At 31.9% G+C, this 56,178-nt stretch carries 74 protein-coding genes and 1 tRNA gene (2 of these 75 only partly in view); 9 read left to right on the top strand and 66 right to left on the bottom strand.

The window, feature by feature from the left end; all coding sequences use genetic code 11:
- From AACW45_RS12185 to AACW45_RS12165, 5 genes are all read left to right on the top strand, one after another.
- On the top strand, positions 1-5,954 hold the 3' portion of the coding sequence (locus AACW45_RS12185) for a phospholipase D family protein (protein WP_190628067.1). It extends 2,803 nt beyond the left edge of the window; the window shows 5,954 of its 8,757 coding nt (coding positions 2,804-8,757); the start codon falls outside the window, past its left edge; its stop codon occupies positions 5,952-5,954.
- A gap of 59 nt (positions 5,955-6,013) precedes the next feature.
- A complete protein-coding gene (locus AACW45_RS12180; protein ID WP_190628064.1) occupies positions 6,014-6,304 on the top strand; it encodes a hypothetical protein in 291 nt (96 codons plus the stop codon).
- A gap of 380 nt (positions 6,305-6,684) precedes the next feature.
- On the top strand, positions 6,685-7,386 hold the full coding sequence (locus tag AACW45_RS12175; RefSeq protein ID WP_190628062.1) for a hypothetical protein: 702 nt from the start codon (positions 6,685-6,687) through the stop codon (positions 7,384-7,386).
- 70 nt (positions 7,387-7,456) lie between these two features.
- The gene (locus AACW45_RS12170) at positions 7,457-8,032 is read left to right on the top strand and encodes a hypothetical protein (RefSeq protein ID WP_190628060.1); all 576 of its coding nucleotides are present in this window, start codon (positions 7,457-7,459) and stop codon (positions 8,030-8,032) included.
- The gene (locus AACW45_RS12165; RefSeq protein ID WP_190628058.1) at positions 8,022-9,170 is read left to right on the top strand and encodes a PD-(D/E)XK nuclease family protein; all 1,149 of its coding nucleotides are present in this window, start codon (positions 8,022-8,024) and stop codon (positions 9,168-9,170) included. The genes AACW45_RS12170 and AACW45_RS12165 overlap by 11 nt, the downstream gene beginning before the upstream one ends.
- A gap of 18 nt (positions 9,171-9,188) precedes the next feature.
- Here AACW45_RS12165 and AACW45_RS12160 read toward each other — a convergent pair whose 3' ends face one another.
- From AACW45_RS12160 to AACW45_RS12010, 31 genes are all read right to left on the bottom strand, one after another.
- Positions 9,189-9,545 (bottom strand): hypothetical protein, encoded by a 357-nt coding sequence (locus tag AACW45_RS12160; RefSeq protein ID WP_190628056.1) that lies wholly within the window; start codon positions 9,543-9,545, stop codon positions 9,189-9,191.
- A 12-nt stretch (positions 9,546-9,557) separates the two neighbouring features.
- Positions 9,558-9,803, bottom strand: a complete 246-nt coding sequence (locus AACW45_RS12155; protein WP_190628053.1) for a hypothetical protein — start codon at positions 9,801-9,803, stop codon at positions 9,558-9,560.
- A 55-nt stretch (positions 9,804-9,858) separates the two neighbouring features.
- Positions 9,859-10,647 (bottom strand): hypothetical protein, encoded by a 789-nt coding sequence (locus tag AACW45_RS12150; protein ID WP_190628051.1) that lies wholly within the window; start codon positions 10,645-10,647, stop codon positions 9,859-9,861.
- A complete protein-coding gene (locus AACW45_RS12145; RefSeq protein ID WP_190628049.1) occupies positions 10,632-11,852 on the bottom strand; it encodes a toprim domain-containing protein in 1,221 nt (406 codons plus the stop codon). Before AACW45_RS12145 ends, AACW45_RS12150 begins: the two co-directional genes overlap by 16 nt.
- Before the next feature lie 101 nt (positions 11,853-11,953).
- A complete protein-coding gene (locus AACW45_RS12140; RefSeq protein ID WP_190628047.1) occupies positions 11,954-13,210 on the bottom strand; it encodes an AAA family ATPase in 1,257 nt (418 codons plus the stop codon).
- Positions 13,203-13,775 carry a deoxynucleotide monophosphate kinase family protein gene (locus tag AACW45_RS12135; protein WP_190628045.1) on the bottom strand — a complete coding sequence of 191 codons (573 nt, stop codon included), beginning with the start codon at positions 13,773-13,775 and terminating at the stop codon, positions 13,203-13,205. The genes AACW45_RS12140 and AACW45_RS12135 overlap by 8 nt, the downstream gene beginning before the upstream one ends.
- Positions 13,772-15,145: a DEAD/DEAH box helicase gene (locus AACW45_RS12130; RefSeq protein WP_190628044.1), complete on the bottom strand. Its 1,374-nt coding sequence runs from the start codon at positions 15,143-15,145 to the stop codon at positions 13,772-13,774. The genes AACW45_RS12135 and AACW45_RS12130 overlap by 4 nt, the downstream gene beginning before the upstream one ends.
- A gap of 197 nt (positions 15,146-15,342) precedes the next feature.
- Positions 15,343-16,515 (bottom strand): hypothetical protein, encoded by a 1,173-nt coding sequence (locus AACW45_RS12125; RefSeq protein ID WP_190628042.1) that lies wholly within the window; start codon positions 16,513-16,515, stop codon positions 15,343-15,345.
- Between the two features lie 2 nt (positions 16,516-16,517).
- A complete protein-coding gene (locus AACW45_RS12120) occupies positions 16,518-17,348 on the bottom strand; it encodes a hypothetical protein (protein WP_190628039.1) in 831 nt (276 codons plus the stop codon).
- The gene (locus AACW45_RS12115) at positions 17,320-18,522 is read right to left on the bottom strand and encodes a hypothetical protein (protein ID WP_190628037.1); all 1,203 of its coding nucleotides are present in this window, start codon (positions 18,520-18,522) and stop codon (positions 17,320-17,322) included. Before AACW45_RS12115 ends, AACW45_RS12120 begins: the two co-directional genes overlap by 29 nt.
- Positions 18,515-19,282, bottom strand: coding sequence for a uracil-DNA glycosylase family protein (locus AACW45_RS12110; RefSeq protein ID WP_190628035.1), 768 nt, complete (start codon positions 19,280-19,282; stop codon positions 18,515-18,517). The genes AACW45_RS12115 and AACW45_RS12110 overlap by 8 nt, the downstream gene beginning before the upstream one ends.
- 64 nt (positions 19,283-19,346) lie before the next feature.
- Positions 19,347-20,144 carry a hypothetical protein gene (locus AACW45_RS12105; protein ID WP_190628034.1) on the bottom strand — a complete coding sequence of 266 codons (798 nt, stop codon included), beginning with the start codon at positions 20,142-20,144 and terminating at the stop codon, positions 19,347-19,349.
- A 288-nt stretch (positions 20,145-20,432) separates the two neighbouring features.
- Positions 20,433-21,569 carry a hypothetical protein gene (locus tag AACW45_RS12100; protein ID WP_190628032.1) on the bottom strand — a complete coding sequence of 379 codons (1,137 nt, stop codon included), beginning with the start codon at positions 21,567-21,569 and terminating at the stop codon, positions 20,433-20,435.
- Entirely contained in the window at positions 21,550-22,032 is a 483-nt protein-coding gene (locus tag AACW45_RS12095) for a hypothetical protein (RefSeq protein ID WP_190628030.1), read from the bottom strand. Before AACW45_RS12095 ends, AACW45_RS12100 begins: the two co-directional genes overlap by 20 nt.
- On the bottom strand, positions 21,989-22,480 hold the full coding sequence (locus AACW45_RS12090) for a hypothetical protein (protein ID WP_190628028.1): 492 nt from the start codon (positions 22,478-22,480) through the stop codon (positions 21,989-21,991). Before AACW45_RS12090 ends, AACW45_RS12095 begins: the two co-directional genes overlap by 44 nt.
- Position 22,481: 1 nt before the next feature.
- The gene (locus AACW45_RS12085; protein ID WP_190628026.1) at positions 22,482-22,835 is read right to left on the bottom strand and encodes a hypothetical protein; all 354 of its coding nucleotides are present in this window, start codon (positions 22,833-22,835) and stop codon (positions 22,482-22,484) included.
- Between the two features lie 87 nt (positions 22,836-22,922).
- Complete coding sequence (locus AACW45_RS12080; RefSeq protein ID WP_190628023.1) at positions 22,923-23,363, bottom strand: hypothetical protein; 441 nt, start codon at positions 23,361-23,363, stop codon at positions 22,923-22,925.
- A gap of 447 nt (positions 23,364-23,810) precedes the next feature.
- A complete protein-coding gene (locus tag AACW45_RS12075) occupies positions 23,811-24,341 on the bottom strand; it encodes a hypothetical protein (protein ID WP_190628021.1) in 531 nt (176 codons plus the stop codon).
- Positions 24,342-24,344: 3 nt separating this feature from the next.
- On the bottom strand, positions 24,345-24,818 hold the full coding sequence (locus AACW45_RS12070; protein ID WP_190628019.1) for a hypothetical protein: 474 nt from the start codon (positions 24,816-24,818) through the stop codon (positions 24,345-24,347).
- A gap of 79 nt (positions 24,819-24,897) precedes the next feature.
- Positions 24,898-27,240 carry a DNA polymerase gene (locus AACW45_RS12065; protein ID WP_190628017.1) on the bottom strand — a complete coding sequence of 781 codons (2,343 nt, stop codon included), beginning with the start codon at positions 27,238-27,240 and terminating at the stop codon, positions 24,898-24,900.
- A gap of 2 nt (positions 27,241-27,242) precedes the next feature.
- A complete protein-coding gene (locus tag AACW45_RS12060; protein WP_190628015.1) occupies positions 27,243-28,586 on the bottom strand; it encodes a hypothetical protein in 1,344 nt (447 codons plus the stop codon).
- Complete coding sequence (locus AACW45_RS12055) at positions 28,559-29,125, bottom strand: hypothetical protein (RefSeq protein ID WP_190628013.1); 567 nt, start codon at positions 29,123-29,125, stop codon at positions 28,559-28,561. The genes AACW45_RS12060 and AACW45_RS12055 overlap by 28 nt, the downstream gene beginning before the upstream one ends.
- Entirely contained in the window at positions 29,094-29,513 is a 420-nt protein-coding gene (locus AACW45_RS12050) for a hypothetical protein (protein WP_190628011.1), read from the bottom strand. Before AACW45_RS12050 ends, AACW45_RS12055 begins: the two co-directional genes overlap by 32 nt.
- Positions 29,507-30,736, bottom strand: coding sequence for a vWA domain-containing protein (locus tag AACW45_RS12045; RefSeq protein ID WP_190628009.1), 1,230 nt, complete (start codon positions 30,734-30,736; stop codon positions 29,507-29,509). Before AACW45_RS12045 ends, AACW45_RS12050 begins: the two co-directional genes overlap by 7 nt.
- The gene (locus tag AACW45_RS12040; RefSeq protein WP_190628007.1) at positions 30,711-31,808 is read right to left on the bottom strand and encodes an AAA family ATPase; all 1,098 of its coding nucleotides are present in this window, start codon (positions 31,806-31,808) and stop codon (positions 30,711-30,713) included. Before AACW45_RS12040 ends, AACW45_RS12045 begins: the two co-directional genes overlap by 26 nt.
- A gap of 47 nt (positions 31,809-31,855) precedes the next feature.
- Complete coding sequence (locus AACW45_RS12035; protein WP_190628005.1) at positions 31,856-32,467, bottom strand: hypothetical protein; 612 nt, start codon at positions 32,465-32,467, stop codon at positions 31,856-31,858.
- Between the two features lies 1 nt (position 32,468).
- A complete protein-coding gene (locus AACW45_RS12030) occupies positions 32,469-32,834 on the bottom strand; it encodes a hypothetical protein (RefSeq protein ID WP_190628002.1) in 366 nt (121 codons plus the stop codon).
- Between the two features lie 84 nt (positions 32,835-32,918).
- Complete coding sequence (locus tag AACW45_RS12025; RefSeq protein ID WP_190628000.1) at positions 32,919-33,137, bottom strand: hypothetical protein; 219 nt, start codon at positions 33,135-33,137, stop codon at positions 32,919-32,921.
- On the bottom strand, positions 33,137-33,538 hold the full coding sequence (locus AACW45_RS12020) for a hypothetical protein (RefSeq protein ID WP_190627998.1): 402 nt from the start codon (positions 33,536-33,538) through the stop codon (positions 33,137-33,139). Before AACW45_RS12020 ends, AACW45_RS12025 begins: the two co-directional genes overlap by 1 nt.
- A gap of 19 nt (positions 33,539-33,557) precedes the next feature.
- Positions 33,558-34,637, bottom strand: coding sequence for a recombinase RecA (locus AACW45_RS12015; protein WP_190627997.1), 1,080 nt, complete (start codon positions 34,635-34,637; stop codon positions 33,558-33,560).
- The gene (locus tag AACW45_RS12010) at positions 34,627-35,193 is read right to left on the bottom strand and encodes a hypothetical protein (protein WP_190627995.1); all 567 of its coding nucleotides are present in this window, start codon (positions 35,191-35,193) and stop codon (positions 34,627-34,629) included. Before AACW45_RS12010 ends, AACW45_RS12015 begins: the two co-directional genes overlap by 11 nt.
- Before the next feature lie 54 nt (positions 35,194-35,247).
- Between AACW45_RS12010 and AACW45_RS12005 the strand changes: the two genes are divergently transcribed.
- The gene (locus tag AACW45_RS12005; RefSeq protein ID WP_190627993.1) at positions 35,248-35,670 is read left to right on the top strand and encodes a hypothetical protein; all 423 of its coding nucleotides are present in this window, start codon (positions 35,248-35,250) and stop codon (positions 35,668-35,670) included.
- A gap of 200 nt (positions 35,671-35,870) precedes the next feature.
- Here AACW45_RS12005 and AACW45_RS12000 read toward each other — a convergent pair whose 3' ends face one another.
- From AACW45_RS12000 to AACW45_RS11980, 5 genes are all read right to left on the bottom strand, one after another.
- Positions 35,871-36,278: a hypothetical protein gene (locus AACW45_RS12000; RefSeq protein WP_190627991.1), complete on the bottom strand. Its 408-nt coding sequence runs from the start codon at positions 36,276-36,278 to the stop codon at positions 35,871-35,873.
- A 244-nt stretch (positions 36,279-36,522) separates the two neighbouring features.
- Complete coding sequence (locus tag AACW45_RS11995; RefSeq protein WP_190627989.1) at positions 36,523-38,175, bottom strand: FAD-dependent thymidylate synthase; 1,653 nt, start codon at positions 38,173-38,175, stop codon at positions 36,523-36,525.
- A gap of 58 nt (positions 38,176-38,233) precedes the next feature.
- Complete coding sequence (locus AACW45_RS11990) at positions 38,234-38,743, bottom strand: hypothetical protein (protein WP_190627987.1); 510 nt, start codon at positions 38,741-38,743, stop codon at positions 38,234-38,236.
- Positions 38,728-39,282: a hypothetical protein gene (locus AACW45_RS11985; protein ID WP_190627985.1), complete on the bottom strand. Its 555-nt coding sequence runs from the start codon at positions 39,280-39,282 to the stop codon at positions 38,728-38,730. The genes AACW45_RS11990 and AACW45_RS11985 overlap by 16 nt, the downstream gene beginning before the upstream one ends.
- A 4-nt stretch (positions 39,283-39,286) precedes the next feature.
- Positions 39,287-39,682, bottom strand: a complete 396-nt coding sequence (locus AACW45_RS11980; RefSeq protein WP_190627983.1) for a hypothetical protein — start codon at positions 39,680-39,682, stop codon at positions 39,287-39,289.
- A gap of 686 nt (positions 39,683-40,368) precedes the next feature.
- Here AACW45_RS11980 and AACW45_RS11975 point away from each other — a divergent pair.
- A complete protein-coding gene (locus tag AACW45_RS11975) occupies positions 40,369-40,611 on the top strand; it encodes a hypothetical protein (protein ID WP_190627981.1) in 243 nt (80 codons plus the stop codon).
- Here AACW45_RS11975 and AACW45_RS11970 read toward each other — a convergent pair.
- On the bottom strand, positions 40,592-41,224 hold the full coding sequence (locus tag AACW45_RS11970; protein ID WP_190627979.1) for a PhoH family protein: 633 nt from the start codon (positions 41,222-41,224) through the stop codon (positions 40,592-40,594). The two genes, AACW45_RS11975 and AACW45_RS11970, sit on opposite strands and share 20 nt — an antisense overlap.
- A gap of 199 nt (positions 41,225-41,423) precedes the next feature.
- Here AACW45_RS11970 and AACW45_RS11965 point away from each other — a divergent pair, with 199 nt between their 5' ends.
- A complete protein-coding gene (locus AACW45_RS11965) occupies positions 41,424-42,503 on the top strand; it encodes a tail fiber protein (protein WP_190627977.1) in 1,080 nt (359 codons plus the stop codon).
- A 39-nt stretch (positions 42,504-42,542) separates the two neighbouring features.
- Here the strand turns inward: AACW45_RS11965 and AACW45_RS11960 are convergent, their stop codons facing one another.
- The 26 genes from AACW45_RS11960 to AACW45_RS11835 form a co-directional block, all read right to left on the bottom strand.
- On the bottom strand, positions 42,543-43,217 hold the full coding sequence (locus AACW45_RS11960) for a hypothetical protein (protein ID WP_190627976.1): 675 nt from the start codon (positions 43,215-43,217) through the stop codon (positions 42,543-42,545).
- 71 nt (positions 43,218-43,288) lie between these two features.
- Positions 43,289-43,657 (bottom strand): hypothetical protein, encoded by a 369-nt coding sequence (locus AACW45_RS11955; protein WP_190627974.1) that lies wholly within the window; start codon positions 43,655-43,657, stop codon positions 43,289-43,291.
- A gap of 75 nt (positions 43,658-43,732) precedes the next feature.
- On the bottom strand, positions 43,733-44,224 hold the full coding sequence (locus AACW45_RS11950) for a hypothetical protein (RefSeq protein ID WP_190627973.1): 492 nt from the start codon (positions 44,222-44,224) through the stop codon (positions 43,733-43,735).
- Between the two features lie 55 nt (positions 44,225-44,279).
- Entirely contained in the window at positions 44,280-44,927 is a 648-nt protein-coding gene (locus AACW45_RS11945; RefSeq protein WP_190692780.1) for a VWA domain-containing protein, read from the bottom strand.
- Between the two features lie 180 nt (positions 44,928-45,107).
- Positions 45,108-45,473, bottom strand: a complete 366-nt coding sequence (locus AACW45_RS11940; RefSeq protein ID WP_190627971.1) for a hypothetical protein — start codon at positions 45,471-45,473, stop codon at positions 45,108-45,110.
- Positions 45,454-45,888, bottom strand: a complete 435-nt coding sequence (locus tag AACW45_RS11935; RefSeq protein WP_190627970.1) for a hypothetical protein — start codon at positions 45,886-45,888, stop codon at positions 45,454-45,456. The genes AACW45_RS11940 and AACW45_RS11935 overlap by 20 nt, the downstream gene beginning before the upstream one ends.
- Positions 45,889-45,898: 10 nt before the next feature.
- A complete protein-coding gene (locus AACW45_RS11930; protein ID WP_190627969.1) occupies positions 45,899-46,132 on the bottom strand; it encodes a hypothetical protein in 234 nt (77 codons plus the stop codon).
- A gap of 1 nt (position 46,133) precedes the next feature.
- Entirely contained in the window at positions 46,134-46,277 is a 144-nt protein-coding gene (locus tag AACW45_RS11925) for a hypothetical protein (RefSeq protein WP_190627968.1), read from the bottom strand.
- Positions 46,264-46,851, bottom strand: a complete 588-nt coding sequence (locus AACW45_RS11920; protein WP_190627967.1) for a hypothetical protein — start codon at positions 46,849-46,851, stop codon at positions 46,264-46,266. The genes AACW45_RS11925 and AACW45_RS11920 overlap by 14 nt, the downstream gene beginning before the upstream one ends.
- 151 nt (positions 46,852-47,002) lie before the next feature.
- Positions 47,003-47,194 (bottom strand): hypothetical protein, encoded by a 192-nt coding sequence (locus tag AACW45_RS11915; RefSeq protein ID WP_190627966.1) that lies wholly within the window; start codon positions 47,192-47,194, stop codon positions 47,003-47,005.
- Positions 47,194-47,598, bottom strand: a complete 405-nt coding sequence (locus AACW45_RS11910) for a hypothetical protein (protein ID WP_190627965.1) — start codon at positions 47,596-47,598, stop codon at positions 47,194-47,196. The genes AACW45_RS11915 and AACW45_RS11910 overlap by 1 nt, the downstream gene beginning before the upstream one ends.
- Before the next feature lie 11 nt (positions 47,599-47,609).
- A complete protein-coding gene (locus tag AACW45_RS11905; protein WP_190627964.1) occupies positions 47,610-48,071 on the bottom strand; it encodes a hypothetical protein in 462 nt (153 codons plus the stop codon).
- The gene (locus AACW45_RS11900; protein ID WP_190627963.1) at positions 48,046-48,510 is read right to left on the bottom strand and encodes a hypothetical protein; all 465 of its coding nucleotides are present in this window, start codon (positions 48,508-48,510) and stop codon (positions 48,046-48,048) included. The genes AACW45_RS11905 and AACW45_RS11900 overlap by 26 nt, the downstream gene beginning before the upstream one ends.
- Before the next feature lie 112 nt (positions 48,511-48,622).
- Positions 48,623-48,916 carry a hypothetical protein gene (locus AACW45_RS11895; protein ID WP_190627962.1) on the bottom strand — a complete coding sequence of 98 codons (294 nt, stop codon included), beginning with the start codon at positions 48,914-48,916 and terminating at the stop codon, positions 48,623-48,625.
- Positions 48,903-49,760, bottom strand: a complete 858-nt coding sequence (locus AACW45_RS11890) for an ATP-grasp domain-containing protein (protein ID WP_190627961.1) — start codon at positions 49,758-49,760, stop codon at positions 48,903-48,905. Before AACW45_RS11890 ends, AACW45_RS11895 begins: the two co-directional genes overlap by 14 nt.
- A 3-nt stretch (positions 49,761-49,763) precedes the next feature.
- Positions 49,764-50,135 (bottom strand): hypothetical protein, encoded by a 372-nt coding sequence (locus tag AACW45_RS11885; RefSeq protein ID WP_190627954.1) that lies wholly within the window; start codon positions 50,133-50,135, stop codon positions 49,764-49,766.
- Positions 50,132-50,359, bottom strand: a complete 228-nt coding sequence (locus AACW45_RS11880) for a hypothetical protein (RefSeq protein ID WP_190627952.1) — start codon at positions 50,357-50,359, stop codon at positions 50,132-50,134. Before AACW45_RS11880 ends, AACW45_RS11885 begins: the two co-directional genes overlap by 4 nt.
- The gene (locus tag AACW45_RS11875) at positions 50,356-51,120 is read right to left on the bottom strand and encodes a hypothetical protein (protein ID WP_190627951.1); all 765 of its coding nucleotides are present in this window, start codon (positions 51,118-51,120) and stop codon (positions 50,356-50,358) included. The genes AACW45_RS11880 and AACW45_RS11875 overlap by 4 nt, the downstream gene beginning before the upstream one ends.
- Positions 51,113-51,397, bottom strand: a complete 285-nt coding sequence (locus AACW45_RS11870; protein WP_190627948.1) for a hypothetical protein — start codon at positions 51,395-51,397, stop codon at positions 51,113-51,115. Before AACW45_RS11870 ends, AACW45_RS11875 begins: the two co-directional genes overlap by 8 nt.
- Positions 51,398-51,420: 23 nt before the next feature.
- A tRNA-Ser gene (locus AACW45_RS11865) sits at positions 51,421-51,494 on the bottom strand.
- Positions 51,495-51,503: 9 nt separating this feature from the next.
- Positions 51,504-51,863, bottom strand: coding sequence for a hypothetical protein (locus tag AACW45_RS11860; RefSeq protein ID WP_190627946.1), 360 nt, complete (start codon positions 51,861-51,863; stop codon positions 51,504-51,506).
- Positions 51,853-52,254, bottom strand: coding sequence for a hypothetical protein (locus AACW45_RS11855; RefSeq protein WP_190627944.1), 402 nt, complete (start codon positions 52,252-52,254; stop codon positions 51,853-51,855). The genes AACW45_RS11860 and AACW45_RS11855 overlap by 11 nt, the downstream gene beginning before the upstream one ends.
- Complete coding sequence (locus AACW45_RS11850; RefSeq protein ID WP_190627942.1) at positions 52,247-53,224, bottom strand: hypothetical protein; 978 nt, start codon at positions 53,222-53,224, stop codon at positions 52,247-52,249. Before AACW45_RS11850 ends, AACW45_RS11855 begins: the two co-directional genes overlap by 8 nt.
- The gene (locus AACW45_RS11845) at positions 53,205-53,516 is read right to left on the bottom strand and encodes a hypothetical protein (protein ID WP_190627939.1); all 312 of its coding nucleotides are present in this window, start codon (positions 53,514-53,516) and stop codon (positions 53,205-53,207) included. The genes AACW45_RS11850 and AACW45_RS11845 overlap by 20 nt, the downstream gene beginning before the upstream one ends.
- Positions 53,517-53,533: 17 nt before the next feature.
- Complete coding sequence (locus tag AACW45_RS11840; RefSeq protein WP_190627937.1) at positions 53,534-53,917, bottom strand: hypothetical protein; 384 nt, start codon at positions 53,915-53,917, stop codon at positions 53,534-53,536.
- Positions 53,918-53,982: 65 nt separating this feature from the next.
- Complete coding sequence (locus AACW45_RS11835) at positions 53,983-54,105, bottom strand: hypothetical protein (RefSeq protein WP_277880188.1); 123 nt, start codon at positions 54,103-54,105, stop codon at positions 53,983-53,985.
- Between the two features lie 71 nt (positions 54,106-54,176).
- Between AACW45_RS11835 and AACW45_RS11830 the strand changes: the two genes are divergently transcribed.
- The gene (locus AACW45_RS11830) at positions 54,177-54,917 is read left to right on the top strand and encodes a hypothetical protein (RefSeq protein ID WP_190627935.1); all 741 of its coding nucleotides are present in this window, start codon (positions 54,177-54,179) and stop codon (positions 54,915-54,917) included.
- Here the strand turns inward: AACW45_RS11830 and AACW45_RS11825 are convergent.
- The 3 genes from AACW45_RS11825 to AACW45_RS11815 all read right to left on the bottom strand — a co-directional run.
- Positions 54,914-55,306: a hypothetical protein gene (locus AACW45_RS11825; RefSeq protein ID WP_190627933.1), complete on the bottom strand. Its 393-nt coding sequence runs from the start codon at positions 55,304-55,306 to the stop codon at positions 54,914-54,916. The genes AACW45_RS11830 and AACW45_RS11825 overlap by 4 nt on opposite strands.
- Positions 55,297-55,821, bottom strand: coding sequence for a hypothetical protein (locus AACW45_RS11820; RefSeq protein ID WP_190627931.1), 525 nt, complete (start codon positions 55,819-55,821; stop codon positions 55,297-55,299). Before AACW45_RS11820 ends, AACW45_RS11825 begins: the two co-directional genes overlap by 10 nt.
- A 183-nt stretch (positions 55,822-56,004) precedes the next feature.
- On the bottom strand, positions 56,005-56,178 hold the 3' portion of the coding sequence (locus tag AACW45_RS11815; protein ID WP_190627930.1) for a hypothetical protein. It continues 438 nt past the right edge of the window; the window shows 174 of its 612 coding nt (coding positions 439-612); its start codon lies beyond the right edge, outside the window; its stop codon occupies positions 56,005-56,007.

Raw genomic sequence — 56,178 nt, 5'->3', positions numbered from 1 at the left:
AAGCAAGAAGTCATTATTCTAAACAAAAGAATAAGATAGATAGGATTAGAACAGAACATGGTAGACAGACTATAACTATAGATCCTCTCCTAAATAATAAAGGTAAGATAGGTACTTTTATACTACTAGCTATTGGTGCTTCTATAGCTGCTGACGATTTAATGTCTTCTTTTCAGGGAGCTTCTATCTGGAGTCAATTCTGGTTATCTATTAATCATAGAGAGGCGGCACCAGTAGAGTTTACAGCTAATAGAATACTACCAACTAGTGGTTTAACTACTCCTCTCTTATCTGTTGGTTATACTGGGGCGGCTATTGCTCTAGCATCTGGACTTGCCTCCAGAACAATGGGAGCAGAATTAGAAAGATATTCTCTAGATGTATCTAATCCTAAAGTAATGGAAACTATTCAGAAGGTATCTCATAGTGCTAAGTTCGGGATTAGAGAATCTTTAGAGAATGAAAGATATCTAGTCAATCTTCTTACTGAGAAAGGTATAGCAACACCTAAAGGAGCATGGTTAAAATCTTTTGCGTTTTGGAGTACTGGTTTATTAGCTGGTAGGTTTGCTTTTAGATGGGCAGCAGTAGGAGTACTTAATGCTATTAAAAGTATTCCCTTTGTTGGGGAGAATTTATTAGGTAAAGGTAATCTATCTCCTACTGAGAATTTAGCATTAGCAGATATATTAGGTAGTTATCGTAATGAAGTTATTAGAAGATATCATGCAGGAGAATACTTAACTGAAGGGGATAGATTAAGTGTTTACCATGCAGGAATAATGCTTAGTAGATTACCTATTACTAAATATAATCAAGGTGCCGGAACTACTAGAGTAATAGCTCAACAAGCACCTATGCAATACTTTCAATTCTTTGTAGCTAGTTCTGTTAAAGGAGCTGATGAGAGAATAGGTAAGAAGGGTATTGTATCTCTTAGCTTTGGTATGCAGTCTGCTCCTATTTTAGGATTCAACGTTTCTTTCTCTGCACCTATAGCAGTTAATTTAGATGCAACTAACAAGTTAGGTTTCTCTCTTGTATATAATGACGAACCAAATAATATACTTAATTATCTATCTGCTGTTGGAAGTCTAGGAGGTACCCTTGCAATCTATACAGCTACAGTATTAGGACTATTAGAAGGAAGTATAGGTCTAACTAAACTATTTAATAAGGATAATATTCTTTTACAAGAATTAACTGAAGCCAGCAATACAGTTAAGACTGCTGCTAAGAGTGTCTATAACGGACTTGAATCTTTAGTTTACTTTCCTAATAAAGGACTTAATACTGTGGAGAGTATGGTAAAGATTAATACTTCTTTTTATAGTGAATTATTTAATGAAGGTACCCAATCATTATCAGCTACAGGGGGAAAGATACATTGGGGGTTAAGATCTCTTATAGATGTTAGTAAGTTAGGTGTTCTAGCTCTTATATCTCATAAAGTATTCTCATTTGTAACTGATGTATTTACCGATGATGAGAATATTATTAATGCTGGTGGTTGGGTAGGAGTTTTAGGAGCAGCAGCTTATTCTTTAGGAGGAAAACCTATATATACCCATATAGCTCCTAAGACAACTGGTATGAGGAAGTTCTTTAATGAAGTAGATAATAAGGTTCTGAGGAAGGTTACAGCAATGAAGATACCTTCTTTAGCAATTATTACTGCTGGTATGTACTTGTACACTAGTTCATGGTTTGGACTTAGTGTTGGTATGGATACTAAGATTGAGAGAGATAAACTAGTACAAGACCCCGCTCAACAATGGGCTACTATTGCTTTAGGTAGTTCTTCTATTTGGTTAACAACATCTATATATAATGACTTTGGTAAAGATGTTAGAAGTACTGCTATTGCTTTTGATAAAGTTAGTTCTAAGATAGGTTATTTAGAGGGTAATCCTCTTACTTGGGCGCTACAATTTCACTATAGAATTAAAAGATACTTTTATAAAAGTGACTTAGCTAAATATAAAGATTTAATGAATGAGTATCTAATTAGATTCTCAGATAGTCCTCATTCTACATTAGCTGCTGATAGAGCTGAAAATAATGCTCTTGGTGATTCCTTAGATAACTTAGCTAAGAATAGGATAGACGATATAGATGAATTTTTAGCTGACTCTAATTTAAGAGAAGACTTCTTTAGGGTTACTGATAGAACAGAATTTGTAAACTTTGCAGAGTCTACTAAAAGAGGGCCTAGAGTAAGTAGACTAACTAGATATATAACTGCTGGATTTGTTGGAGCTCTTGCAACTACCTTTGCTATTAATATGCTGGGGACTATTCATTCTAATGGTAGCCAAGGACAAGCAGCAGTAGACGCTTTCTATTCTTCTCTTAATAGTAAAGAATTACTACCTCAAGCAATAGCTAACGTAGTTAGGATAGTAACTAAACAAGATAAGATGAGATATACTTCAGGTGATTTATATGATCAGTTAATAATGAATGCTAAAGGACAATATCGTCCTTTAAGAGGAGAGAAACTAATTAATATAACTGATCCATCTATATCTAGACTTAATAGTATATTACAAACTTTAGTAGCTCCTTATATAGTTAACCCCCAGAATACATATCAATCTATTCTTCCTTTTGTAGGGGTAACTTTTAGACTAAGAGATAAAGGATTAACAGCTACATTTTATTCACAACTACAATCAGCTAACCAAGATACTAGTACTGCTATTTATAGCATGGCTTCTTCTTTCTATTTTAAAGAAGCTCTTAAATCTGGTAGCCCTCTTAGGTTAATAATAGAACAATCTATGCAGAAGTTAGGATTTACAGGCGGCTCATTAGTAGATGAAAGAACATCTGCTTCTAAGATAAGAGCCCTTGGTATAGCTATAAGAACTGCTTCTGCTCAATTATCTCCTTTAGATCCAAAGAATAGAAGAAGGTATACCCTTCCAGCTAGTGAAAGTACTATGAGTCTAATAACTCAAGACTCTCTTCTTACTCTATCCCTAAGAGAAAGAACTAGAAGAACAGTAGAATTAGCTAATCAACCTCTAGATTCTATTATAAGTAGAATGGTAGACACTCTAGATCCTAATATGTTGATTAATACAAGTAGGAATATAGATAAGTCTAATCTGTATAAATCCTTAGATAGTAATATATCTGTAATAAATGGAAATATATTTCAAGATGGATTTAATGCTAACTTTCTATATCATTTATTTAATCCATTAGGAAAGATATCTTTAAGACAGATTACCTTTTCTTTTGATAAGAATAAAAAAGAAATGAGAGCTAATAAAACTGAAATAGATGAGACTACTGAATGGTTAGAATATTCATCTATGTATCTAGATTGGAATCAAGCAGTGAATCCAGGAGAGTTTTCTTTTGTTGGAGAAGTAGCTAAAGCTGGTGATGCTCAGATATCTGCATGGACTGGGCCTTTTAAACCAGTAGCCTATGCAGGTCTTATTACTGTAGGGGGAGCATTAGGAATAGGTTTATTAGGTCATTACTTCTATGGAATGGATACAGCAGCCGTTCTTAAATCTAGCAAGATGGCTAAGAATCTATTTACAGATCCAGCAGATAACGGAAGAACCTTTAAGTTCTTTATAGATAAAAGAGTTCATTCAGTAGATGGTGCTTCTTATAGTTCTCAATCACTACATATTAGAAGAGGTAATAAGACTTTTGTTTTATCAATTCCAGAAGGACAAAGTGCTGATAGTTTATTAAGAGAAGCGAAGAGTGCTATACAGAGTCTTCAAGTAGAAGTTCAATCTATGACTGATGATTTAGTTTTAGATATATTCAATGCACATGAGAATATAAATGGGGGGCTTGGATTCTGGAAGGGGTTAAGAAAAGATGCTGTTAGAGATTTATTACATGGTGTATATGTATCAACTCTAGATAATTATATAGATAGATTCTTTGATACTTTAGATGAAGTTTATGTAGGTGATAGATCCTTTGGTGCTTCTGTATCTAGACACTTTTTAGATGACACTTCTAAAGAGGCAGCAAAATCTGTAATTAAAAATAAATTACAAAAAGATATTCTAGAATTACTAGATCATGAACTAGGAAATAATCCATCGGCTAATTTATTAGGTAGATATAAGAACCTATCTAGTGATGCTGAAACTATCCATTATTTATCTCAATTAGTAATAGATAAAATAGGGTATTTATTCCAAGGTATTAGAAATAATTTATTAGTGCTTGAGCCAGAAGATCTATCCGGTTATAGCAGAAGAATGGAAAAAGTTATTGAAGAGTATATTGGTCAACATCAGGTAACTAGATTTGGAGAGATAGCTAGTGCCCATGTATCTCCAGTTAAAAGAATAATTGGATATAAATTAACACCTGGTTCTGGAGGTGAAGTACAAGGAGAAATACCTACACTTAAAAGACCTAAGCTGGGTATTATGCCTACTCTAGGAAAGATAGGAGGCACAATAACTCAATCTCTAGGATTAATAGAAGGTATTGATTTATGGACTGCTTTTACTACTCTAGCTAATACTCAAGATGCTTTAGGTAACAATACTACTGGTGACTTAAGATATCAAGCTACTCATGCTGGAGAAGCAGTTTTAAATTCTATTCAAGGTATTCTATTTAGTTATGCTCTTTTTCGAGGAGGCGCTGCACTGGGTTCTTTAGGGGGTTCTTTATTAGCTACAGGGCCAATAGGTATAGGTATAGCTGTTTTAACTGGTATAGCTTTAATAGGAGGAGCTGTACTTTTCCATAAGAATATAAGTGAAACTTGGGAAAAGATAACACAATCTGATTTTGCTAAAGGATTCTTTAAGATAATAGGAGATATGTATCAAGGGGCGGCTACAGGAATTGGTGAAGGTATATTAGGTATTAGTAATTTATTAGGTAAGATACCTGGTTTATCTCCAGGTAAAGTCACTTCTTTTATAGGAGGTGGACTTTCTATACTTAGTATGCTCTTTACTTTATCAGGCCCCTTTAAAGCTTTAGCTAATCCTGGAGTTTTAGCAAGAGGAGCTATGGCGGGTGGTTTAATTAATGCTGCTATATCCAGTATTCCTGGAGCTCTTCCTATGATGAATAATGTTTCTAGTTGGATTCATAGAAAGATATCTAGTATTCCATTACTTAATTGGTTTTTAACTCCATTTGAATCTCAGTTAGCTTGGTCTAGTAATCAGTTCTATGATCCTAGAGCCCCATTCTCTAGCGGTACTGCTCAAGCTGCTATTGCTAATGATTGGCAGAGACATTTAATGGCTGCTACTGATTACACAGGAGCTAGAACTAAAAGATTATTTTTAAACGCTTCTTTGTACGGAGATGTATATTCTACTGAACCTGATTTAATTAAGCCTATAGAAGCCGTATTTACTATTAGACCCCATAATTTAATAGATCTATTTCTTGATAAAGAATTTGATGTTAGATCTCAATACTATAATCAATCAGTTATCGGTAGAGCTATTTGGTATTCCTATATGTTTAATGCTCATAATTACCGAGAGATGATTCAAGTAAGTAAGATAATGGAATACGGTAATCCTAAAATAAAACAAGTTAATAATGATATCAAAGCTTCTGAAGAAAAAGAAGTAAAAGAATTAAAGCAGAAGGTAATAAATATAGATAAAGGTAATACTGTTAATAGTCATGAAGGCGGCGTGATAAATAAAGTATTAAATAAGATGCAAGCCTTTATATCTAACATAGGAGATAAGATTAGAACTTTTGTATATATTCCTAGAAACCAAGCTTTCAATCCTGCTTTACAAGCTAATCTACAATTCTTATCTATTAATAATCTTCCTGTATTAGAAACTAATAAATCTATTAATAGAACAGATGGAGTAGTTACCTTAGAAGAAGCTATATCAGCTAGAAATGATTTATTAATATTAGCAACTAGAGGACAGATACATCCATTATCTACAGTTCAATCAGGTTATTCTACTTGACATATTATAAATATAAAGATATATAATTTATATTTATTAATAATAATTAAGAGGTAATATTGGCTCAAGCACATCCAGGTATAGATGCGATTACCAAGTATTTAAGGAATGATTTTCCTTGGGCAAAACCTTTAGATTGCTCTCATGTATATGGTAAGCAGACTATATTTACTTATGAACAAGTAAAGGCGGCCTTATTAAAATTAAAAGTAACAGATCCATATCTTCATAGATTATTAGGATATAGATGGCAAACTAATAGAGCTAGAAATGATATAGCTGATGGATTATATTTAGATCCTAGTACATTGAAAAGGACGAACTATTACCCTTGTCCTCTCCTTCAGTAATGAGGGATGCTAAACTCCTTTAATTGACTGGAATATCCTAAAGCTTCTAGAACCACAACATAAGAATGAGATATGTCTAAGTGTGATGGTTACGAAAGTAGAAAGAATCTAGAAGATGCTTATAAGGTTAAATCCTAAGTAAGTATAGTAATGGACAATCAGCAGCGAAGTCTTCAATAGAGAAACGTTCAGAGAACAAAATGGAGTATCCTTCTTAAAGAAGGATAATGATATGTTCCAATCCCTATTTAAATATGAGGAAACTCAGGGTATACATGATGGGATAGAGCAATTAATCAGCTAATGAATTATTTAATTAATGCAGATGTTATTGCAGATTTAGATCCAATAGACATTCTTCAGAAAGAAGGAATTGAATAATGGCTGCTGAGTACACTAATGTAGTTCAGCTATTTAATGATTTTGTAGATAGATTTAAGACTACATTAGAAAGAGAAAAGCTTATAGGAGTAGAGCAATGGATAGTATTATTAGAAGAGCTATATGGTATTAAAGAATTAATTGTTGATCCTACTATAAGCGCTCCTCTTGATAACTATAAAATAGTATCTTTAAATCCTATAGATAGATTAAAGTTAGGTAATAATGTTTTATCTCTCTTAGAGAGTGGATTCAATACTAAAGATATAACAACTTCTTTAGAGAACCAAGGTATTGTTATTACTGAGAAAGATGTAAAGAATTGGTTAAAGTCTTATAGTGAAAGTAGTATAGATGAAAAGATAGAATCTACTCAAGGATCTGTATTTGATACTCAAACACAATTACAAGCTATCTTTGATAATCTATATAACTTATTAGATCAAGTTGCTATTAAAGATGATGATTCATTCTATTCTGCTAAGACTACTAAAGAGCAAGTTAAGTTAGAAGTTATGAGAGAGATTAGACAATCTCTTAAAGATGCTTCTGGATTAGCAGCTTCTATTGCTGCTCTTCAAACTGTTAAACAATTTCAAAAGGTAGTAATAGAAGAAGTATCTAAAATAGATCCTATTGCCGCTCAAAGAATATGGAAGAGAATACAACAAGCCAGGGCTATGTTTAGTTCTCTAGAGTAAGTTCTAGATATTAATTTATTCATATTCCCTACCTATTAAGTTAGTATTAATTAATAGGTAGGGTTTAATTATGTATATTATTTCTATTGATCCAGGATATGAAGGAGCTATTACTATACTTTCTTTAAGAGATAAGATAATTACTCCTATAGAAACATATAGTATTCCAGTTACTAGTAAGAAGACTAAGAAAGGTTCCATAAGATGTTTAGATGAAATGGAAATAACTAGTCTTCTATGTAAGTTAGTATCTTATTGGGATGTAGTTTCTCTAGTGATAGAAGAGCAGATAATAGTAGGAGGTCAGGGTATATCTTCTACTAGTATTAATATGCATAACTATGGGTTTATAAAAGGATTAGCTGCTGGTTTAGGTCTTACTTATACTATTATTTCTTCTACTAAATGGCAGTCTGTTATTCCAGAAGATATAGTTATTCCTTCTAATATACAAACTCTCTCAAAGAAGGAAACTAAGAAAAGAAGTATAGCTTATGTAATGGAACTATTTCCTAATTACACTTTATTAAAAACTCCCAGAAGTAAAATTCCATCTGATGGTATATCAGATTCTATTCTTATTGGATACTATTACTTATCGGCTATAATAGAGAAAGTAGCGCCGCATTTTACAAATGATAATTAATAGCATTCCTTTAGATTTCAGTCCTAAATATTATTCTGTTAGTAGACTAAAGACTTATTCTCAATGTAGTGAATACTATAGACTTAAGTATGTAGAGAATAAATACGTTAAATCTATTTCTTCTAGTACTTTATTAGGCTCATTATGTCATAGAGTATTAGAAGAATTATATTCTTTAGATAGTTATAAAGATCCTATTGATCTATTTAATCTGTTATGTAAAGAAGTAATGATAGATGTAGGTCTATTCGATAAGAATGTATCTAAGGTTTTATTAGATACACTAGTTAGTTCTCTGATTAGTTATAGTAAAGATGTTTTATCTCTTTATAATAGGGCTTCTGGTTCTTATATAGGTAAAGATGCCATTAGAACTAAAGATGGTAAGGTGCCTCTTAGCCCTCAGATGACTAGTACTTGGAAAGATTCAGAGAAGGCAATGAATCTTCCTTCTAGGAGAGATTATATTAATAGACTAGCTTCTCAAATAAGTGACTATGTAGAGAATATATCTCTATGTGAAGTCTTTGGAGAGTCTTATTATATTCTTAGTAACTACACAGTTCCTTCTAATCTTCTAGAAACTCTATATACAGAACTACCTATTAGTAAATATGATGAGGAGAGTGGAAGCCTTATTAATCCAGTTCTAATGCCTGATTCATTAGGTGGTGAAGATAGTATTTATTTAAATGCTTTTATAGATTGGATAGGTAGGGCAGTTCATAAAGGTAAGGAAGGTATAGCTATTGTAGACTACAAATCTTCTAAAGAAGAGTTAGATGAGACTAAGATTAAATATAATGTTCAGCTATATAGCTATGTATATGCTTTTGAGAAGTTAACTGGTTTAACAGTAGATTTTATAGGTATTCACAACTTGAGAACTAATAATCTTTATCTAGTAGATGTAGATAGAAATGGAATGAATATAACTCTAGATATCTTATTTGGTAAACATAAGTATATATCAAAAGAATTATTCAGTAAGCATGTTCCTGACTCTAGTTATAGCCCCTGTCTCTCTAGTTTTGGTAAGAAGTGTATTTATATAGAGCATTGCTATCCAGACTTAGCAGACTCTATATCAGAAGAAAGAAAGATAGAGATGGAGATAGAAAGAATAACACAAAGATAAGGGGCATCTGCCCCTTTTTTATTTGTTTTGTATTCTAGGTTTCTTTCTACTAACTTTGTCGTACCAGTAAACTGTTCTAATCATTAGCAGTTTGCCTTCTATAGATCCTACTATTCTTAATCCCCTTAAAGAATCTATATACTTCTTGAACTGACTCTTTATTAGACATCTATCTGTTAGAGTGAAAGTTATTTGACCATAGCTTCTTTCTTTTCTACCTAAAGCTACACAAACATCAATCATGTCTTTAGATATAGCTCTATTCTGTACTTTTCTCGAAGAATGATTAGGATCATTTCTTACTAGATCTTCTAGAACCCATTCTAGATCATTAGATCTTTTTATTGTCTCTAGTAATTGGGTATCTATTATCATGCTGCCTCCTTCTTATAGCTCCTTTTGTAATTCTTCAAATATTTCTACTATTTCACTTTGATATTTCTTAAACACTTTCTTTCTAAATTCTAGAAACTGATTTAATAGCTCTGGTTTTTGTATAATCATATCTAAATTACTATTTACAAAAACTGCCTTCTCTTTACCTTCTACTAGGTCTATAAACACTCCTAATAATAATACATTTAATTTCTTAAATGCAGATATATATTCTTCTAAAGGCTCTTTCTCTTCCATAGATTGAAGCTTTAGATCATTTAACAAATGTATCTGTATTATGTCTAACCCTTTGTCATTTAGGAAGGGTAATGTTTCTATAATACCGCAAGTAATCGTATCTTTCATTTATATAACTCTCAAAGTGTTTAATTAACCACAAAGGTAAATTATCTTTTATTGTCTTGCCTTTACCACTATAGTGAAAGCATAAATAATAAACTATTAAATTAATAGAGTAATAATCATATAGATAATCCTTTTCTAATAATCTCTCTAAGAAATAAATATTCATTTTATTAAATATATCTCTGCCCCACCCTCTATCTTTTATATATCTCTCTTCATCTAATTTCTTTAGACAAGTAGTAAAAGTAAATGGTATTAGTAAATTCTTATTACTCTTTGGATTACTAGATAAATAAATTATATTTCTACCTTTTATATCTAAGAATCTAGCTCTTGCTGCCACATAAGTAAAAGTCTCTACTACTTCTCCTATATCATTAATAAACCTAGATCTTAGATTCATTTCTATTACTTTACTTATTCTTGTAATAGTATTCACCTGACCATATTTATTAATCATATATTTCTCTATAGGAACAATCTCTATATAATAAGAAGGCTCATCTAATCTTTTAGCTATCTTATTTAATCTCTCTATATTATTTAGATAAGCTCTTGTCTTTAAAGTTCCATTTAAGTAATTATCTCTTATACTTTTAAAGCATTCTATCTCCTTAAGAATATAATCTTTCCATTTAGGTACATATAGTATTCCTACTGCATAAGTAGGAAATACTATGTTGTTAACTACTCCTATATCTAAATAGATATATATCTCTACTAGGCTGCTCCCCATATTACCTGCATAGCATAGTCTATAGGATTCATTTCTGGCGGAATTAATTTCATTAGCTGGCTCCTTTTTCTTTTAGTTACTTCTACTAATTTCAATAGATGTCTATGATAAGTAAAATCATTACCATATCTCTCTATTAGAAATTCTAATAAGTCAACTCTCCTCTTCTTAATATCTTCTAATACCTCATCTCTATCCAGAGAATATTTACTCAACCAATCATTAATATCTTTTCCTTTCTCTTCATCTACCATCCATATATAAAACCTACTCTCAGGCATATATAATTGTAAATCTATTAGCTGAGGTATAATAGCTACCCAACTCTTATACTCACCAGGATATTTAGGGTGAGATATAGGATATTTATCATTGTCAAAAGCAAACACAATCTCTCTAATATTCTTTATCTTGTGTTGATGCTTACTTAACTTTTCTAAACCTAGTAACCCTACTGCATTTATACCTTTCTGCTTAAGACTCAATGTGTCTGGATATCCTTCAGCTACTATTAAACTATCACTAATATTTCCTAAAGTTTCTTCTAGAACTAAATAATCTTTAGTGCCGCCATAAGCTTTATTAGTAAGACTATCTTTATATCTAGGAACAAACTCATTAGGAATATTTCCTAAATATCTACCAGTAAAGTGAACTACTCTATCTGATGTATTTCTAATAGGAAATATTATTCTATTAGAGTAGTACTCCCCTCTATCATTTAAAAGACCTTCCTTTATTAGTTCTTTAGTATCTAGATCAAAGTCTCTTAGAGAATTATTATGAGGCGCATAACCAATCTTATAACTCTTTAGTGTTGCTTCACTGAATCCCCTACTGAATAAATAATCTCTAGCTGCATTGCCTTTATTTCCCCATAGATACCAGGAATAAATATCAGCACATTTATCAAATAGATCTAGTCTTTTGCTATTATGTCTAGCTATAGTAATACCAAATGTAGCTTCTATTTCGCTAAGAGCTTGAGTAAAATTGTCTACTTTATTAACCCATCTGTAGACATCTATTACATCCTTAGCTTTATTTAAATCACATGAAGTATTAAAACATCTAGCTAAATCTTTGTTAATAGAAAACTTTCCATATCCACCACAACTGGGGCACTTATTATATCCTATAGAATATCCAGGTAATACATCAGTAATTATTACTTGGCTTTTTATGATACTAACTCTGTCTAACATACTCTTTTCATCTCATTAAACTAGAATTATCATTAAATAAGAGATTAATAGATCAGTATTCAAACTATCTCTTAATCTCTTATTTAATAGAAATTTAAATATTAGTTAATAAATTTAGTACTATTTATTATCATCGGTAAATTGATCGGATCTACATAGCATCTCTTAATAAAATCTGATCTATTACCAACTAATCTTAATCCCTCTTTAGTTCTTACTCTAGATAGAGCTACATATAAAGCTCCACTAGTCTTACCTAAGAAAGGTTCCTTTAAATATATTTGAGAGGCGGCTACTGTTAAACTCTGCATCTTCCAGACAGTTAACCCATCTGCTCCCCTTACTGGTAGATAAGCTAGTTCTCCTATAGAGGCACCATCTTTATGAGTCTTATTTTCTAATTTAATATACTCAATCATTACCTCTTTCTTCTTTCTCAATACTTCAACTATTATCTTATCTATATACATATCTTTAACAATAGCTAGATCACCATTAGCATATCCTTCATTATGGTTATTCTTTAGAAGAATTACTTTACTACCTACTTTTAATCTCAACTCTTCAGGAATACTATTCCATTCACTTCTAGCTTTACCTGTTATAAATCTTCTATATCCTTTCTCAACTCCTTTAAGCTGAGAAAGTCTTAATCTATTAAAGTCATCTGCTTTAGCGTTAGTAGCAAATATAGTAGCACCATTAAACTCATTATCTAAATCTTTATTGAATCCTACATGTTCATCAAACCAATCAACCACTTCATTAGCTTTACCTAACCTTACGGCTAGGAGACTATTAATATAATCTCTCTCATCTTGTCTCATAACTTCATATAGATAATTAACATTAAAGTGTTTCCATACTTTAGATTGAAAGAATGGCTTTCCTTTTACTGCTGGTAATTGACCTATATCAGCTACACCTAATAAACTTATTTCACCCCACTCTTTGACAAAATTACTTTTGTTATATCTCTCTATAGCAAAACAAATAAGATCTAATTCTTCTCCTGATAACATTGATAACTCATCAATAATAATTCTTCTAAACCCATCTCTAGCTATCCAACTTATCTTTTTAATAATATTTCCATTCTCTACTTCATGTATTAAAGATTGAATATCTTTATATCCCAACTTACTATGTATAGTACTGCCTCCTATATTAACTGCTGATATACCTGTACTACTAGTTAAACAACCATAATTAGGATCTTCATTTAGAAGATCCTTAATTAGAGTTGATTTGCCGCAACCAGCAGGAGCTATTAAGGCTTCATATCTTCTACTACTGGTAGCTAAGTAGATCTTTGTATTAGACCAGTGAGTATACTTATTCTCTATTAGATCAGTCATTTATCAGACTCATTACTTGATTCTTTAAATCACTTATATTTCCTACATTATTAATAATGTAGGAAGATTGTCCCTTTAAATAAGCCCCATATCTTTCGCTTTTATGAATCTTTCTAATACCTAGAAATATAAGCACTTCATTTAGAAAATCAAACTCATCTTCTATAGATCTATTTATATATATAAGTTTGAATCCTAATTCTTTTAGTGCCAACCATTCATGAGGAAATCTAACATCTGTTATTACTACTGGTAAATCAAGTTCTAATATATCTGATATGTCAGATATAGTTTTGTCTATCCAAGTAGTTGCTTTAATCTTATGAAAACAATCAGTACCTAAGAAAGTCATGACTTCTCTAGGAGTCATGCCGCCTAAACTAGATAGACGAATATTCTTTAGTTCCTGATTATGAAAATAATCTATATTCACATTATAGATAGAAGATATCATTCTCTTAAGACAGTCTGCTATTGCTATATCTAGATATCCTTCTTCTCTAAGAATCTCTGCTACTGTAGATTTACCACTACCAATTCTTCCTGATAATGCTAGTCGTTTCATACTCTTCTTACATAACCTGGATAATTATCATTAGCACATTTAAATCTCTTTTCTGCTTGAGTGTTAAATATACTTACTGAATCAATAAAATCAAAGATAATTGGCTTCTCTTTACCTTCATAGATTCTTAAGGCTCTACCTATTCCTTGTATCCATTCTATAGATTCATATTTACCCGTCTGTTTATTTCTCTTAGCACTACCCCCTTGTAAAAACATCATTGCTCCTATTGATTTAATAGATATACCTTCTGAAAGAATAGGAATAGTAGCTATAACTCCTGGAATAGTATTATCTCTAAGAGCATTCTCTAAACTTAGTCTCTGTTTTATAGAAGTATTACCATGTAATACTGGAAGAGATATGCCATAAGTAGATAGATAACTATTAACTATGTCTGCATGATCTATAGTTCCACCACTAGTAGCAACTTTCTTAACAAAGACTATAATGGGCCCTCTATCTAATAAGCTATATTCATATATCAACTCTGCTGCTAACTTATTTCTATTAGGACATTTACATATAATCTCATCATATAGAATGTTATATATTCTCATCTCTTTAGGCCCAAAACTATTAAATTTATATCCAGCTAATCTCTTTGCTAGAGGTGAATTAATAACATTAGTTACTGAATAGAATCTAATATCGGGCTCCATAATAACTTTCTCTTCTATAGCTTCGCTAGGTAATACTCTAATAATATTAGGCCCCACTATACCTTCTAATAAACATGGTGCCTCTACTTCATCAGTAGCAGTAAACCCTATCCTATATTCACTATTAGTTATATAACTGCTAATAAGGGCACCAGAACTATTAGCCATACGATGAACTTCATCTAATAGCCATACTCTCACTTCCTTCAAATAATCTATTACTCTTATATCTCCACTATTTATCTTAGAAGTAATACTATCTCTACTAGCTATAGTTATTCCCTTAATACTAATTTTGCTATTACCTATAAGACCTATTTCCTTCTCATCCATTTCTAACTGAGTAGCTATCTCTTTTCTTAGTTGATATAGAATATTAATTCTATGTACTGTTACTAAACAATTAACACCATCTCCTAATCTTCTTATCAACTCTGCTATACATACTGTCTTACCATAACCAGTTACTAAATTAATTACACCTCTTCTCTTCTCGATTGCTTTATTTATAGCTTCTATTTGATTAATCCTTAAATAAGAAGGCAGCTCTTTTCCATTATCTATTACCTTCTTATCTATTAAATTAGTAAGACTATATTCTATATTCTTTTTCTTCAATAGATTTATAACTCTTACTAATAATCCAGTAGGAACAATTAATAACTTATCATTCTGATAATTGCATAAAGAAACATAGTCTTTATTCATTACTCCTATTGGAATGCAACATTGACTACCCTTAAATAAGGGTTCCAGTAAACTATAGGGCACAATAAAATCATTAGTAAGTTCCTCTCTAATAGATTCTATATCTCCCATTAGGAAACAATTAGCAGCATCGAATTCTATATTCATACCTTACAAATATATAGAGGATAGGGGCTTTCCTATCCTCTATATATTCCTTATGCGAATGGACTACTATTATCTTCAACAACAGCGCTCTTCATAGGAGGAAGCGATCTAGATTCTACTACTGGAACAATACCAGGAATACTATTTAGTAGTAGTTTTTGTTTATTAGGATTGACTTCACTCCATACTTCAATCGCTTTCTTTTGTAGATTATGAGAAACTTTAGGTGCCTCATCATTGTCATAATCTACAGCCTCGAAGTGTAGATAATTCTTACTGCTTTTAGAACCTTCAATAGGAGGCTTAATAGCAATAGAAGTATATACAAATCTAGGATCTTTACGATAATCACCTAGACTAGAGAATTGTCTCTTAAGTGTATTAAGATACATAGCATAGCCTATTCTTCTATTCTCTACTATTTGGCTATCCCATCTGCCTTTGATTGCAGTTTTATGGGGCATCTTAATCATTAAGATAAAACCTTCTTCTCCTAGTAACTCCTTAACAGTCTTGATTGTTAATTGAGTAATTGGTTCTTCTCCTGGTTTAGAAGGAGGCAGCTTCTTACTCTTACCTATCTCTGTAACATAGAAGAATAAACGACCATAAGGCCCGCACTCAGAAACTATTTCTCCTGATGGATCTTTTAGTACAGAGTTTCCACTTCTAATGCAATCAGCACAGAATTGATTTCTACTACCAACCATTCTAATCCTGTCTATTTCTGGAGCAGGCTTAGTTCTATCCGGGGTTTTAGTTCTATCATCCCAAGTCTTAGGATCATACATGCCAGTAATAGCATAAAAGTCAGGTAGTTTCTTCAACCACTCTCCTGTTACTGGATTACGAAATCCTACTACAGAACAGATAGAAGTATTATTCATTCCATCTTCTCCCTTTTCTTCTAGAGAAGATTTAATCTCAGCATGGAGAATGAATCCTCCTATCCAATTAGGATTAGCTAGCCCTTCTAATTCTTCTATATATTCTAAATTACCCGGCATAGACCAAGTAAAAGAACCAGAATCACCCCATTTAGCTACTAAGACTCTAATATTCTCTACTTTAGTAAAGGGTGTATATGTACTACTAGTTGCAGTACTTCCCTCATCTTCTAGAGTACTCAAGTCAATATCTAAGGTCTTTAAGAAGTCACCAAAATCATTAGTATCTTCACTAAATACATTGTTATCTACTGAATCATTATTCTTCTTAGCCATAATTAGCCTCTATTTAACCTACTTAATCTTTTTACTTGTTCACTACTAATCGTTATATATTCTTCTCTAGGTAGAGAAAGATATCTAACCCACTCATTAAATAAAATTGCACCTATTCTTACTGGAATAAGACCATCTTGTACAGCTTCTCTTACTATTAATAAGTAATGATATAGAAGCGGCTTTCTATTAGTATCTTCTACTAGAAATTTGTAGAATAAACAGGGAGTTTTATTTCCCCCTACTACTAACATCCACAACTCTTTATCACTCATCTTACTAAGTAATTCAGTGCCCCTTATAGAACCTATGTACTGTCTATAAGCATAGACTCCTCCTATTCCTTCATACATATCAACTAACTCTTTTCTAGAGTACTTTTTCTTTTCTACAGAAAGAAGTAATCTATTTAATTCTTTGTCTAACTTACTTGGATTGTATTTAAACTTATCCCAGATCCATTCGTATGCCTCATCTTCAAATAAACTTTTCAGCTTCAATAAATTACTTTTATATAAATCAGGATTAATTAATATTCCTTTTACACTAACTGATGCTTTATATTTCTTTTGAAATTCTTTATAACAAGACTCATTTAATACTATATAAGTAGTATTAAAAGCTCCCTGTTTATATACGAATTTCGCCATCTCTCCTTTACTAATCCTACTAGCATTTATTAAATTAATAGACTTCTTAAAACTTGTACCTTTAATAAGAACTCCATATATATCCTTAACACTATCTACTTCTATTACGTCTGGTAATATTCCTAGCTGTTTATTTATATGATATTTGACTAACTCAATTGGTGAGATTGTGAAGTATATCACCTTTGCTATACCTTTCTGAACATTCTTTAAATGATTTACTTGCTAAAAAGAAAGGAATTCCTTTTCTTTTATTTAAAGCTTTCATTAATTGACCATTAATACTATCTCTTACAGACTCTTCTTTCTTTATATTCATTTGCACCTTTACACTAATATTTAGATGGTTCAATAAAACAGCTAATAAACTATATCTATTACTAGACCCATGCCATATAGCTAAATCAGTTAATAAGTCTTGACAGGAAGTGTTAAAGTTTATTATTGAATAGAGTATATCTTTCTCTAATAGAGTTGCTATGTACTTAGGATCTGGACTCAATTTCTCCCATCCTTCTACTATCCTAGCTACTTCTTTTGCTTCCCCTTTAGATAAGGCTTCCCACATATTATTTCTACTATCAGGATGCGCTCCTCCTAGATATAAGCTATATATCTTCTCTTCATTAATATTCTCTATATCTCCTTCTAGAATTAATAGGTGAGTAATAATATTCCACGCATCTCTCATATTCCCTTTACTAATCTCACCAATTAGTAAAGCACTTCTATGATCTAAATCATATTTGTTCAATAACCCCTTAGCTATTTCCTCTTTAGATAATCTATTCATCCTAAGGACTATAGATCTACTAGTTATAGCCTCACAAATAATAGGCTCTTTCTTTTCTAGTTTCTCTAAATCCATAGATATGATTATCCAAGTAGTTGTACTTGGACTATGTTCTAACGGCTTCAACAACAAGGCTAGATTCTCTGGTGTAGCTAGTTCAGCTTCATCTATAATAATAAATCTTCTATATCTATGTGATTCTTTAGTAGTACTAATAGGATATTGATAACTTATCTCTATTAATCTATTTATCTCTGCTTTTGTCTGAGCATTGTTCTCACTAAATACATACTCATGTATATTAGCTGTATCTTCTCCTAGACAAATAGGACATTCTCCACAAGGTTCATATTCCCCTGCTTTTCTATTCCTACATAAAGTAGCTCTAGCATATAAGTTTGCTAACGTACTTTTCGAGCAGCCTGGAGGCCCAGCTAACATCAAACATTTTATATCTGCATGTTTATTATATCTAATTAAATTAGTTACTAATCTTACATGTTTCTCCTGAGAAAGAATTTCACTAAATTTAGTAGGTCTATAGATATTAGCTTTGTTAGTCATTCTTAGCCCTTCTATAATTATCTAGTACTAATTGTTTAACTTTTAATAAATCTTGTTTAGCAAACCATAATCCACTACCTAATGGTATTGGAGTCCAATACTTACTTTTAAGAATACTATCAATAAAAGTTTTCTTAGGATTCTTGTATCTACTAAATAACTTATCTAAATCTTCTATAGTCTTATCTCCATAAACTAATTCTTTAAGAGCGCCTCTTTCCCACTCGATAGGATTATTAGTTACTACTACTGGATGATTCTTATACTGATGAATTATCCCTCTATTGTTATAAATAGATTCTTTAAATCCCAATATAGATTTACAAGCCTCAGAGCCAGCTAAAAGAATAGGTTGCCCTCTATTAAATAAATCTATTTCTTCTTTAAGCCAATCCTTACAAGAATCTAAATGATTATTATTTATCTGAGTCTTTATCTGACCTTTCTGAGGATTACATTTAATTGCATTAGTATAAAATACCTTTTCAGAAAAGGGTTTCAATTCACTAGGTACTTCTACATCTAAATCAAACATCCAATGTAAACATAACCTAAGAAATTTACCCGCATTCATCTTACTACTATTCTTATCTCCAGGAGATAAGGAGATGCCATCTTTTACTTCTTGATTTCCAGGAAAGGCAGATACTACTATAAGTTCTACCTCATTAAAATCTACTTCACTCTGTCCACATATAGAATTACCTGTAGAAAGGTTACATCTTCTACAGGCATTATTGAATCTATTTAATCTATACATTATTAATTTCCCTAAATTAATAGAGAGTTTAGTTAAGAACTCTCTATTAATATAAATCTATAAATTAAGCTACCTTTAAACTAGTACCACTATGACCAAAGCCCCCTCTATTAAACTTAATTAAGTTATCTCTTTCTACTTTATCAAGAACTATATTTTTATCTATAAAGTGTGGAACTAGTTGAGCTATCCTTTCTCCTCTAGTAATAACTGTAATACCTTCTAAGGAATATACACTAATGAACAACTCATTATCATATTCCATATCTACTATTCCTACTGAATGAGGTTGACTAATAGCGTATTTACTCATACTAGAACGTAGATATAAACCATTCCAACTTAATTCTTGTGGTTGAATTACTATACCAGTTTTGATAAGTAAGGGTTTATATTTCTTTCTCTGAAGGACTACTTTTCTTTCACATCCTATAACACCTACTAGTTTATTAATACTAGTAATCAGTTCATTATTTATATCTTCATGATTACTACCTATAACTAAACTATTATCGTCTATTTCATTTATGTTGGCTGAAGGTAAGACATCTTTAATTAAATCGTATATAGCAATACTATAACTAGAATCTATATATCTTACTAAAACCTTACCTTTAAACCTAACTCCCTTGTTATAAAATAACTCTTCATTATAAGAAGCCTGGAACAGATCAGGTATCTCTTCCCTTAAATTATCTACGAATCCAACATCTTCCCAAGAAAAATCTAATCTATCGTAGGGATTAACTATAACTGTTTCTGCTGCTTTAATATCAAATCCAGCATCAGTTTCCCTTGGTTTACTAAATTGACCTTCTGGACAATGAGGAAGAGCCGCCCATTTAATTACACTTGTTTCCATGTCACTTAATCTTTATTAACAGATAGGGTTTCTTTAAATTATTACATAAACTTAAAGGGTATAGAATACCTAAACTAATCCTGGGATTAGGATGGGTAGATAGCATTATTACTACATCACTATCTTTCATCCTAATATGTCTTTCTAATGAAGAGAGATTAGCTAATTCTATTCTAATCTCTACTTCTTCATTAAATAGCTCCCAGCATAATTCAAAAGCAATATCTACTATCTCTCTAATAGAATATCTTACTTTTAGATAATCTATTATTAGATAAATAATCTTCATTAGGATAGAATTACTTGTTCATATAGAAGTATATAACAATCTACATCACAAGCTTCTCCTGGGTGAATTAGCAAACTGCTGACACTACCTTCATCCATATCATTCTCATAGAAATCTATAAGAAGTAGTCCATAGTTACTTAATAGATTATTAATACTAGCTACAGCATTAATAGGAATCTTTACTTCTCTAAAAGAGTCATTAGAACTACTAGATATTACTGAGGCTGATTTAGTATTAGTACCTTTAATCTTTAAGTTATCTTTCTTTAACTCCAAACTAATACTATCAGTTACTTCTGTAGATCTATAGCTTTGTATAGATAATGCCTGAAGGAATTCTGTTGCATCTACTAAACCTCTAGCTTTATACCTTTCTTTCATTGATTCATCTAGAACAGAATACTCCCCTATTTCTACATCTGTTCCTAGTACATGTAGAGTACCTTTATTTGATACAGCTTTTAATGCAATAGGAGATTGTAATCCATATAATCTATTCTCTTCTCCTTTTATTAGAGATAGATTCTTTACAAAACTATTAGGAATAACTATTCTATAGTCTTCCTCATTATCTAGATTTAGTACATATTTAATCAAACTATATTCTGTTTGAGCATAGATACTAACATTAGATGTTGTTACATTTATCTCTATAGGAGAGATAGAAATATTAGATACCTTAGATATGATATCTATTAACTTATCCTGCTTATCTTCTAATTTAATAAGTATAGAAGGCTTACTAATATCTTCTTCTACTACAGGAAAGGGGTCTGCGCTAGTGAATAATGGCTCTGATATTGAACCATATTTAGGTATCTCATATACTAATTGAGAACCATCTGATTCTATAGTTAAAGAACTATCTTTAATCAAATTATCATTTAGAGAAGTAATAGAACTAGCATTAACATAAATCTCGCCGCCTTCTATAATCTCTATATAATCCTGGATGTTTCTGCTTATATAGAACGATTCAGATTTACTAGCTTTAATAACAAGCTTATTCTCTTCATCATTAAAAATTAGATGTAAGGTGCCTTCTATTAAATTAGTTGGTTTCTTATCTATTCTTGAAGCCACTAAACTAATATCTTTCTTCCACTTGTTACAGTCATTGATTTTTACTTTCATTATCTTCTCCTAGATCTCTTTCTAAATAATCTAGATCAATTCTTCTAGATATCTTTGAATCAGGTGTCTTTAAATTAAGTTCTGCTTTCTTATTAAAAGTCTTATCGACAGTAGCTAACTCTTTATAAAACTCTTTAATGGCTTTATTAAAGAGTTTTATTTCTAGTAAGTTATTAATACTAATAGGATAGCTATAGCTAACTTTTATTCCTTTAGAAGAAATGCTACTACTTAGACTACCTAACATAACTGATTTCTCTATTAAGTCAGCTAGGTTAAAGTAATCTGGTAAATCACTAGGTACAGATAGCTCTCCTAAGTAATGTTTAATAGTTATCACATCAGACTTACTACTACCATAGATTATGGTCTCACCTTTTAATCTAAAAGACCACATGTATTCTATTGGATTAGCTACTTTACTTTTTCTTAGGAGGCTTTCTATCAATTCCAAATCTAACAAAGCTTTCTCCTGGTTCTTTTAGAAGTTCTAATTCTTTCTTACTGTCCAGAATCCTATATATTCTATTCTCTGGATCATATATCATCTTTATTACTCTCTCTCCACTGTTTTGATCAGCTACAGGATTACAATTACTAAGACCGACCTTTAATATAACTGCCGTAGCTTTTCTATTTCTAGCTTCTCCATAAAGCCTTAGATAATACTTCGCTTCTCTTACAGATTTATAGTATCCACTACTTCCATTAGCTAGAAACTCTTTAGGGGGATATCTAGGATTAAGCTCATCATTACTATCATAAAAGCATACTTTCCATATGTTATATTCTTCATTTGATTCATACACCACTACGTTATTTGGGTATACAGTTACTCTTGTTATCAAATTAACCATGAAGATAGCCCCTATAAACAATGGAATAATACTTTTCTTTTCGGTTAAATGCATCTTAAATCAACTCGGTACTCCTAAAATAAATCTTACATACTAACCCTTCTTTATTAATTCTTATATCTGGGCTTTCTATTACTAACTCCACATCATTAACTGATAAGTTAGTTAATTTTCCATATTGATTTGCCATCTTCTCTATATATTCCCAACATAAAGGAAAAGGGAAATGGCCTGGATTTCCTACTAACTTATATATCTCTTCATTATCTTTCTTAAGAACAAAAAGTTTTCCTCCATATCCATTAATTTGTACATATCTAGCTAAATAGGTTTCTAAATATGTACTTTTTGCTTTCAGAATCTCTTCTACTTTCTCTTCTACTAGAGAATTAAAGTCTACTGTTGTCATTAAGTTTCCCTCCTATTGAATAGGAATAGAGGCTGAATCGAACTGCCCATCTCAGCGCCTTACCACTTGGCTATCTATTCCATAGATTTAATCTTCAGGTATATCTTCTTTCTTCTTACTATCATAAGTATTCATCCCTCTAATAGGAGAATAGATCAAAGTTATTATTCTTTCTCCAGTATTATCTCTAAAGTAATTAGCACATTCTGGTACAACATCTTTCTTTACTACAGCAATAGATCTCTTATTTTGTATTTCTCCTGTTTGAGTCACATAAGTTCGCGCCTTAGTCATTGCTTGTTGATAAGCATGAGTCCCACTAACTCTAGTAGAAGGAAAACTAACTGGTGGTTGAGCTGGATTAATCTGCCCGCTTCCTTTATAGAAACAAGCTACCCAATATTTAGTATTCTCATTGTCTTGCTGATGTACTATTACTCTTCCATTCTGTCTAACTGTCACACCTATTATTACCATTCCTAGTGATACAGATAACAACCCTATGTAACTTTTACTTGATATTTTCATACTCATCTCCTTAAATTTAAATATCTCTTTACATTTCCTTTAAACCATATTTGTCTAAATATGCTTAAGTCTTTATCTTCAGAAGAGAAGTGGTAATATCTACCTACTCTTCTATCTAACCAATAGATATGACATATACTCTCTATAGGCCATTGAAGAGGGGCCCATTTCACTTCTATGTCAATATAAAAGGGGTCAGCTAAATAAGCTTTAACCCCTTCTACTACACAATTACTCCAATAACTATTTGATTCAGATTCCATTTAGCAATGACCTAATCTTCCAGTCTAATTGACATAGTAGTCTATATAGAAATTCTTTCAGTCCTATATAACTAATAGGTTTATAGTCTTTTCCTAAAGGAATTACGTTACCTTCTAAAGATATTGCATATAGAAATAACCTTTTAGATTTCATAGCTTACTTCTTTAACATGTTCCTTAATTATTAAATAGATAGATTGTTATCTAATAGAAGGATAAATCGACCTTTATCTCCTTTTCTATAACAATTTCTGTATACCAACTTACCTATTGTCTTACCTGAGTTAAGATATCTATAATCATGTAGTCTATCTATAGATACTCCATCCTCTAACTCTTCATACCTTTCAGCTTGAAATTTATTCAATAATTCATTTACCTGCCAGCTAAATTCAAACTCATTTCTGTAATAAGTAATCCAATTACTTTGACAATAGCAAATGTATTGTTCTTTTAGCTCAAATTTACCTGTCTGTTTATTCTCTACCTTTTGACTTATTCCATCTCCTTCTCTGTTTTTTATTAGGCAGAAAGATAAATGAGATAAATCACTATTTAAAACTAAAGTTTGCTCTAACATTCTTAGATGTTTATCTTTCAGAAGACAATTACTTATTTGAATACTACTTAAGTATTTATTTAACATATCTATTGTTCTTCTATTACTTATTAGTTTCTCTTCTTTAGAATACCGCCTTATTATTTTAGTACTCACTAGTTATTCCTCTTCTAAAAAGTAAGCCTCTAAACCATATCTGTCTAATAACATATCCTGTTCTGACATTGGGAACTCTATATTTATTCCTGAGCTTAAATCAGACTCTTCCCATTCTTGTTTAAATTCTTCATCTACTGTTTCTTTACAGTCATATATGTCTTCACCAGCAGTTACATAAGACCAATTATGTTCTCTTACATATTCTTCACCATCATTAATTTCAATCTTAGGTGGTCTTCTATTACATACTTCTAGCCAAGCATCAGACATCTTATCTCCAAACATCCATTTCCTAAATCTAAGAAGCCAACTTCTATTCTCTGAATCACTATTTAAATGAGATTCTTCAAATCCCATTAGTTCATTATTCTGATCATAGTCACATCTAATATATTTACCTTCATTATTAGGCTCATCATATTCATAATCCTCGGATCTATTAGTCCAATCTTCTCCCTTTTTATTTCTACCCATTCTTTTATTCCTCTTAAATATCTTTTAACAAACAAGAGAAGGCTAGAAAAATTAAACTAGCCTTCTCTTGTTTGTTAATCTAATGAATCCACCATTTACCAATCTCAATACTAGAACCTGCTGGCATATCACTACCTATTAGATCAAATGTATATTGCATCGCATCTTCCATACCTTTCTTCATAGCCGCCCCATATTCCATTGCTAATGCATGTTCTCCTATATTGGCATCGAAGCTATGCTTGAATGTAACTATATTGTTAGCTGGATTATCTTTACTTGGTGTTAGTACTCTCTCTACATGACAGTCCCCAGGTATAAGTGAATTTGCTTCATCATGTATAACGTTTAACACACATGCTTCCCTATTACGTACAACATTTTTGTACTTACTGTTTAATTTATCGAAAGCTTTTTGTATGTTTAAGAAGCCTATCTTAGATTGAACTGCTCCAGCTCCTTGCACTAAGCTATTTACAGACTTTCTGCCCACTGTTCCTTTATTATCTAAACCTTTGGCGTTAGAGTCATTAGTAAAGCACATACTATTAAAGAAAGTTCTAATCCATTTTCTTTCTGTACCAGCTAGACTATTACTTCTTAGCCATCTTCCTAACATATAAAAGCCATTAGGATAACTAAAGTAGTCATCTATAGCTTTCTGAGCACCCTTTACATCACATTTTAAGTCCTCTGCTAGAGACTCAGCACTAGCTAGATAAATCAGACTATAGTTGAGTATCTTTCCTTTTTGTCTGTACTCTTTTACTAGCTCATTAATCTTAGGACTACATAGCCAAGGTTCTTCTATTAGAAGTCTAAGTACTTCTGGATGTAGATTACTGGCTGCAATCAAATGAATGTCTGCGTTTGGATCATCATAGGGGTTGCCATTAGGATCTAAAGGTCTAGGAATTATACCTAGCTCATAATCCTTAGCGAGTCTATAGATTTTAATTATATTAGGGTCGTTAGATAGTGCGCCTGCTATGCGACCTTCTTGGGCACTGAAGTCACAATTATGGACTGTAAATCCATTAGCGTCAAAAGAATGTGTACCTTCTACTTCTATATCCCATACTTCTTCTTCTCCTATATAATCAACAGCTTTTATCTTGTCATAAAATATATTTGGGTTCAGCAATCTAGAATTATTGCTAACTTTTACAGCTCTCTCTAAACTTACTCTCTTTTCTTTTAGATTGATAAATTCTCCAGGTATACCAGAAGTTTTATCTCTTGAATTTCTTTCTGATATAAAGAAATTCAGTCGATTATTTTTCTCTTTAGTTCTAAACCCTATTAGTTCATGGAATATTTTAATTGACGAAATAGTGGATATACTTAATTCACCACCTTTAAATTTACCATAGTTAGTAGAGCAACCCTTTTCCCTTAGGGTACTTAATATACCTAATTTTAGTAATAGAACTTGTATGTCTTGTAAGAACTTATAGCATTTACTAACTATAGATATAGTTCTTCTATCATACTTTGTTATATAACCGTCGCCTTCAAATAGACCCTTCATAAAAGACCCTATTACATTTAAAGGTGCCGAATATATTTCCATAGGTATTTGTATAGTAGAGCTATTTACTTTAATAGTTTTAAGCCAGCTAGCTAAACCTGTACTTTCTAATCTATAATCTCCTTTTCCTCTGTGAACAAACTTTCTACCGAAATACTTTAATCCCAAGTCAACTAACCATTCTTCTAATTCTTCATAAGAGTCCCCTAAAGAAATTCCTACAGTTCTAGGTACTTCTTTATTGTGGGTAATATTTCCGTCTGCTATAAATAATCCAAGAAATTCAGCAAGGTCTGAGGATATCTCTCTTGAACTTAAAAGGATTTTATTTCCTTCATGTATAGTTCTTCTATTTTCTTCTAGAACCTTTTGACTTCGGCCGCAGGAAAAGCACTTTAGATATCCCCCTCCACTTTTCTGCGTTTCAATAGAGTTACAGTATTTACATATATATTTATAAGTAGGCTTAGTTAATTGAGCTATAGCATTATTTAAAAGCTCATTCTCTTTAAACTTACAGTTACTTCTATCAATAGAATAATTTCCTTTATTCAGAACAATATAGTCATTTTCCTCTATTGCTGATAATTCTTTCCATAAGAAACTACCAGAGTTACATACTAGAAACTTATGGTCTAATGTCGCTTTTATAGAATATCCCAAGTTAGTTGTAACTTTATAAGTAGACTTCAGCCCCTTATTTACTTTAGTTACAACCTTACCAACTCCTTCAGAACAATGAACGTTAGTTCCTATATCTATCTTTGAAATAGGAACTAATCCATTATTAGTAGTTGTAATAAGACTATCTGCGGCTAGGCAACTAGCCCAAAGCATTCCTTTAACTGGCTGGAATACATGCCGCATTGTTATCTCATGATAGTCAGCCATAGTTAGTAATAGATAATAGAATCACTATAAATAAATTCTTCTATAGGAAGAGCTTTAATCTTATGCTTCTTCTGAGATATCTGTTGACAGTTAAATGATTCCTTGCCGCCACTACTCATTCTATCTGTACTAGTACCAGTAGTATTGAAATGGGAATGTACACAACTAGTAACAGGATTAATTAACTCTAGATAATCAGTACCTAATGCCTTAATTAATTTCTTATAGGCAAGTAGGTTATCTATTAGATCAATACCAAACTCTAGTTCATTAATCCATATCTCTTCTTCTAGGTCGCCTTCTTCATCTACCTCATCACTATTATCCTTATCTTCTTTTAATTTACTAAGCGCTTTAATTAATGTCTCACCTTGTAAATTATCTAGTACTATACCTAACTTACTTAACTTATCTTTTAATAACTCAACTAACTTCTTAGGAGAATTAAGAACTTTACTAACTTTCTCTGTTACATAAACCTCAGGAATCATTCCATCTTTGGTCTTCTTTAACTTCTGAAGTACTGGTAAACCTAAATCTTTACATAATCTTAGTTTTCTTTCCTGTAATTCTTTCTCATTAGATACTTTTAATTTCTCTAATAGAATTCTATTAACAGGCATACCCCTATACTCAACTCTAGCTAGGTGATAGTTAACCTCTTGATTAAGATCTATTACCTGACCGCAATCATAGCCTTCTGGATATGGTTGTCTAAGTGTTAGATCTAATAACCCATGTCCTTCTAATAGAAGAGAGTAATGATTACTATCCTTAGGCGCACCTACATCTAATGCTGCATAGATAAGCTGTTCTCTACTTAGATTAGGATTAGACCAATCTGAAGTAGCTTCTATCTTAGATAGATGAATACCAAAGTAATCTCTACATAAAGCCTTATAAGAATTACCCCTCATCTTACTAGATTTGAATCCAGTACAAACACCTAATCTCTGCATTAGAACTAAAGTACAATAAGTACTAGGCATCCATACATCAAATGTACTTTTAATAGCCTTTAAATCATACTTACTATTGAATATATTCTTAGTCAGATCTTCTCTCATGAGTTGATCTATAAGGAGACCTAAGTTCTCTTCTCCTATTAGAAGTACATCTACTATATAAGGAGTCTTGTTACCTATCCAATTAATCTGTATCAATCTAACTCTAGAAGTATGAGGATCTAAAGCAGATGCTCTCTTACCATACTTCTTAGTTAGTGGATATACTTCAGTATCTAGTCCTATTAGATGTAGAGTAGATAGCTTATTAACTAAATACTCTACATCTTCTTTATGAGTTAGATAATAGAAGTCTATTTCTTTGGTTTCAATGAATTGCATTCTTCTATTCTCATTAGCTCTTCTATAGAGTAGCCTTTTAAATTTACTCTATTTAATAAATCCTTTAATTCCTTTCTCATCTTAACCATCTCTTGCATACTCTTTCTACTCAACTGAATCTGTATTGTTAATTCCCATAGTTCTATTCTAGGATCTGTAAACTGCCGCCAAGAGTTATGGGCTACTTCAGGCGATCTACTTAATCTAACTAAAGGGATATCATAGTGCTCTCTTAAGAGATTAATACATTCCCCTTTTATTCTAGAGATGGGATAAGAACCTCGTCCAACTTGTTCAAGTAGAACAAACTCATCTCTTTGATTAATACACAACTTAACTATTGCAGTATCTTTACTTACTCCCCATTTACTAAAGAAGTTTAGATCTGCCTGACAAACAAGATTAATTATTACTCCATATGATCTTTGAATATCCTCAAAGACCATAGCATTACCACCCTCTTCCTTAATTCTATTTAGTTCCTTTAAATCTCTAAACCTAATATTCTCATTCAGATTTACATAATCTATCAATCTCATGTTTTTCTAAACCTACTTCTTCAAGTAAATTTTTTAATTCTTTCCTAACTTTCATACTCTCTAACATAGCAGGTCTTGTTAGATATATATATTCAGTAAGGTCATAAGAATGGAATCCTAATTTATGAAAGTTGGTTCTTATCTTAATTACTGGTATGTTGAAATGTTCCATGAGAATCCTAAGTAACTCTTGAGTGCCTTCATAATTAAGAATAATTCCATCTTTATTAACAAGATAGATTTCTTTCTCATAATCCATCTGATACTTTACGACAATCACATCATTCTCTAAATTCTTATTAGAAGTACTAAAGAATTTAAGATTAGAGTAGCAGATTAATTTAGCTAACTCTTCTAATGATTTAACTATTTGTTTTTCCATTACCATATATAGATAGTCCTACCGTATGGGGCTTTAATACTGTCATTAGTAGCCGCCCATACTACCTTCTTTAAATTAAAATCCCCAAAGTATCCTTCCATATCAGTCATATAAACTATTACATCTATCTTTTCTCCTAGAAGATACTTAATAGCGGGTACAAAATCAGTACCTCCTCCTCCTTTAGGTTCTATCTTATTACTAGCTATTAACTTTGTTAGTAAGCCATTCTTATAAGGAACATCATAAGAAGCACATACTCTATCATCTGCATACACTAACTTAATATCAACCCTACATTGCTTCTGAATAGCATCTACTTCATGAGAGAATCTAGTAAGTATTCCTTCATCAATAGAACCAGAAGTATCTATTACTATTCCTAATCTTTTATTATTAGGTTCTCTAATATTATTAGGAGTAATAATAGGACTATATCCTTCTAGAGCTATCATTCTTTTACTAGGGCGCAGGTAATCATCTATCCTTCTATCAGTAAACTGACTTAAGAGGAATCTTCTTAAGATAGGTTCCCATTTAGTATGGACTACATAGTTTTCTCTAATCTTTCTAAATATAGGATTAGTAGAAGATATGCCCGCCATCTTCCCTTGCCATATTAACTCTCTAGTAGTATCACTAGATTCTATGAAGTCTTTAATAGAAGGATCTATTTCATCTAGAGAATATCTATCTAATCCTTCTGAATCTTCTAAGTCTCCCTCTCCCATTAACTCTTCTAACTTTTCTTTATTTGCTTCTGATTGGTTAATTAAATAGTTATATAAACTATCTGTACTCCAATCAGATATATCTTTACTAACTCCATACTCCTTAATAACTTTATCTAAAGTGAGTGCATCTTTAGGAAGACATATAGAACCCATGCCTTCTATAATTCCATTAATGATACAGTCCCCAGCAATATTAAATATCTTCATATTCCCATTAACTAATCTATTAAACCTAGGAATATGATTAAGTGCTATATGTAGTGCTTCATGAAGAATAATAGCAGGCTGCTCTTTATCTGCTTCATAAAAGAAAAAGTCATCTCCTATAAAGATGACCTTTCCATCAGTAGAAGCAACCATATTCTTATCTACTAGTATTCTAGGAGTCCATAAGATAATGGAACTTAAATCAGAATATCTAGTAATTAGTTTAATGACTGCCTCTTCTACTACTTTCTCTTTATTTACATCAGCTAACTCTTTCAAATTCTTCATACTCTTCACTACTAACAAACCTATCTGCATATGTAGGATGATTATCTACCATTCTTTCTAAAAGAAGATTCATACCTAACTTGCTAACTTCTTTTCTACTAGTCTTAGTATCAGTTTTAATCTGATTAAGAACAGTAAAGATAATAGTTGCTAGTTTATAATGTTCTTCTTTAGAAGAGAAACCTACTACTCCATAAGCTAGGGTATAAAGTGCTGTGATACTGTTAATATCCTTTAGCTTTTCAGTTAGTTTAGTTTTGTGTCCATCTGCTAAAAGAAATAGGTCTTCTATATCAGGCAATAAGTTAGCTTCTAGAATAACTTTCATCAATTCAGCAGTAACTATATTACCTACCCTTCCCCTAATAAGATATTCAATCACAGTCATATCTTTTTCGTTCTTTAAAATATCAGAACATACTGAATAAGAACGAGGACTTGGAACTATTAAATTATCACTATTAGATTTATTAGTTCCTTTTAGATCACTACTATTAATTAGTTGAGGGTGCCTCTTTATAAAACTAATTATTGAAGGATGTATTCCATAAGGAACAGCATAATCTTCTATCCATTCTTCAGAACTACAGATAACATTTAGATGGGTAAATCTATCAGCTAATGCGGCACTCATCATATCTGTACCAGCATCATCCCAATTACTAGCAGCTACAATACTCCATTCTTCTGGTAGTGTATAGGTGTCACCTAGACATCTATCTAGAATGAGTTGTAATGCGGCATTCTGTACTCTTATATCTCCTCTATTTAATTCATCAAAGAATAATATTCCTTTACTATTCTTCTTTCTAGGAAGAAATGAAGGAGGATAACATACTGCTAACTTATTCTCATGGTCTGGAATAAAGAAACCTCTTAAATCTTCTGGACTTAATTGAGGTAATCGCACATCTACTAACTCTAGATCATTATCCTTAGCATACTGGGCTACTATCTGGCTCTTTCCAATACCAGGAGATCCCATAAGCATAAGAGGACTCTTAATCTTATACATTGTATCTATACACTTCTTAGCTTGTCTGATAGTAATAGCATCTGCATTTAAAGTCATACTTTTCTCCTTACATAGTTAATAAAATAGGCGGCTAGATTAACTATTTAATCTTCATATAAATAGTCATCATTGTATAATCCTTCTTCTTCATAAAAAGGATTAACTTTATCTAACTCTTCTTGGGTTAATTTTTCATCTGAGATAATCTTATCTACTAAGTAAGATATATCAGAGGTTTCTTCTAATTCTTTTTCATCTGCTAATAAATCATAGTAGTCCATATTATCAGCTACTATTTCATGCTTACTTCTAAAAGTCATTAGATGCCATAGACTCCATCTCTCTTTAAATCTCTTATCTCTTTTAGACTGCTCTATCTCTTCTTCTGATGGATTATTGCTTAAAGGAACATCTAAATATTCCATACAAGAATCTCCATCATCTCCAGCAGTACTATAAGAATAAGTAATCTCTCCTTTGCTAGATTTAGCTGGACTGAATACTCTAAATATATTAAAGGTGCCTAAAAGAACTTTTAAGAAACTACTTGACTTTTCTCTATTTGATTCTTCATTATCATCATCGTATTCTTCAAATGATATTCTCTCTCCTTTTTCATTATAATTACAGCTAATCCAGGTTCCTTTCTTTGCCCACTCATCATATTCATAATCAGAAGAATCTCTACTCCATCTACCTTTCTTATGTTTTCCCATATTAACTACTCAAATATATTTCTCTATGCTTCTCTAACCAATCAGCAATATCTGAGAACTTAAATTTCCCACTATCATTCATTTCGCTTAAAACTAGCATTACCTTATTGCTATATTTAGGTTTATCTGTTCCCCATAAAATAGCATCACTATCTAATCCGAAATAACTTCTTATATTAGTAGGGGGAAATGAATTATTCCATATTACTTCCTCTTCTGTAATTATTCCTTGTTGGATACAAACTAAACAAGCCACTCCTAGACAACAATATGACTTTTTATTAGGCTTACCTAATTGATTCCTTATTTGTTTATATCTTTTACTTCTTAAGAATTCTAACCAGTTATCAAATAATAAGTTATTCATTTATTAGTAGCTCTATTAGCTAAAGTTTTCAATAAAATAGGCGGCTAAATTAGCCGCCTAAGTAGTAATTAATTCATTTAGTATCTATGCTACTTCTAGCATATTTAATACTTCTTTAGTAACATAAATCGTTACTGGAACTAGTTCACTATCTACTGGAATCTGAGTATTAGTTTTCATTTGAGCTACATTAATACTGATTCTTGATCTACCTTTAGTCTGAACTATACCTGTTCTAATAGTGCCATTCCTATTAAACAATAATAGATCTCCTTTCTTTATACTTTGTTCTTGTCTTTCCATTAGAAATATTTACCAATCTCTTTTAATAAGTTTTCCCTTTCTATCTCTCCTTGATTAATAGGAATTCCACCTTCTGAAACTCCTATATATCCTTCTGACTCAATACTTAATTCGTTATGTTCAGGCGGAAGAATAGAAACTATCGCATCTAATTCTACAGCACCTTTCTCATTAAGGGAAGTACTTTCTAAATATTTATCACTGATAGGATATAGTTTATTGCCACTAGTAAGTTCTTGTACTCTTCCATAATCGTTAGATGATAATCTATTACTAGTAATAGGATTAGAAGCATATACACCAGGATTAATAGCTTGATTTACTTTTATTAGTACATTATCTATATTCCTAATTATGTCTAATGCTTCTTCTCTTTTCTTTAGTAACTCTCCTACTGACATTGATTCATAACTAGAACTTCTAGGCCGCCTGGATCTCTTCTTCTGTTCCGTCATATTCTTCTATGTATTCTTCATCATACAACTTAGTTCTAATACTCTCTATTAAAGTAGGCTCCTTAGATAAAGCTTCTTTAAATGTTTCTAGACCTTGAGTTCTAAGTGAGCCGTACTGGAAGTAACTGCCCGTCTTAATAATAATATCTCTATCTATAGCTGTATCTACTAAGTCACTAAACCAATCTATTCCAGCTACCCATTCACCATCACTATTCTTATATGGAAATAGAATAGTCAACTCTCTACTAATAAACGGTCTAGAACATTTATTCTTAGCCGCTTTTAACTCAACTGTAATACCTACATCTTTACCATCTTTCTTAATAGGTTTCCCTCTCTTAGTTTCTAATCTAGTAGAAGCATAGTATTTTAAACTATTACCTCCACTAGTACTAGTACTAGGCCCATACATATTCATTGAGGCACGTAATTGATTAATGTATAACACTGAGCATTTACTCTTACCACAATAACTAACTACTTGCGGTGTTACTGCCGACATATATCTAGCTAATAATGCCATAGTAGATTCATCTACACCCTTCTCCATAATAACTTTAGGAACTAGACTAGCTACTGAATCTACTACTACAAAAGATACATATCCACAGCTAGTTAATGTTCTAAGGGCTTCTAAATTTTCCTCAGCATTCTTACCTTGGATAATAATTAAACTATCTATATCTACTCCCAACATGGCAGCATATTTAGTATCTAAAGCGAACTCTGCATCTATATAAGCACATATTTTTCCTTGTCTTTGGAAAGAAGCAACTATAGTTTGTGCAATAGTAGACTTAGCAGATGATTCCGGCCCATATAATTCTATTAATCTACTTTCAGCAACACCTTTTCCTAAGACTTCATCAAGAGATAAACATCCTGTAGATATAAATTTAATATCCTCTATCTTTCTTTTCTTACCATAATAACTATCACCATATTTCTTAGTTAAGATACTATCTAACAGTTTCAATTTATCTTCATTAGATAGATTTTCTTCTTGGCTGATATCTTCAGTAGATTGTTTCTTAGGCGGCATTAGATTCTTCTATCCCTAATATTTCATTAAATATATTTAGATCCATAGTTACTATACTCTTATTAGTAACTGCATCAGTAGTAATAAATATATCTATTCTCTGCCATCTACCTTTCTCCCACTCTTCTTTCTTTGGGCCTAATATATTCTTACCATTTAATCTACTCTTATGTTCTATTCTATATTCCCTATCACCTATCCTAATTACCCCATCCCCTTTCTCGTATCTAGCTCCACTAGCTAATGTTGATCTAGCTCCTATCTTCTCTATTATTCTATTCTCTATCTTTCTACCTTCTCTATTACTCTTTACTCCTCTCTTATGTTCACTACTAGAAATTAATTGCCTTCTTTCTTCTCTCAATCTCTCTCTACTTTCTTTAGTGACTTTTAAATAATATGGATGCTTTCTATAACTTAATTCCTCCTTTGTTGATATAGGTGAATATCTAAATGGATGACTTTCATTATTAGCTCCACATTTACTACAAGATATTTCATACAATGCACAATTCTCTCTATAAGCTATAGGACAGTGAATAAATAATTCACTCACAGTTATCACTCTCTCCTTTCATATACTTACTTAAACCATTATTAATTATTAACTATGGATCTTTCCTTATCCTATTCTTTAGGTTTGTCTGTTAAGTATTCTAGATCTCCATCTTCTAACTCAACCCTAGAAGATGAAGTATCTTTTATAGAGAAGACCCTATTTCTTACTATCCCTAATAGTAAATTACATAAATCTACTTTCAATCTAATTCCATCGGCTACTACTAATATTGATCTCTTATCTATAGGTATAAACTATGTAAGAAATCTCTTTATCAAAAGTACTGAATTAATTAGATGTCAAATGCCCGCTAATACTATAGGAACAAACTCTTTAGATATAACATCTAAAATAATATTCCTGGATAATGGATCTGTTAATACTATAGTAAGTAAAACTCCCCCTTTTAATTTAACTATCCAAAACAAAGGGTCTATAGATACTAATATTCAATTAGTAATATTAGGTCTCTAGAAATTCCCTTAATACTAAGCCTATATATACACCTACTACTCTTCTATCCTCTATAATCTCAAACTCATATAAAGAATATTCCTCTGGAATTGATAGGGGTAATATAACAGTTTCATCTGGGAACAATTTTGCTTTATTTATTTGAAAGTAATCTGAATATATAGTAATAGGTTCTCTATAGGTATTAGTTATAGTTCTAATTACATCTCTTTTCTGTTCCATATTCGCTTTAATTTCCCTAATAGTTCCTCTATGAAAGAACTATTATTAGCTTTAAATTCATCTAACTCTTTTCCTTCTCTCATTAGTATTGAATAGTCTATTACTATTAAATCATCTATTGAATTTACTTCTTCTTTTAGAGAATAAACAGCTAAGTTAGTAGTATCACCTCTATAAGCATTATGAAATATATCCCATTCCCTATTATGCCTATTAGGGCCTGTCCAGGTAAGACTATAACTTATAGCTTTAGTTAATTTATCTCTATCACAAGTCTTTAAAAGATAATTTTCTAGTAGATGAATCTTGATTGGGCATTTATAAGACTGGAACCATCCATTCTCAAGAGCTTTTAGATAAGTAAATCCTTTATTTCTTTTTGACATTCTTACCTCTTACTTCATAATTACTGTAATATACTCTTTTACATTCAGGACATGACCAATTTCCATTAACTAATACTTCTATACTTCTTGTATTACAACTAGGACATATACCTTTATTCAATATATTTAACAGTGAATAGTTTCTCTCTCTTCTATTTAATTCATTAATTAAATCTTGTTCCATATATCTCCTATCTAATAGATTCCTAATGAATACTACACTAGGAATCTATCTATTTAATATCTAACTTCTATCTAGAAACTCATGTTCAGATAAAATATTAGGTTCATCTATTACATCTAATAAATAACCCCATATCTTATCTGAGTTAGCTAGACTTTTTAACCATTTATAAACTAGCAATCTATAGTTAATATGTCCACCATTTCTAACCCTAGTACGGATAGTGTAATTAAACTTATCCATATCACCATAGAATCTATAGAAAGTACAATGAGCAAATGGTAGTAGATATCTACCATATTCCATTACTATCCTGTCATCTATTCCTTGATTACTAGCCTTACTAACCCAATCTTTTATTCTTTTATAGGTATTGTTTAGTCTATCTGTATACCACTTTCTAAAAGCAGGATTACCTTGAGTATAAGCAGGCAATAGATAACATAAACTCTCTTCCCTACGTAATTCATTTAAGAAATTAACGTTATTGTTATATAGAGGTATGAATTTATTTAGACTCCTATGTCTAACTAAATCTCTTAAAGAACCCATATCAGCCATACCATCTATAGCAATAGCGCCGCTTATTCCTATATCTCCCATAGTGTTGTATTGACTATAAGAAGAAAATAATATCTCGCTTAATTCTTTAAGAAGCGCGTCTTCATTTCTCCCATCAACATAGTCATCTATATCAGGAAAGTCTATTGGATTATCTAGTAAATGTAGCTTCTCTAATAGATCATTATGTGTACCGTTCCAACTAGTGTAAACATTAGGAGATGTAACTAGGCTCCACATATCTTCTACAAATAAAGATACATTAAAGTTATCTTTTCTATGTCCCCTAAGAACTTCTATTAGTTGATAAACTACTTCTTCTTCAAAGTAAACTGGATCTGTATGTCTAATAAGTACATCACCTTCAGGTACATACCCTAACTTACTTAATTCCTCATTACCTTTTAGTAGATCTAGTAACATTTCACCTATTTGTCTTTCTACATAGCTACTAGATCCCTTACATTGTCTTATGTAAGTAGACCAATTACGCAATGACATAAGAGCAGCAAAAGAACTATTAGCTCCTATAGGTAATAGGAATCTACTACAGTCTAAACTTCTAGAATTTAATACTCCCCTTGTACTAGATAGGTTTCTATCAATAGAGAACATATCTGCTAGGTGATCTTTAGTTACTTCAATACTTTCTGTATAGTTCTCTATACTCTCCCTCATTATGGAATCGTATTCTAGTTCTAATTCAGTAGAATTATTATTCTTAAGATAGTTAAACAGAGATACATCCCAAGCCGCCCATTTAGCTTTACTAAAGTCTTGATATCTACTACTTCTCTGTTGACCAGCTACGCAGTAATTAGTATAGAAGAATCTATCAGCTACAAATCCCGGCACCTCTTCTATACAAACTAAAACATTACCTAAATCTGCTACCGAACTATGACCATAGTTATGAACTATAGTCCTCATAGAATTTGTAAATTTACCTTTAGCTAATACATCACCAGCTATATCTGCAATAGAAAGATCACTTCTACTATATCTAGCTGCCAGATAAGCCATGTAAGTAGCTCTCTTTAGTTCAGGTATCTCATTGTTATATAGAATAGTTAATACCCTGATGCCACTAATTCTATCTTCAATAGAAGCAATACCTAGTTCTCTATTGTAATTGTAGATGTATCTATCCATTGTTTGTTTACCTGTATATTGAAATGTATTAGGCGGCACAACTAGCCGCCTAATCTAATTATTTATACCAATCAGTAGTCAGCTTCAGAATATATTTACCCTCATCTTCTTTTTTGTAATCATGCCTTCCTATTAATTTACCTTCTACTGATTTGATTCTGTAATAAAACCATTCTTCTTCTGAGTAATTGTTGCCTTTAACTAGAGGGTTAGGCATCCATGTTAAATCAAATTTGTTATGGAAATATCTAAGATACTTATCTTCCCCACTTCTATAGCAAGTTACTACATAGTCTCCTTCTATATAGCTCTTACCCTCTATTTCTATCTTAGTAAGTTCTTGTTTATCTTTAGAAAAATCTCTAGATATCAGAATACTCATTTGATGTAATCCACTCTCAACTAAGAGAGATTGCTCTAGATTCCTTACATAAGATCTATGTCCTAATTTGACTTCATGTAGGGGTTTCTTCTCTAGAATAGAGTTTAGTAATTCAAAGATAGGTAAATTTATCTCCTTTCTCCTATCGAAATCTAAAGGAGATGATAACTTTATTCTTCTTCCCATTCTAAAGGCTCTCCATTTTCATCCAAAAAGTAAGCTTGAGCTCCATATCTATCTATTAATTCATCTTGTTCAGATAAAGGATAGTCTATATTTATATCTTCTGCTAGATCTTTTTCTTCCCAATTTCTGATATGGGGTCTTCCTTTCTCCCTGTTTAGGAAGGTTTCCCAATCTTCATTCTCATCTAACTCATAGGTATCTATCTCTTCTACACAGTCATATATGTCATCCCCTGCTGTTACATAGGAATAAGTATGCCTTCTTTCAATTAATCCTTCTTCTGTTACTTCTACTTTAGGATATCTTTGAGGAGTAAATTTCATATCTGCCTTAAAGCTATTCTTTTTAAATATCCACTCTCTAAATCTCAAAAGAAAACCTTTACTTTCTCTATCACTACCCAAGTCAGCATGTTCGTATCCCATTAAGTTTCCATCTTGGTCATAATCGCATCTGACAAAACCACTCCCATTAGGTTCATCATACTCGTGCTCATCTGATCTACTGCTCCACCATCTACCTGTTTTATTTCTTCCCATAAATTTAATCCACTACTTCAAACTTATAATTCTTATTATTTCCGATTATCTTGACTTCTATTTTTCCTTTGGGGATAACTTCAATATCTAATGCAACTTGGTTATTAAGAGACCATGCTATATATAATCGGTTATAGTAATATTTTTTCCAATTACTATGATGAAATATTATATAGTCCCCTTCTAAATAGAATTGTCCAGGTTTACTTTCTTCTACTTTCTCCTCCCTATCAAAATTTTCATCCCTAAACATATGGAAGCATATATTATGAAATCCACTTTTAATAAGTAGCGCTTGCTCTATCTTTCTATGAGAAGTAATATTAATTAATCCATTAGCAGAAAGAGATTTTAATAATTCTGCTATTTTATTTGTTATATCTTCATTTGTTAATTCCATTTGACTATCCTTAGTTAAATTATCTCCTTATTAAAACAGGCGGCATAACTAGCCGCCTGTTTTAATATTTATTTAACTTTTAAATTACTTTAATTATTGACTTATTAATAATATTTGTGGTAGACTCAGCCATCTACTTTATAGAGATGGTCTATTTTTCATTGCTCCTCCCCCTAATTGGTAATCTAGATGAGCCGTTGCTTATAGTAACCTCCTTCCCCTCCCCCAGTTTCTTTCCTCCTCAATAAGACTTTCACCTGATTAAGGTTACTAACTTATTTCAACGAAGTAATTCTCGCGTGGGGGTCGCGGTACAAGTAAAGGCTTGCGCCCTCGGTATCAAATCCCTGTTAGAAAAACTTTTAATTAGAAACTATTAGAATAACTAGTAAACACAAACTTTTATGTATTTGTTTAATCTCATCTTTTACTTTTAGGGTTTGAAACTCACTTGTAGAGTTTTACTATGAAGTATCCGTATCACTGAGTCACCACCTGTCGATTTAATCTAGAGGATGGGTTTGTCCCATCTTAAATTAAGGACAGGAACCTATTATTTCATAAGTCAATCACTACTTACTCCATAATAGATTACTAGGGCTACGATATCTGTTTTCTTAGATATATATGTAGCAAAGGGAGTCACAATATACTATAATCCAATCATATTTATGAGGTAAAAGTCAATGTCTAATGTTACTTTTTCTGATATTGAGAAAGATAGATTTCTAGAATTAATGTCTATGACTGGAGCAGATATTAAACATATGAACTCCTATGAGAAAGAAGAGTTAGCTAAGGAGTTAAGTGTATACATAGCTTACTTTAATAAGAGAGGGCGGCATAATTTTACAAAGCTTTTCTTTTCTTCTGCAATAGGTAAATTAGCCGCCCTTAATGGAATACTAACTAACTTTCGTACCTACTGAGAATGTGTTGAATAATAGGATGCCTTACTACATCATTTCTATTAAACCTAACTATTCCTATATCATCCAACCCGCCTAATCTATTTATTGCATCTAATAATCCATCACTATATCTACTAGTATCCCTTTGAGAATGGTCACCACATAATACCATCTTAGAACCATAACTAATTCTAGTAAGAATAGTCTTAATCATATGGGGGCTGCATGATTGACACTCATCACAGATGATAAATCTATTAGCAAAGCTTCTACCTCTTACCATAGCTATAGGAAGTACTTCAATCTTACCTGTTTCTACTAGATATTTAGCTTGCCCCTCACCCATGAATTGTATTAGAGAATCTAATACTGGATAAGCAAGAGGCGCTACCTTATCGGATAACATTCCAGGTAGCGCCCCCAAGGACTTCTCTTCTTCCATTCCTACATTAGCTCGCAGGTAGATTATTTTCTCTATATCTGAGTTACTATTATTAATTAATCGACACCCTTCATATAAAGCTAATAAACTCCTCCCTGTACCAGCAGGGCCTATCCCAATAGTAATTAGATTGTTCTTAATACTATGTACATATCTCTCCTGATTAGCATTCTGCGGTCTAATTAGCACAGTAGTTTGTATCTTTCCTACTGCCTGATTCGTTGCTTCACTCGCAGTCTGAACCTTTCTTTTATTTCTCATAGTAGAAACATACCCAGTAAGTATGCTATTTACTCTAGTAGAGTATATGAGAAATTAGTATTCAATAAGATAGATATATAAATTATATATGACTCAAATAATTAAACGAAGTCAGACTAACCAACCTTTGACCTGCGCCATCTATGACAGTAATCTAGATGCGGTTACTGAACGCTCAAACCATACTGGAACACAACCAGCATCTACTATTTATGATCTAGAAGATGTAGTTCATGAATTCTCTTTTATCACTGATCTAGAAGAATGCTGTGAAACTTTAACTACTGAATTAGATACTTTAAGAGATGATATTTTTGGTGAAGGTGAACTTAATTCTCTTATTACTACACTTAGAAATGAGATACTAGCTGATATAGCTGATATAGTAGCTGATATAGCTGATCTAGAAGATAGAGCTACTGATTTAGAAGCTAGTGTAACCACTCTAACTAATAGTCTTGCTGCAATTAATCAAGCTATTACTTCTTTAGGTGCCATTAAAGCTAATCTAGACAGTCCAACATTCGTTGGTATACCTAAAGCACCAACTCCTCCATCTACCAGCAATGATACTACTATTGCTACTACAGCATTTGTTAAAGCAGTATCAGTTCCATTAGGAACAATACTTCCTTACGCTGCTAGTGGTGCCCCAGATACTAATTGGCTTATTGCTAATGGTCAAGCTGTTAGTAGAACTAGTTATGCCGCCTTATTTACTTTAATCGGTACTACTTATGGTACTGGAGATGGTAGTACAACTTTTAATCTACCTAATCTTTCTTATAGAGTTCCAATGGGAACAGGTAATAGTGGTACTACTACTTATACTCTAGGTATGCAAGGTGGTGCAGAGAAACATACCCTTACTACTAATGAGATGCCTAGCCATGTCCACACTGGTAGCACTACATCAAATGGAGATCATGGACACACAGTAATAGATCCAGGACATACCCATCAAATCAATCCTGCTGCTACTACAGATGACACCCAAGGGCCTGGGAACTTTCTAGTTAATAATACAGATAGAGGTTATAACAATACTATTAGACAAGATGCTATATTACCTTCTAATACAGGAATAGCTATAGGTTTGAATGGAACCCATACTCACTTTCTAGATGTAGCTAGTACTGGAGGTAATCAAAGTCATAATAATATGCAACCATTCTTAGTTATTAATTTTATAATTAAAGTATTGTGATTATTGTCTTTAGTAGGGAGCTAGCTCCCTACTATTTCTCTAAATAAGATCTTTAATATTTAATATATCTACTACTTTATTGAAGATTATTTCTCCAACGATATGCTTGAAATAATCTATACTGTTTTTATTTCTAAAGTGTCTAGTATCTTCCTCACTCACTCCTCTATACTTAAGAATTCCATAAGCGGCTAATTTCGGAGAGAGATCCATTCCACATCCAGTAAGGAATATCCAACCCTCATCTTTATATTCCAGTACTCCTAATCCTATACTCATAGCTATATCTAGATCAGGTTCTCTATTGTTATATCTCCATACTACATTCCAATAAACTTCATCTGGTTCCCATTCAGCATTCTCTATTTCTTCTATAAGACTTTCTAGTTGTAATATCTCTTCACTATCTTCACCTAGATAATCTATCTTATCTCTTAATTCTTCTATTCGATTATCCCTATCTTCTTCTGTAAGATAATCTCCACTAGTAGTTACATACCAACCACTAATAATATTCAATTCATCATAATTGATCTCTTCCCAATCTATATCCCATATATCTCTTTCATAGTTATATATAGGTAATCTAGCTAATATATTAGTTTCGTTCTCTTTCTTTAGAAGCTTATATATTTCTTCTAATAGTTCCCTACTGTATTCAGTCTGAGCATATTCTCTTAAGGAGTAATACTCTCTATCTAATATAGTTGACATAGTTAGTTAGATTATTAGTTCATTAAATAAGGCGGCTAGATTAGCCGCCTTATCTGTTAAATGTGTAACTACTATGCTGCAAATAGTTCTTCTGTTTCTTCTGGAGCTAGTCTCCATCCTTGAACATCAGTACTTCTTCTAGTACCTTTCTTCATATGGCAAATAGAAGAACTATTCTTTCCTGTACCACTAGGATTCTCTCCCCAAATATCTTTACATAAAGCATTATAATCAATGACTTTAACTAAAGCACCTGAAGGACTAATTAAACTAACCTCAGTGGCATTTGGATTAGTATATCCTTTAGTAGTTGGACTACTACCTTTGGGATAATATACTATGCGGGCACCATCTTCTGCCTTAAATACTTGAGGAAGATTAACATCTCTCAATTCATCTTTGATTAAATCAATAATCAATTCAGCAGTATTGTTAGTCATAGTTAAATTAAATAGTAGTTACAGTAAATTACATTCTAGATATAGAATGTAGGAATCCTTAGGAGTTGAACCTAATTAACGAGCCGCCTCTGATTCCACGAATCTAGTTATGCTAGCTAAGTCCTTACAATAACCTACTAAGTAATCTAATAGCTCATCTAACTCCTCAAAACTATCACTGTTACATATACAGTAATTACTAAAGTAAATATATCCTGTCCATATACTCTGATGTATTGTGTTTTCTATCCTAACAGAAAACTTTACTTGGAGAGGATCTAAACTATCTCTACCCTCTATTACAATGTAATCATTATACAAATCATTCTCTCTTATTTGCCAATCTAATAAAGAAAAACACTTCTGTATATTTGGTAAGTTATCTTTAACTCCATCTAATGCTTTGTTATAATCCCTTTCTCTATTATGACTCTTAGCATATCTAAGTGCATGTTGTAATTCACTAATTAGTTTATTTGCTTGGCTCAACTCTTCACGAGTAGTTTGGTCACTGAAGTTATCAATGCCTAATATCTTTAACTTCTCAATTGCTTCTTCAAGATTCATGATTATTTTTCCTTAATTAATGAAGCTAGGCGGCTAATCTAGCCGCCTAAATTATCTAATCTTCTACAGTAGAGTAATCACTTCTAGTAGTAAATGATTCTGCTGCACTATAGTTTCCTTTCTGAGATCTTAGTTTAACTGTATCTCGACTAAGATTTTTGAAGGTAGCTTCTGTACTCTCAGCACTAGCATAATTAGTAGCAATAACATTCTTAATACCCATATTACGGGCTTCTGTTTTACCTAATTCACTAACACCTAAATAATTAACCACCCAGTTGTATTTATCTACTTGATGATTGATTACCTCATTAACTCTCTGTATTGTATTCTCACTAGAGTTATTCTCCCCATCAGTCATCACAGTAATAACTACTGTAGCTGGTCTATCTTCTTCTCTTAAAGAGGCTAAATACTTACCAGTCTTATCAAAGAAGTAGATTATGGCATCATATAAGGCTGTACTACCTCTTGGTCGATATCCAGTAATCTTACTTACCTCTTTAAGATTAGCATTCTCTACTAGATATTCATGTTGTCCTGGTTCATCAAACTGCATGATGGAAATAATAGCTTCTCCATCAGCTTTCTTTTGCTCTTCTATATAACCATTCAAACTTTCTACTAGTTCGGGCCCAATACTATGCATAGAATATGAACGATCTAGTATTAAACCAATGTAAGTTGAGTTAGGATTAGTCATCTTTTTTTCTCTTTAAGAAATGGAACTCTGATGAACAAACTAAAGATATCTTTTACAACATGATATCCACAAGTAGGGTCTCTAACCCTTCTATACCAGTCAATATTTATCCAATATCTACCCATCTCTACGTCCCAGTACATTTCTTTATTAATCTCACATGTACTAGAAAAATAATATCTAGTACACTCTTCTACCATATTTATCTCTAATATCTAAGTTATCTTTTAGAGAATCTTCTTCTACTACATAGCCCCCTGTAATATCTAGAACTATGTTCCATAGATATATATTACAGTTAATGCCTTTGTAGCTAGCTAAATAGACCCCGCTAGGTAATCTATTTAAAATAACATTACTAGAAATAATTCTAGAATCTATATCTCTTTCTCCTAATGGATCTAATAGATTATCTATTTGAGTCTCTAAAGATCCATATAAATATATATGAGGACAAGCATAAAAGGTTGTCCTCTCTTTAGAAGAAAGTAATTCCTGTTCTTCTGGATGACACAATATGATAGTACTAGTAATCGTCGTCTCCATATCCTAACTCTCTTAATACCTCTTCACTTATCTCTTCACCTTCAGCATTAAACCAATCTCCATAACCTATCTCTATATCAGTAGATAGATCTTCCCCATATTTATATTTCTTTAAATCATCAGCCCATCCTATTTCTTCTGCCTCTTCAACTATCTCAGGCATTCTATTGGTCTTTCTCTCTTCATACCACATTGATATGACTTCTTCTGGAACTTCAATAAGTTCCTCTGATAGAACTTCTCCCCTATTTAAATAAGTAGTCTTACTAACTAGTCGAGTGTTCTCATTCATCTTACCTAGTGAATCTAATATATTATCTAGATTCTGACTCTCTGTTATATCAGTATAAGTATTATCTTTAGGACGCTTAGACTGAATTATGAAACTACCAATTGCTCGCAATACATTGAACATAATTTTTATGTTAGATTTTAGGTGTTCCTAGAATTAACATCTTTCCTCTAGTTAAGGAAGCTATCTTTCTAGGTTGATTGTTAACAAATATCCAAAGATCACATTCTTCTATTCCCGCACCTATATTCATCCAATCATTTCCTTCTAGAACAGAACTAGTACTCTTCAACATCTCTAACTCTCTCTTCAACTTTTCAATTTCTAACTTCAACTCGTCTGTCTCTTTTGCTTTTACTACTTGCATATTATTTAATTACTTGTTCTATAGCTGCTGGTTGGTTTGATAGGGGACACTTTAAACTATTCTCCCAAATAGTTAATCCTCTATTAGCTAATACATAAATTAGTATTACGGCGGTCAGAACAACTCCCCATTTAGTCTGTCCCATTTCTTTTTCTTTCCTTGTTTAATTTACGTTTCATTTTCTTTTCACCAGGAGCTACTTGTTTAAAAGAATTCTTATCAAATCCTTTAGATAGTAATATCACCTGATCATCACCAGTCGTAGGACATGCCCACTCTTTTGTATTAAGAACTCCTCCTATAAACATAGAAAGTTCTTGATAGGCCTGTCTACCATTCATATAATTTGGAAATCCTATCTCCTTTAAGGATTCAGGATTAGCTATCATAGAATGTCCAGATATATAAACAAATATTGGGGCTTCTATGTCTGCAAAGATTTGATTACTTATCTTTATTCCTAGATTATTTTCTTGAAAGTTATCTATCTTTTTCACAGAAATATTTAATCTAGAAATATAGTTCTCTTTATCATCTAGAAAACTATCTAAATCTTCATCAGATATAATCTCCCTATATCTATTTAGTAATCTAGATATCTGATCGCCAGTGCATCTATATTCTTCAGCTATTTTGTAACAGGGATATAACCGACCACAGAATCCTATTACTCCAGGAGATACAATAAAATCAGATTTACCTATTCTTCCTTTAGGCATATTCTTTATATACCTATTTATCTCTTCTAGGTATATAGGATTGGTCAGAGTTGTAGATACATAGCGTTCTTTTCTTTCATAAACTATTTCACTATCAATACCTACTTCTTTTACTACTCCATCATAATAATCGGAGTACTTACTAATAATCCTAATAGCCCGCCTCCTTTAATACCTTATCTACATATTTCACATCCCATATATCTAGAAAGACAGCTATCTTAGATACTATAAACTCTCTAGGAATATCTTCTCTTAGCTTGTAGTCTATCTTTTCTAAAGCTTGTAGAGATAATTTAATAGCCTCCTCTACTTCTAGTTCATATATCAAACACTCTCCCATTAAGGCTCCTTTATTCCAATACCATCTTTAAATATTTCTATACTTAATAGTTCTTCTTTAAATATGTAATCATTAATAAATCTAGCTTCTATATATATAGAAGGCGGCTTAGTAATTCTAATATCTATTTCCTTTAGAAAGGAGGTAACCATTAATGAAAATAGAATAACACTTCTAACATATCCATAATTAACTTCTCCATTAGGAAGAAGACTATATCTATCTATAGGAACTCTAATAGAGAATAAGTAATCATATAACATACATTCCCAATCTTCTCTATTAGCTATAGAGACCCAATCATTAATACCTATCCATAAGCTTTCCTGATTGAGTCTATTCATCTCTTCTCTCCAGTTAGAACTACTAAACCATAGTTCATCTAAGTAATCTGGTAGATGCATAAAACATTCTCTTAATCAAGGGGCATATCTACTATATTCCCTTCTCCATTAACCAACACTACCCTAGCTAATAATCCAGTATTATGTGCATAGTAGTCAGTGCAGATTGTGTCATTAGGATGAGCTACTTTCTTATAGACTGCTATATATCTTAAGTCTCTACCTATAAGAAAGAACTCTACATAGTTAGTAGCTTCTTTTCTAGCCGTCCAATAATTACCTGCGCCTTTACTACCAGCAAACTTCTGTCCTATATAACTACCTGTATTCAAGTATCCTTCTCCGTTATATAGACATACTATCCAGGTATTCTTTTCTTCTTCTTGAGTACCAGCATATAAATTCTCCATTCTTTTAACAAATTCAGGATTGAAGCTACTCATCAATAGATAACCAGCTCCTACTGATACTCCAATTGCGATCGCAAGTTTAAATAATCTATTACCACTACCAGCAGTCGTAGTCTGTGACATCTATTCTCTCATCTCCATATTCAAGTACTACTATCTCTCCTAATGAGGTCGGGCTAATCTTATAAGTAACTGCTTCTCCAATAGCCCCGTTATATGGCATCCCTTTCTCAAACTGCCATCTATGTGAACTCCAACTGTTAAGAATCCATTGCTCTTGTTCAGTTATCTCACCCTTATCTTTCTTTTCTTCTAACTCTTTTAGTTTTGTTAACTGTTGTGCAGCCTTCTCTTTCTCTTTCTGAGCTATCCATTCTCTAGCTCTCTGTGATTCTATTTCTGTTAGATAGAAATGGATACGATTATCTTCTTCTTCTTCTTCAGGTTCCTCATCATCTACATATCCCATTGCTTCTAGAACTTCTATCATTGATTCTAGAAACTCTAACGCATTAGATTCTAGAAACTCTTTTAGATAAGTAGCTAATTTTGTAAAACTCATTTAGTTCTCTCCAATCTGATTTCATTAATCTGCCTCTGTAAATTATCAGTTCTATCCTTCAAGCTCAAGGCATTTACAGCAGTTGTTATAGCTATTTGCCAAGCAAGTTTAATCATTCAGCTATATCCTCTCTTCTCACATACATTTCTTCACCTGTCTCTTGGTTAAGAACTTTAATACTGTGCTTAATTCTGCCATCATATTCACCTAATATCTTAATAGGAGTATTACCAGAAAGAAGGGCGGTCTCTTTCCCTTTATATATCTTCTTTCTATCTTCTTTAGCTTCTACACTTTCTATATATTCATTTCTCCATAGAGTTATCTCCTTAATTAAAGGCTTCTTAAGAACAACTCCTATAACAAGCACACTAGTTAAAACTAAAAGCCCATTAGCGACATTCATTTTCTATCTCCTTAAATTTATGTTCTGCTACTTGACTGGCTACCTTTACTACAGCTTCTAAATCATTACTATATAAAGCACTACAAGAGAATGAATTTATCTCTACTACTCTATAACTTGTATGTTCAATAGAGCTGGCTATATCTACAACAAATAGTTCATCTGGACTCCACTCTTGTTTCTTAAGATAATCTAATATCTCTTCTACAAAGTTCCATGCTTTACTACTATCCTTCACTCTCTCTGAATTAGTGTTATCTCTGCTATAACTAGCTCCACTAATAACTCTATCTGTAGTTACTACAAATCTATATTCTTTCTTTATCTCTTTATAGGGCGCTATTAATACTAACTCACTAGGATCAGGTATAGGAGATATATTTAATTCCTTTAATGAATACACATCTCCATGAAATATTTTCATAGGAGAGTCTGGTCTAATAAAGGGATTAGTAGTGCCTCCATCTCTATAGAAACTAGCCATTAATTCCCATCTTTTCCTTTGTAATTCCCTAAAAGGTAAAAGATGATAGCTATCATTAAGTAAGTAGGGGCCTAGGTAAGTATAGTAAGTACTACACTTAAAATTATTATGGTTAAATATAGCTCCAGGCCACCAACTTAGATATCTATTTATATACTTAGCAACTTTTAAAGAGCCTCTAAATATAATAGGTTCTGGTTCTCTATTAGCTAGCTCATATTCATCTACAGATTCTATCTGAGAATAAACCTGTCCTATATCAAGTACTTCTATTACCTTGTGCCCCTGATTCTTTATCTCTGCAATTAGTTTCTCTTCTTCCTTACCTTGGAATATTCCTCTCTCCACTACCCATAACATAGTCTATAATCCTTTAGTTTTCCTAGCTATACCCATTAATATGGACATATTCTTTACAATCTCATTCTTAAACTGATAAATAAGTCCTTCAAGAGAATCATATTTACCAGTTGCAGTAATACATTTAGCTTCTATTGTCATTAAAGTACAATGAGAGTTAGGATAGGAGCCCCCTTTTAATTCAATATGCCACCTATCAAATACAATATTTTTATAGATAAGAAGAGTAGATACAAAACATATCATATCTTTCTTAGGTTTAATTCTTCCTATATATAAAGGAATACTAGTACCATTCCTAACTTCTTCATTCCACTCAATAGTAAATAGTTTGGTGTCACTAAAACTATTCTTAATAAAATCTATATCACTCATAATATTCTATTTCTTATGAAGGTGTCCTTTTCATTCTCTGTCATTTTTCTAGAGCTAATAATATCTACTTCAATACCTTTCTGAGTTATTAATTCAAAAGGGTACTTAACTTTAAGTACCCTTCCATCTAATGTATAGTGTTTCTCAACCTGCCAGAATTCATCACATTCTTCTAATATAACCCTAGAGTGTATTACTTTATAGGGTCTAGCTTCTACTGTCATTTTATATAACCTCCCTTTCTTAGTTTAATAAGATCTGTTTGATGACACATATAGTACTCGTATTTAATTACCTGTTTGATAGATATATCTATCTTGGGTTTTCCTATTTCTTTAGGGTCGTCACAATTACTACTATTATTCCAAATAGGTCTACCTTCTTTGTCTAATACAAGCCGCCTAACTAATATTTTATTTTTATACCTACCTTCAAAGTACCAACCAGGAGGCTTTCTTTCATAGCTATCCCTAATCCATATACCTCCTTTAGGAATATAAACAAAGTTGTTCTCTCCTATGGTTACTATCTTGGCTATCTTCTTTCTATAGTTATATTTTCTAGAAGGCACCTGTCTTAAGACACCTTCTAGATCTACATAGATATATCCTGAAGCTAATGGTTTATTAATTGTAGGATCATAGGGAGTATCATCTCCCTCATAGAAGACACAGTCTGTTTCTACTAATCTATCTAATGCGTATCTTAGATAGTAAGACTTATAATCTCCCCCAGTTGCTTTAGAGCAGACCATAGAATGTACATCATTCCATCTATGTCCTAACTTAGATTCAACTAATCTATATAAAGCACTCCAAGTATGGCGGTCACCGTCCATATCATTGAAGATATATCTATAGATTCTATTAGGAATAAATGTACCTTCCCATTTCTCTACTTTACTATGGGTATATTTGTCACCGTACCTATTCCTACCTCTACCTCTTTCTGTTAGCAATCTAGGATGAATGCCTTTATTACTCATGTTTAAAGAACTCTAATGCCTCTTCTAACTCTTTTAAATTCTCTATATGTCCAGTAGGAAGTAACCATTTAAGTGGACTAGCTAGAAAGTATTTATTATTTACAGTAGCTACCATCTCACTTTTATCTTCTAAAGGTAGTTCTCTTTTCTTCCTAATATAGGTATTACTTGGATACATCCTAATAGAGATGGTAGAATCCCAAGTCTTATATACTAGCTGCTTAAATGGGCAGCCCCCTCTCTCTTCATCTAATCCTTCAGTAGTATATATTTCCATGTCTACTCCTTAATTATTGATGCTGCCCCGTAATAGGAATCAAACCTATACTCATCTCCTTTCTATCGAAGTACTTCTCCATGAAGTTATACGGGGCGTGTCTCTATTACTTTCTACTATTTTTATCTATCTGAATTAAGGCTCTATATACAAAGTAACTACCTTTTATTACCTTATCTAATTGAGTCTTCCTTATGTCTGCTCCTTCTTTATCTAAGTACCAAGCACCATAAGCTATCTTCTCTACTGATGGATGGCTAGCTACTACATATATCTCAAAAGGATAAGTTAGATTATCTTCTTCCTCTTCTATTAGATGTCCTTTTATTCCTTCTACTTGATTCTCTTTACCACAAGAAGGACAATAAACTACTTTACTAGTTACTGGTTTCTTATCTGCATTAGTCCACCAGTAATTACAGTGGTCACATCTATGATGAAACAAATGCTCTACATCAATTATCATACTCTTCTAAGATTGGTTTAACTAACTGTTCAAGCGTCTTCTTTAAACAACTGATGCGCTCTTTTCCTCTAATACAATTCCAATTAAACTTATCATTAGGTTTTGATAAGTCTATAAATTCTATACAATCTTCTTTTATCCACTTTCCATCTTCCCTACATAATCTATACTCTTCTATTGGACTTACATATACTTCTGTAACTTCTATAATAGTTACGTATCCATTAGTAGCTAGATAAAATCTATCTCCTTTACTTATTCCATGATCAAAGGTTTCATCTATAGCTCCATCTATTTTCTTTTGATGATCTAGGGCATCAATTTCATCATGCCACTCTTCACCATCAGTAGTCACATAGAAAGTAATTTCTCTTTTAATTTGTCTAGGCATGTACTTCCCTCATAAGTAAACTAATATCTCCCCTACCTATTAGTTGATGAATTATTCTACTAGTAGACTCAACAGCATAGTAATAAATAACATCTTCTAATTGATAGATATCTCTACCTTGTGCCCTTGATAATGTTTCCACTAAAGTATGTCTCTTATCTACCTTCACTATTTGAATAGGAAGATATCCTTTTAGATAAGCTACATCTCCCTTCTTCCAGTCATGGCCTATAGTAAGATCTATTACTTGAGGTTTAATATGTTCTGCATACTTCTTAGCTTCTTCTCTACTTAAGAAAGGAGTATTATCATTAGTAATATATACCTCTCTTGTTTCTCTTCTAACACTTAATACTCTACTAAGAAAGTTATCTATAAGAGAAGCCATTCTTTTACCATCTATTATCTTATCTACTCCTATAACATCTAGTCTTGGATTAACTTTTACTTGTGAATTTATCCTATCTACTTTATAGCTAAAGATAGGACTATTTATTTCTCCAAAGACACCCTCCCCAACATGAAGGGGATTAATATTATCTAATTCCTTTTTATTGATTGTTCTATTACCTATCAATAGATTCTCTATTAGCTCATCTTTTAACCCTTTACATTTCCAATAGCTATCTATTGCATTAAAATCACTATCTTTAATCTTTCTTATTAGATAATCAAAACTACAAGCATGTAGCTTAACTCCCTTTCCTCTCACTGCCCATACAGGATATAACCAACCGCATATTCCTACTACTCCTGCTGTAATCCATAAAGGGTATGGATTATCTTCTATTATTCTACTAAGAACAACTCCTTGCGGAATAGTTCTATAATACTTATATATTTCTGAGAAGTTATTTATCCAACTGCTTTCTAGATAAATAGTCTTTCTGTTCCATATAGGATAAGTCCCTTTATTTATAAGGCACTCATCATAATAGTCTTTAAACTTACTAACTATTAACGTACTCATATTCTTCCCTGATTAACTCTGCAAGACGCTGTTTAGTTAAATTATTATATGCGGGATTGTTAGCCATATTTATTATCCTTTTCTTCTTATCTTCAATAGAGAAAGGATAATAACTACCTTCTAGATTTTCCCAATCATCACTATTCTCTAAAGTCTCTTCTAAGGGAAATACAAAGTTCTCATATAGATACCAGATACTACTATATATCCCTACCTTATCTAGATAGTATTTGTTTAGAAACATATCCGCCATCTTAATTATGGTTTCATGTCTATGTTTAGACTTGTCCATATTTCTATAGTACATATTTAACTCCACTCTATAGCAACGGCATCCAATTCATATTTACAATAATCTTCTAGAGCATGGACATTAATCCATCTAAATCCATACCTATCTGCCCAGTAATAGATCTTATCCATAGTCTCTATTAAATCAGCTTCGATAGGTAATATAGCTCTGAAAGAACATCTATCTAACCCTCCTGGAATATATACATATACCCTATTTCTATTAAATCTAGAGAATCTAGTCTGTCTAACTGTCAGGGCACCATAATATAAATCCAGTATCTTTTGGGAAGCTTCATCTAAATGAATACATACAAAACTAAAGTTTTCTCCTTGTAGTAGTCCTACATACTTAGATTGTTCTTCTAAAGACAAACTATAATATTCTTCAATGCTATCCATAATATATTCCTATAGAAATATTTATTCCTTAGATAAAATCTATTACCTAAGGAATAAATTATTAGTTATCTCTTATTAGAACCTGGTTTAGTAAAAGCTCCTTGAGGATATTTACCTTTATTAATAGTCTGTTCATAGTCAGAGATGCGGGCTGCTAATCTTCTTGCTGCTTTCTTACTTGGTTTCATTTCTTTTATGTCCTACTAACGTACTTTCTATCTATCTGATATTAGAAAATGTGATCCATTTCTATATCAACATGAAGTATTTCATTCAGATTCCTGTTAATGACTTTCAACATAATGATGAAGTCCTAAGGGAAATAAAAACTAATTATGAGCAACTACATTCAATTAACCTCTTTCAGATATTTATAGTTATTACTATCTTTGCTAATACTTTCTTAGGAATTCTTACATATCTAAGAACTCTTAAGGGGCCTCTACAGAATGTAATGACTTATGTAACTGCCCATTCTGTTAAACAAAGACAGTATATAGACTTCATATTAGAAGAGTTATTATTAGTAACTTCTTCTAATAGAGCAGTATTAGGTCTATTTCATAATGGAACTAGATTAGGAGCTATATCTTTTACTTCTATGTCTGTCTTTCATGAAGCTGTAGACGCTAATACAAACTCTCTTAAATCTAGATTTAAGAATGTTCCTATTGAAAAGATAGAAGAAGAGATATTAAAGGGACTTAATAGCCCCCATGAATTTATTAAGTATTCTATAGATCAAGAATTGCCTCCTGGCTGTCTTAAATACCTAAATAGAAATGGTATACATACTGTTTACTCAAGAGTCTTAATGAACTCTAATAAAGGTATGTATGGAATCTTAGAAATCCAATATCTCTCTCAACCTTCTAATGATTTCCTTTTAGATAAATCTAGAATTAATCAAGTCGAACTTATCTTCTCTAAGTTAACTAAAGCTATTGAAGCTATTAGAGATAATAAGAAGTTCCAAGTAGATGTAGATTCTATAATCTAAATCTCTATCTCAGTAAACTTACTTCTCCATTGAAAAGCTGGTCTAGCATAAGCGTGTATTTCATTAGGAATAATAGCCTTAGGTAACCAGCTAATTATCCACGCATTATTAAGGATAGTATTGACTTTACTAGCTATTCCATACCCCTCCTTACTCTCTGTGTATTTTAAATAGAGTACATTTCTACTAATAGATAAATCTTCAGTATTAGTAGGTTGGTAGATTACATACACGTTCTCATTCTCTAGTAACTCTCTATCTTCTAGAGAATCTTTATCTAAAGGGGGACAGTTAATAGCATATCCTAGACACCAAATATAATAACTATTCTGTGTCTTGTTATTAATCCATTTAGTATTAACTTCTGGTACTGTGGCTTTTATATACATACTCTAACTGACTCCTTGTTATTAGATGCCGCCTCTTGACTAATTAATTGAGTCTCTAACTTATCTGCTAACTCATTAAGAAACTCTATAACTACTTCTCTTCTCATATAAGAAGGAGCATTGTTCTCTATCTCTAAAGCTGTAATCCTATCTTCTAAAGATAAAGATTCAAATTTCTTCTTATCTTCTATTCGACCGCAATACTCTAAAGTAAGAAAATCTTCTGCTTTATTTAGTCCCGCTTTATGTAACTCTCTAAAGATCTGAGCATAAGGTAATCCTGTTTGAGGACACTCAAATAAATAACTCTTATTAGCTTTGCTTGTCCATCCACCATCTCCACTAACATAATGTATATGTGATACTTCTACTTCTTCAACACCTTCTAATAGAAATTTAGTAACAGTTCCACAAGTACATTGAGTATAATCTCCCCATTCATATTTATTCTCTGGGTCTGATAGATACTCAACACTATCTCTTAAAGCTTTAATCAATCTTTTATTAGGTATCATTAATCAATCCATCCCATTTCATTATTGTTTCTTTTATCTATCAATTCATATTCTTCTAGATATATAGAATTGATATCCCCTTCTCTACTTTTCATATATATCAAGCCCTCTAGTAGTACTTCTATCTTGTTACTAGAGGGTTTAGTTATATATGACTTTCCTTCTTTAAGGAAGAATATTAATCTAAATCGACTGACCATAATTACTATTAGAATATTTATTCCAATAGTAAAGTTTGACTAGTCTAATAATGTCGGCAGCATCTTCTAAAGCTTCATGTTTCACTTTCTTATTTATGCCAGCTCTAGATAAACATGTCTCTAATGAAGGCGGCTTCTTATCTTCATATTCCATATA

The sequence above is a fragment of the Calothrix sp. FACHB-168 genome (assembly GCF_963889195.1).
Classification (GTDB): domain Bacteria; phylum Cyanobacteriota; class Cyanobacteriia; order Cyanobacteriales; family Nostocaceae; genus Aulosira; species Aulosira anomala_A.
The sequence above is the reverse complement of the archived record's forward strand: the minus strand, read 5'-3'. Positions and strand labels throughout refer to the sequence as shown.

What these genes read in the sequence shown, in the direction of transcription:
- AACW45_RS12035 (WP_190628005.1), bottom strand. Translation starts at nt 32,467, where the DNA reads ATGGGAAAACATAAGAAAGGTAGATGGAGTAGAGATTCTTCTGATTAT.
- AACW45_RS12055 (WP_190628013.1), bottom strand. Translation starts at nt 29,125, where the DNA reads ATGAGATTGATAGATTATGTAAATCTGAATGAGAATATTAGGTTTAGA.
- AACW45_RS11820 (WP_190627931.1), bottom strand. Translation starts at nt 55,821, where the DNA reads ATGATACCTAATAAAAGATTGATTAAAGCTTTAAGAGATAGTGTTGAG.
- AACW45_RS11895 (WP_190627962.1), bottom strand. Translation starts at nt 48,916, where the DNA reads ATGAATGTCGCTAATGGGCTTTTAGTTTTAACTAGTGTGCTTGTTATA.
- AACW45_RS12140 (WP_190628047.1), bottom strand. Translation starts at nt 13,210, where the DNA reads ATGACTGATCTAATAGAGAATAAGTATACTCACTGGTCTAATACAAAG.
- AACW45_RS12155 (WP_190628053.1), bottom strand. Translation starts at nt 9,803, where the DNA reads ATGGAAGAGAAAGAGCCTTTAGAAGAATATATATCTGCATTTAAGAAA.
- AACW45_RS12150 (WP_190628051.1), bottom strand. Translation starts at nt 10,647, where the DNA reads ATGGGGAGCAGCCTAGTAGAGATATATATCTATTTAGATATAGGAGTA.
- AACW45_RS11980 (WP_190627983.1), bottom strand. Translation starts at nt 39,682, where the DNA reads ATGGAATTAACAAATGAAGATATAACAAATAAAATAGCAGAATTATTA.
- AACW45_RS12065 (WP_190628017.1), bottom strand. Translation starts at nt 27,240, where the DNA reads ATGGCTGACTATCATGAGATAACAATGCGGCATGTATTCCAGCCAGTT.
- AACW45_RS11960 (WP_190627976.1), bottom strand. Translation starts at nt 43,217, where the DNA reads ATGTCAACTATATTAGATAGAGAGTATTACTCCTTAAGAGAATATGCT.
- AACW45_RS11840 (WP_190627937.1), bottom strand. Translation starts at nt 53,917, where the DNA reads ATGGATAGCATTGAAGAATATTATAGTTTGTCTTTAGAAGAACAATCT.
- AACW45_RS12025 (WP_190628000.1), bottom strand. Translation starts at nt 33,137, where the DNA reads ATGGAAAGACAAGAACAAAGTATAAAGAAAGGAGATCTATTATTGTTT.
- AACW45_RS11835 (WP_277880188.1), bottom strand. Translation starts at nt 54,105, where the DNA reads ATGAAACCAAGTAAGAAAGCAGCAAGAAGATTAGCAGCCCGCATCTCT.
- AACW45_RS11870 (WP_190627948.1), bottom strand. Translation starts at nt 51,397, where the DNA reads ATGGAAATATATACTACTGAAGGATTAGATGAAGAGAGAGGGGGCTGC.
- AACW45_RS12000 (WP_190627991.1), bottom strand. Translation starts at nt 36,278, where the DNA reads ATGTCAAAAAGAAATAAAGGATTTACTTATCTAAAAGCTCTTGAGAAT.
- AACW45_RS11950 (WP_190627973.1), bottom strand. Translation starts at nt 44,224, where the DNA reads ATGAATCTTGAAGAAGCAATTGAGAAGTTAAAGATATTAGGCATTGAT.
- AACW45_RS11875 (WP_190627951.1), bottom strand. Translation starts at nt 51,120, where the DNA reads ATGAGTAATAAAGGCATTCATCCTAGATTGCTAACAGAAAGAGGTAGA.
- AACW45_RS12175 (WP_190628062.1), top strand. Translation starts at nt 6,685, where the DNA reads ATGGCTGCTGAGTACACTAATGTAGTTCAGCTATTTAATGATTTTGTA.
- AACW45_RS12050 (WP_190628011.1), bottom strand. Translation starts at nt 29,513, where the DNA reads ATGGTAATGGAAAAACAAATAGTTAAATCATTAGAAGAGTTAGCTAAA.
- AACW45_RS12045 (WP_190628009.1), bottom strand. Translation starts at nt 30,736, where the DNA reads ATGAAGAATTTGAAAGAGTTAGCTGATGTAAATAAAGAGAAAGTAGTA.
- AACW45_RS11845 (WP_190627939.1), bottom strand. Translation starts at nt 53,516, where the DNA reads ATGGACAAGTCTAAACATAGACATGAAACCATAATTAAGATGGCGGAT.
- AACW45_RS11905 (WP_190627964.1), bottom strand. Translation starts at nt 48,071, where the DNA reads ATGTCACAGACTACGACTGCTGGTAGTGGTAATAGATTATTTAAACTT.
- AACW45_RS12135 (WP_190628045.1), bottom strand. Translation starts at nt 13,775, where the DNA reads ATGAAACGACTAGCATTATCAGGAAGAATTGGTAGTGGTAAATCTACA.
- AACW45_RS12020 (WP_190627998.1), bottom strand. Translation starts at nt 33,538, where the DNA reads ATGTCAGTAGGAGAGTTACTAAAGAAAAGAGAAGAAGCATTAGACATA.
- AACW45_RS12005 (WP_190627993.1), top strand. Translation starts at nt 35,248, where the DNA reads ATGGATCTTTCCTTATCCTATTCTTTAGGTTTGTCTGTTAAGTATTCT.
- AACW45_RS11825 (WP_190627933.1), bottom strand. Translation starts at nt 55,306, where the DNA reads ATGTATATAAAAGCCACAGTACCAGAAGTTAATACTAAATGGATTAAT.
- AACW45_RS12130 (WP_190628044.1), bottom strand. Translation starts at nt 15,145, where the DNA reads ATGAATAAAGACTATGTTTCTTTATGCAATTATCAGAATGATAAGTTA.
- AACW45_RS11885 (WP_190627954.1), bottom strand. Translation starts at nt 50,135, where the DNA reads ATGAGTGATATAGATTTTATTAAGAATAGTTTTAGTGACACCAAACTA.
- AACW45_RS11975 (WP_190627981.1), top strand. Translation starts at nt 40,369, where the DNA reads ATGTCTAATGTTACTTTTTCTGATATTGAGAAAGATAGATTTCTAGAA.
- AACW45_RS12080 (WP_190628023.1), bottom strand. Translation starts at nt 23,363, where the DNA reads ATGAAAATATCAAGTAAAAGTTACATAGGGTTGTTATCTGTATCACTA.
- AACW45_RS11930 (WP_190627969.1), bottom strand. Translation starts at nt 46,132, where the DNA reads ATGCAAGTAGTAAAAGCAAAAGAGACAGACGAGTTGAAGTTAGAAATT.
- AACW45_RS11880 (WP_190627952.1), bottom strand. Translation starts at nt 50,359, where the DNA reads ATGACAGTAGAAGCTAGACCCTATAAAGTAATACACTCTAGGGTTATA.
- AACW45_RS11850 (WP_190627942.1), bottom strand. Translation starts at nt 53,224, where the DNA reads ATGAGTACGTTAATAGTTAGTAAGTTTAAAGACTATTATGATGAGTGC.
- AACW45_RS12165 (WP_190628058.1), top strand. Translation starts at nt 8,022, where the DNA reads ATGATAATTAATAGCATTCCTTTAGATTTCAGTCCTAAATATTATTCT.
- AACW45_RS11925 (WP_190627968.1), bottom strand. Translation starts at nt 46,277, where the DNA reads ATGGGACAGACTAAATGGGGAGTTGTTCTGACCGCCGTAATACTAATT.
- AACW45_RS12070 (WP_190628019.1), bottom strand. Translation starts at nt 24,818, where the DNA reads ATGGGTAGAAATAAAAAGGGAGAAGATTGGACTAATAGATCCGAGGAT.
- AACW45_RS11920 (WP_190627967.1), bottom strand. Translation starts at nt 46,851, where the DNA reads ATGCCTAAAGGAAGAATAGGTAAATCTGATTTTATTGTATCTCCTGGA.
- AACW45_RS12110 (WP_190628035.1), bottom strand. Translation starts at nt 19,282, where the DNA reads ATGTATAGATTAAATAGATTCAATAATGCCTGTAGAAGATGTAACCTT.
- AACW45_RS12085 (WP_190628026.1), bottom strand. Translation starts at nt 22,835, where the DNA reads ATGACAACAGTAGACTTTAATTCTCTAGTAGAAGAGAAAGTAGAAGAG.
- AACW45_RS12060 (WP_190628015.1), bottom strand. Translation starts at nt 28,586, where the DNA reads ATGCAATTCATTGAAACCAAAGAAATAGACTTCTATTATCTAACTCAT.
- AACW45_RS11995 (WP_190627989.1), bottom strand. Translation starts at nt 38,175, where the DNA reads ATGGATAGATACATCTACAATTACAATAGAGAACTAGGTATTGCTTCT.
- AACW45_RS11940 (WP_190627971.1), bottom strand. Translation starts at nt 45,473, where the DNA reads ATGGAGACGACGATTACTAGTACTATCATATTGTGTCATCCAGAAGAA.
- AACW45_RS11900 (WP_190627963.1), bottom strand. Translation starts at nt 48,510, where the DNA reads ATGAGTTTTACAAAATTAGCTACTTATCTAAAAGAGTTTCTAGAATCT.
- AACW45_RS12090 (WP_190628028.1), bottom strand. Translation starts at nt 22,480, where the DNA reads ATGCATTTAACCGAAAAGAAAAGTATTATTCCATTGTTTATAGGGGCT.
- AACW45_RS12170 (WP_190628060.1), top strand. Translation starts at nt 7,457, where the DNA reads ATGTATATTATTTCTATTGATCCAGGATATGAAGGAGCTATTACTATA.
- AACW45_RS11855 (WP_190627944.1), bottom strand. Translation starts at nt 52,254, where the DNA reads ATGCCTAGACAAATTAAAAGAGAAATTACTTTCTATGTGACTACTGAT.
- AACW45_RS11910 (WP_190627965.1), bottom strand. Translation starts at nt 47,598, where the DNA reads ATGCATCTACCAGATTACTTAGATGAACTATGGTTTAGTAGTTCTAAC.
- AACW45_RS12100 (WP_190628032.1), bottom strand. Translation starts at nt 21,569, where the DNA reads ATGAAAGTAAAAATCAATGACTGTAACAAGTGGAAGAAAGATATTAGT.
- AACW45_RS11830 (WP_190627935.1), top strand. Translation starts at nt 54,177, where the DNA reads ATGAAGTATTTCATTCAGATTCCTGTTAATGACTTTCAACATAATGAT.
- AACW45_RS12030 (WP_190628002.1), bottom strand. Translation starts at nt 32,834, where the DNA reads ATGAATAACTTATTATTTGATAACTGGTTAGAATTCTTAAGAAGTAAA.
- AACW45_RS12105 (WP_190628034.1), bottom strand. Translation starts at nt 20,144, where the DNA reads ATGGAAACAAGTGTAATTAAATGGGCGGCTCTTCCTCATTGTCCAGAA.
- AACW45_RS12145 (WP_190628049.1), bottom strand. Translation starts at nt 11,852, where the DNA reads ATGTTAGACAGAGTTAGTATCATAAAAAGCCAAGTAATAATTACTGAT.
- AACW45_RS12015 (WP_190627997.1), bottom strand. Translation starts at nt 34,637, where the DNA reads ATGCCGCCTAAGAAACAATCTACTGAAGATATCAGCCAAGAAGAAAAT.
- AACW45_RS11890 (WP_190627961.1), bottom strand. Translation starts at nt 49,760, where the DNA reads ATGTTATGGGTAGTGGAGAGAGGAATATTCCAAGGTAAGGAAGAAGAG.
- AACW45_RS12160 (WP_190628056.1), bottom strand. Translation starts at nt 9,545, where the DNA reads ATGATAATAGATACCCAATTACTAGAGACAATAAAAAGATCTAATGAT.
- AACW45_RS11945 (WP_190692780.1), bottom strand. Translation starts at nt 44,927, where the DNA reads ATGACTAATCCTAACTCAACTTACATTGGTTTAATACTAGATCGTTCA.
- AACW45_RS12125 (WP_190628042.1), bottom strand. Translation starts at nt 16,515, where the DNA reads ATGGCTAAGAAGAATAATGATTCAGTAGATAACAATGTATTTAGTGAA.
- AACW45_RS11955 (WP_190627974.1), bottom strand. Translation starts at nt 43,657, where the DNA reads ATGACTAACAATACTGCTGAATTGATTATTGATTTAATCAAAGATGAA.
- AACW45_RS12115 (WP_190628037.1), bottom strand. Translation starts at nt 18,522, where the DNA reads ATGACTAACAAAGCTAATATCTATAGACCTACTAAATTTAGTGAAATT.
- AACW45_RS11860 (WP_190627946.1), bottom strand. Translation starts at nt 51,863, where the DNA reads ATGATAATTGATGTAGAGCATTTGTTTCATCATAGATGTGACCACTGT.
- AACW45_RS11990 (WP_190627987.1), bottom strand. Translation starts at nt 38,743, where the DNA reads ATGGGAAGAAGAATAAAGTTATCATCTCCTTTAGATTTCGATAGGAGA.
- AACW45_RS12040 (WP_190628007.1), bottom strand. Translation starts at nt 31,808, where the DNA reads ATGACTTTAAATGCAGATGCTATTACTATCAGACAAGCTAAGAAGTGT.
- AACW45_RS11915 (WP_190627966.1), bottom strand. Translation starts at nt 47,194, where the DNA reads ATGGGAGAGTGTTTGATATATGAACTAGAAGTAGAGGAGGCTATTAAA.
- AACW45_RS11985 (WP_190627985.1), bottom strand. Translation starts at nt 39,282, where the DNA reads ATGGGAAGAAATAAAACAGGTAGATGGTGGAGCAGTAGATCAGATGAG.
- AACW45_RS11935 (WP_190627970.1), bottom strand. Translation starts at nt 45,888, where the DNA reads ATGTTCAATGTATTGCGAGCAATTGGTAGTTTCATAATTCAGTCTAAG.